At 48.9% G+C, this 44,744-nt stretch carries 31 protein-coding genes and 3 pseudogenes; 19 read left to right on the top strand and 15 right to left on the bottom strand.

The window, feature by feature from the left end:
* Positions 1 to 631, top strand: a 631-nt coding sequence (locus C6Y40_RS11595; RefSeq protein ID WP_105934729.1) for an IS1595-like element ISAma5 family transposase, incomplete at its 5' end; no start/stop codon positions are given.
* Between the two features lie 5 nt (positions 632 to 636).
* Here C6Y40_RS11595 and C6Y40_RS11590 read toward each other — a convergent pair.
* The 3 genes from C6Y40_RS11590 to C6Y40_RS11580 form a co-directional block, all read right to left on the bottom strand.
* Positions 637 to 1,482, bottom strand: coding sequence for an HDOD domain-containing protein (locus tag C6Y40_RS11590; protein WP_105934728.1), 846 nt, complete (start codon positions 1,480 to 1,482; stop codon positions 637 to 639).
* A 332-nt stretch (positions 1,483 to 1,814) separates the two neighbouring features.
* Entirely contained in the window at positions 1,815 to 3,713 is a 1,899-nt protein-coding gene (locus C6Y40_RS11585) for an aminotransferase class I/II-fold pyridoxal phosphate-dependent enzyme (RefSeq protein ID WP_476726849.1), read from the bottom strand.
* 144 nt (positions 3,714 to 3,857) lie between these two features.
* Positions 3,858 to 5,228, bottom strand: coding sequence for a phage tail sheath family protein (locus tag C6Y40_RS11580; protein ID WP_105934727.1), 1,371 nt, complete (start codon positions 5,226 to 5,228; stop codon positions 3,858 to 3,860).
* A 231-nt stretch (positions 5,229 to 5,459) separates the two neighbouring features.
* Here C6Y40_RS11580 and C6Y40_RS11575 point away from each other — a divergent pair, with 231 nt between their 5' ends.
* Complete coding sequence (locus tag C6Y40_RS11575) at positions 5,460 to 6,500, top strand: hypothetical protein (protein WP_105934726.1); 1,041 nt, start codon at positions 5,460 to 5,462, stop codon at positions 6,498 to 6,500.
* A 14-nt stretch (positions 6,501 to 6,514) separates the two neighbouring features.
* Here the strand turns inward: C6Y40_RS11575 and C6Y40_RS11570 are convergent.
* Positions 6,515 to 6,931: pseudogene (locus C6Y40_RS11570) on the bottom strand (oxidoreductase); the annotation flags it as partial.
* A gap of 418 nt (positions 6,932 to 7,349) precedes the next feature.
* Complete coding sequence (locus tag C6Y40_RS25185) at positions 7,350 to 7,538, bottom strand: MerR family transcriptional regulator (RefSeq protein WP_276309514.1); 189 nt, start codon at positions 7,536 to 7,538, stop codon at positions 7,350 to 7,352.
* Positions 7,539 to 7,697: 159 nt separating this feature from the next.
* On the opposite strand from C6Y40_RS25185, the gene C6Y40_RS11560 reads away from it, so the two are divergent.
* Positions 7,698 to 8,177, top strand: coding sequence for a glycosyltransferase family 2 protein (locus C6Y40_RS11560; protein ID WP_105934725.1), 480 nt, complete (start codon positions 7,698 to 7,700; stop codon positions 8,175 to 8,177).
* A gap of 7 nt (positions 8,178 to 8,184) precedes the next feature.
* Here C6Y40_RS11560 and C6Y40_RS11555 read toward each other — a convergent pair whose 3' ends face one another.
* Positions 8,185 to 11,319 (bottom strand): ligand-binding sensor domain-containing diguanylate cyclase, encoded by a 3,135-nt coding sequence (locus C6Y40_RS11555; RefSeq protein WP_170308467.1) that lies wholly within the window; start codon positions 11,317 to 11,319, stop codon positions 8,185 to 8,187.
* A 261-nt stretch (positions 11,320 to 11,580) separates the two neighbouring features.
* On the opposite strand from C6Y40_RS11555, the gene gdhA reads away from it, so the two are divergent.
* Complete coding sequence (gene gdhA / locus C6Y40_RS11550; RefSeq protein WP_105934723.1) at positions 11,581 to 12,921, top strand: NADP-specific glutamate dehydrogenase; 1,341 nt, start codon at positions 11,581 to 11,583, stop codon at positions 12,919 to 12,921.
* Positions 12,922 to 12,994: 73 nt separating this feature from the next.
* Here the strand turns inward: gdhA and C6Y40_RS11545 are convergent, their stop codons facing one another.
* Positions 12,995 to 14,044 carry an NAD(P)-dependent alcohol dehydrogenase gene (locus C6Y40_RS11545; protein WP_105934722.1) on the bottom strand — a complete coding sequence of 350 codons (1,050 nt, stop codon included), beginning with the start codon at positions 14,042 to 14,044 and terminating at the stop codon, positions 12,995 to 12,997.
* A 254-nt stretch (positions 14,045 to 14,298) separates the two neighbouring features.
* Here C6Y40_RS11545 and C6Y40_RS11540 point away from each other — a divergent pair, with 254 nt between their 5' ends.
* The 6 genes and pseudogenes from C6Y40_RS11540 to C6Y40_RS11515 all read left to right on the top strand — a co-directional run bounded on the left by C6Y40_RS11540 (position 14,299) and on the right by C6Y40_RS11515 (position 24,592).
* Positions 14,299 to 14,655, top strand: a complete 357-nt coding sequence (locus tag C6Y40_RS11540) for a HopJ type III effector protein (RefSeq protein WP_105934721.1) — start codon at positions 14,299 to 14,301, stop codon at positions 14,653 to 14,655.
* Between the two features lie 82 nt (positions 14,656 to 14,737).
* On the top strand, positions 14,738 to 15,463 hold the full coding sequence (locus C6Y40_RS11535) for a substrate-binding periplasmic protein (RefSeq protein WP_105934720.1): 726 nt from the start codon (positions 14,738 to 14,740) through the stop codon (positions 15,461 to 15,463).
* A gap of 147 nt (positions 15,464 to 15,610) precedes the next feature.
* Complete coding sequence (gene galB / locus C6Y40_RS11530) at positions 15,611 to 18,319, top strand: beta-galactosidase GalB (RefSeq protein ID WP_105934719.1); 2,709 nt, start codon at positions 15,611 to 15,613, stop codon at positions 18,317 to 18,319.
* Between the two features lie 345 nt (positions 18,320 to 18,664).
* Positions 18,665 to 20,155 carry a sucrose phosphorylase gene (gene gtfA, locus C6Y40_RS11525; RefSeq protein WP_105934718.1) on the top strand — a complete coding sequence of 497 codons (1,491 nt, stop codon included), beginning with the start codon at positions 18,665 to 18,667 and terminating at the stop codon, positions 20,153 to 20,155.
* 240 nt (positions 20,156 to 20,395) lie between these two features.
* Positions 20,396 to 21,472, top strand: a complete 1,077-nt coding sequence (locus C6Y40_RS11520; protein ID WP_105934717.1) for an efflux RND transporter periplasmic adaptor subunit — start codon at positions 20,396 to 20,398, stop codon at positions 21,470 to 21,472.
* Positions 21,465 to 24,592 (top strand): annotated as a pseudogene (locus tag C6Y40_RS11515) (efflux RND transporter permease subunit). Before C6Y40_RS11520 ends, C6Y40_RS11515 begins: the two are co-directional and overlap by 8 nt.
* On the opposite strand, the gene C6Y40_RS11510 reads toward C6Y40_RS11515, so the two are convergent.
* On the bottom strand, positions 24,589 to 26,178 hold the full coding sequence (locus C6Y40_RS11510) for an ABC-F family ATPase (protein ID WP_105934716.1): 1,590 nt from the start codon (positions 26,176 to 26,178) through the stop codon (positions 24,589 to 24,591). The pseudogene C6Y40_RS11515 and the gene C6Y40_RS11510 overlap by 4 nt on opposite strands.
* Positions 26,179 to 26,430: 252 nt before the next feature.
* Between C6Y40_RS11510 and C6Y40_RS11505 the strand changes: the two genes are divergently transcribed.
* Positions 26,431 to 27,930 (top strand): S41 family peptidase, encoded by a 1,500-nt coding sequence (locus C6Y40_RS11505; protein ID WP_105934715.1) that lies wholly within the window; start codon positions 26,431 to 26,433, stop codon positions 27,928 to 27,930.
* 60 nt (positions 27,931 to 27,990) lie between these two features.
* On the opposite strand, the gene C6Y40_RS11500 is transcribed toward C6Y40_RS11505, so the two are convergent.
* The 3 genes from C6Y40_RS11500 to C6Y40_RS11490 all read right to left on the bottom strand — a co-directional run bounded on the left by C6Y40_RS11500 (position 27,991) and on the right by C6Y40_RS11490 (position 30,854).
* Positions 27,991 to 29,205 (bottom strand): HD domain-containing phosphohydrolase, encoded by a 1,215-nt coding sequence (locus C6Y40_RS11500; protein WP_105934714.1) that lies wholly within the window; start codon positions 29,203 to 29,205, stop codon positions 27,991 to 27,993.
* 162 nt (positions 29,206 to 29,367) lie between these two features.
* Positions 29,368 to 29,940, bottom strand: a complete 573-nt coding sequence (locus tag C6Y40_RS11495; RefSeq protein ID WP_105934713.1) for a uracil-DNA glycosylase family protein — start codon at positions 29,938 to 29,940, stop codon at positions 29,368 to 29,370.
* Entirely contained in the window at positions 29,937 to 30,854 is a 918-nt protein-coding gene (locus C6Y40_RS11490) for a LysR family transcriptional regulator (RefSeq protein WP_105934712.1), read from the bottom strand. Before C6Y40_RS11490 ends, C6Y40_RS11495 begins: the two co-directional genes overlap by 4 nt.
* 122 nt (positions 30,855 to 30,976) lie before the next feature.
* Between C6Y40_RS11490 and C6Y40_RS11485 the strand changes: the two genes are divergently transcribed.
* Both C6Y40_RS11485 and C6Y40_RS24750 read left to right on the top strand, forming a co-directional pair.
* The gene (locus C6Y40_RS11485; RefSeq protein ID WP_105934711.1) at positions 30,977 to 31,573 is read left to right on the top strand and encodes a glutathione S-transferase family protein; all 597 of its coding nucleotides are present in this window, start codon (positions 30,977 to 30,979) and stop codon (positions 31,571 to 31,573) included.
* A 351-nt stretch (positions 31,574 to 31,924) separates the two neighbouring features.
* Positions 31,925 to 32,074: a hypothetical protein gene (locus tag C6Y40_RS24750; RefSeq protein WP_164464534.1), complete on the top strand. Its 150-nt coding sequence runs from the start codon at positions 31,925 to 31,927 to the stop codon at positions 32,072 to 32,074.
* Positions 32,075 to 32,959: 885 nt separating this feature from the next.
* On the opposite strand, the gene C6Y40_RS11480 is transcribed toward C6Y40_RS24750, so the two are convergent.
* Positions 32,960 to 33,562 (bottom strand): PEP-CTERM sorting domain-containing protein, encoded by a 603-nt coding sequence (locus C6Y40_RS11480; RefSeq protein ID WP_105934710.1) that lies wholly within the window; start codon positions 33,560 to 33,562, stop codon positions 32,960 to 32,962.
* Positions 33,563 to 34,325: 763 nt separating this feature from the next.
* On the opposite strand from C6Y40_RS11480, the gene C6Y40_RS11475 reads away from it, so the two are divergent.
* From C6Y40_RS11475 to C6Y40_RS11465, 3 genes are all read left to right on the top strand, one after another.
* Complete coding sequence (locus C6Y40_RS11475) at positions 34,326 to 35,372, top strand: helix-turn-helix domain-containing protein (protein ID WP_105934709.1); 1,047 nt, start codon at positions 34,326 to 34,328, stop codon at positions 35,370 to 35,372.
* 125 nt (positions 35,373 to 35,497) lie between these two features.
* A complete protein-coding gene (locus C6Y40_RS11470) occupies positions 35,498 to 36,943 on the top strand; it encodes an amidohydrolase family protein (protein ID WP_105934708.1) in 1,446 nt (481 codons plus the stop codon).
* Positions 36,944 to 37,020: 77 nt separating this feature from the next.
* Positions 37,021 to 37,893: a WYL domain-containing protein gene (locus C6Y40_RS11465; protein ID WP_105934707.1), complete on the top strand. Its 873-nt coding sequence runs from the start codon at positions 37,021 to 37,023 to the stop codon at positions 37,891 to 37,893.
* 33 nt (positions 37,894 to 37,926) lie between these two features.
* Here the strand turns inward: C6Y40_RS11465 and C6Y40_RS11460 are convergent, their stop codons facing one another.
* Complete coding sequence (locus tag C6Y40_RS11460; protein WP_240621926.1) at positions 37,927 to 39,570, bottom strand: fatty acid--CoA ligase; 1,644 nt, start codon at positions 39,568 to 39,570, stop codon at positions 37,927 to 37,929.
* 150 nt (positions 39,571 to 39,720) lie between these two features.
* Between C6Y40_RS11460 and C6Y40_RS11455 the strand changes: the two genes are divergently transcribed.
* Positions 39,721 to 40,749, top strand: coding sequence for an AraC family transcriptional regulator (locus tag C6Y40_RS11455; protein ID WP_146129553.1), 1,029 nt, complete (start codon positions 39,721 to 39,723; stop codon positions 40,747 to 40,749).
* Positions 40,750 to 40,885: 136 nt separating this feature from the next.
* Positions 40,886 to 41,668, top strand: coding sequence for a type 2 periplasmic-binding domain-containing protein (locus C6Y40_RS11450; protein ID WP_105934704.1), 783 nt, complete (start codon positions 40,886 to 40,888; stop codon positions 41,666 to 41,668).
* Between the two features lie 6 nt (positions 41,669 to 41,674).
* Here the strand turns inward: C6Y40_RS11450 and C6Y40_RS11445 are convergent, their stop codons facing one another.
* Positions 41,675 to 43,594, bottom strand: coding sequence for a monovalent cation:proton antiporter-2 (CPA2) family protein (locus tag C6Y40_RS11445; RefSeq protein ID WP_105934703.1), 1,920 nt, complete (start codon positions 43,592 to 43,594; stop codon positions 41,675 to 41,677).
* Complete coding sequence (locus C6Y40_RS11440; RefSeq protein ID WP_105934702.1) at positions 43,591 to 44,223, bottom strand: NAD(P)H-dependent oxidoreductase; 633 nt, start codon at positions 44,221 to 44,223, stop codon at positions 43,591 to 43,593. The genes C6Y40_RS11445 and C6Y40_RS11440 overlap by 4 nt, the downstream gene beginning before the upstream one ends.
* Before the next feature lie 315 nt (positions 44,224 to 44,538).
* Here C6Y40_RS11440 and C6Y40_RS11435 point away from each other — a divergent pair.
* Positions 44,539 to 44,744 (top strand): annotated as a pseudogene (locus C6Y40_RS11435) (IS1595 family transposase); the annotation flags it as partial.

The following is a 44,744-nucleotide window of genomic DNA, read 5'->3' as shown; positions in this document are numbered from 1 at the left end:
ATTGCGTAAATGTGCCGAAGAATGTGGTCTCCACCTTGAAACATCGTTCAGGTGGCGGCATCGATTCCTAGCGCTACCATCAGCACTGAAAGCGAGCAAACTAGAAGGTATTATCGAGGCTGACGAAACACTTTTTCCCTACTCAGAGAAAGGCTCAAAACGTATGACTCGTCAGCCCCGCAAAAGAGGGATGAAAGCGAAAAAACGAGGGCGTTCAAAAGATGACTGGGTGCCCGTTTTAACGGTCAGAGACAGAGCCAAGAATACGTATGAGGCCGTTGTGCCAAGTGTTACATCGGCAACTCTGCATCAGGAGCTAGCAGGAAAATTAGAGAAAGACAGTGTGTTATGTAGTGATGGATATAAGCCCTACATAGCTCTTTCTGAGAAAAATGATTTAATACACAAGCGCTTAGACGTGGCGGGAGGTGTTAAGGTGATAGATAAAGTCTTTCATATTCAGAATGTTAACGCCTATCACAGTCGTCTGAAAGCGTGGATAAAACGGTTTCACGGAGTAGCCACAAAATACCTAGAACATTACCTTGGTTGGTTCAGGTTTATGGATAACCCAGAAAACCTTAACGGAAACAGGCTCTTTTCGATTCAACAACAGTTAATCCGAACATAGCCTTATTAAAAGATATTAAATGCACTTGGATTAAACAGCTGAATCACACTAATAAGCTGCATGTTGGTTTCATCAAGGGCTTCTTCGGCGTCGTCTTCTGTGAGTTTCAGTGCCGCCAGTAAGGCCGGGCCAACAGGAGGGTAACCAACGTTAATGTCGGCGTTAACATTGTCCTGCGCCAGCAAATAGGCTTGTTTTACGATTAGTGCGTGGGTATCCAACTGGCTAAGGTCGGTTTCCAGTAACGTGGCAATAGGGCGGTAAATGCTTGGTGGTAATCCCCAGTCCTTAATCAACTCTGCAGAATAATCGCAGTAGGTAAACCCCATGACTTCTTTTTGCAGATAGATGGACGAGGTATCTTTATCGGTATTCAGGCAGCGCTTAGCCATGTCGGGCGCCACTTTAATCATGGCAAGTTCGCCAATGTTGTGCAGTAAACCAGTCACAAAGAAGCGCTCGGATTCCCTGATACGTTTTTTCTCCGCCAGGTGTTTGGCCAGTAAAGCGCAGCTTACGCTTTGCTCCCAGAAACGGTCGATATCGATGATGGTTGTTTCAACGGTTTTCAGGGTATGTGAAATACCGTAGGACAAGGCTAAATCGTAGGTGGCGCGGGTACCAATAACCTGTATCGCTTTGGTTATCGTTTCGATAGGTGAAGTAAAGTTATAAAGCGCGCTGTTGGCAATTTTTAGTAACTGCGAGGTGAGTGTGGGGTCAAAGCTGATAATTTCAGCCACGTCGTCGATGCTCGACGATTCATCATCGATACAGGCTTTTAACCGGGTTACCGATTCAGGTAATACAAAGACGGAGTCCGCTTGTTGCACTAATTGCGCTAGGTTCATACTTCGCTTCACTTTTTGTTTATACAGTAATCAGTGGCGCTTACTGCTTATCCGTCACTTCAAATAACTCAAACTGTAATCAAAATACGTGTTCTCTGAAGCAATTAGAATGGGTTAATGACAACTTAAGAGTAATAAATGAAATTTAATCAGCTGTTTGTGGCCGGTACCCTTCAAAGTCTGATAATAAATATAGTTCATATTTTGCTGGTCAATGGTGCAACCAGCATGAAAATAAATAATTTATCGCGCGGGGATACCCGCTCAATATGACGGGCCTGCTTTGATGTGAAAATGGGGTTGTCAAAGACCTTAACGACAACCCGGCTGGATTACTTTTCCAGTACGTAAATGTCACCGTCAATCAGGCCCTGAATAGTGAGCTTCTGACTCGACAGCGCATTAAGATAATTGATGTGTTCGGCTTCTATAGTTTGTCCCGGCACCAGCAACGGGATGCCCGGCGGATAGGGGGTGATAAGCGCAGCCGCGATTCGGCCTACACTGTTTTGCAGCGGCACCATTTCTCTCTTCCCAAAGAATGCATCGGAAGGCAGCATGGCCAGGCTTATTGGCGGGATCTTACTGGGCAATTCTTTCTGGCGACTACTTTTACGTAATGACACATGCCCCGCATCGAGCTTATTCAGCGCGTTATAAAGACGTACTATTTTAGAGCGCATTCCGCCAAAGGTAAGTAAAACCAGTAGTGTACTGTGGGTAAACTTCTCGATTTCCAGACCCACTTCGTCCATCAGGAAACGGTGGATTTCCTGGTTGGAATAGGAAAGCGCAGAGATATCTATCAAAATTTTAAGCGGATCGTGGCCAATATTATCCGCCTCAAAATGGCTGAACATCTGCCGGAAGTCTTCTTTATCCAAAATACGAATGCGACTAAATTTAGCCGCCTGTTCCTTAAACTCCCGCACATGATTGAGCAGGTTATTGATTACCTTAAAGCCTTCCATTTCCAGCTGTTTACGGCACACATCCAGCGACGCAATCAAATGGTACTGGGGAGAAGTACTGGTATGAATGGCATAAATTTCTTTAAAGAAGTCCTTGTCGAAATCCGGATCGTTAATGTGAATGTATGAAGCCTGCGAAAATGCCGAAACCACTTTGTGGGCTGAGTGAGTAACGTAGTCTGCACCGGCATTGATGGCTGAGTACTCGCGGTATTGCGGATGAAACAGCGAGTAAGCAAACCAGGCTTCATCAATAAACACCTTAATGTCGAACTGGTGAGCGTAATCTACAACCTGCTTTAAATCGGTCAGCAGGCCATCGTAGGTGCAGCCAGTCAGTACTATTAGTTTGGCGTCTTTATTGTCACTGATAAACGCCTTTAGCTGACTCAGCGAAGGCGGCGCAAAAATACCGTATTTAGGATCCAGAATGCTGTCGAGATACAGGGGCAGGGCACGGGCCTGCACAATACCGTAGTGCACGGATTTATGGCAGTTTCGGTCTATGATAACCTTATCCCCTTCCCGTAGCAGGGTTTGCAGGATAATTTTATTGGACGTGGAAGAGCCGTTAGTCACAAAGTATGAGTGTTTAACCTCAAAGGTATTAGCTACCAGGTTTTGTGCTTTACCGATGGCGTTGGTGCCGTCTGATAATGAGCCTAAAGAGTCCACACTGACCGACAGATCACTGATAAACATGTTGCGGCCAAAGAACTTATAAAAGTCGTTGATGTAGCTTGAGCTGCGGAAACTGGCACCACCACTGTGACCCGGCGTGTGCCAGGAATCGTTGGTTTCTACCGCATACTTCTTATAGGCCGTCCAGAACGGCGTTTCGCTGCGATCGTCAAAGTCATTAATAATATAAGCCAGGCATGACTCCGGATCTGAGGCAATATCATGTAGCGCAAAAAACGCTTCAATTTTGCTCGAACGACTAACGATATCAAAGCCCACTTCATTTTCACCGGTCACATACACTGGTACTTCCAGACGTCGGGATTTAATCGCATCGATTATAGATGAATCGCGCAGGCTGTCGCCAAGGGTTTCCCAGCTCAGTAACACCGCCTGGATATCGCCATCATTGTCGAGTTCGGTGACCGCCGCAGACTCCGAGTTAACGGCCAGAAACTCTAATGACAAATCGCTGCGGTCAAGTACCGAGACCACCGATTGCAGGTATTGTTGAGTGGTAATCAGCCGGGGTTTATTGTGATCAATAATCAACACTTTTAAACATGGCGTCGCTGTCACAGGGGATCCTTCTTCGATGATTGCTAAGGGTTTTTCATACCAGAGTGATAATAGTCTGGCGCAGTTGTTAGAGCGTAATATACGCTTTTTTTCACGCTTGAAAAGCGAACAATACCGGGCATTACTAAAAAGCTCAATCTGGCTTCAGGCCTGCTGAGAATGAAGCTGAAGCTTGAGGATTATAAACTCTGCTGGCCTGATAACTGCCATACCAATTTCGATGTTCATTATGCCCTGATGCACATCGTTGGCAGTCATTGTTGTGCCCAGGCCACAACGTACATAAAACGCGTCATCGGGGCTGGCAGCGGTTAGTGCTCCGAGCTTCCATAAGCTGATAAGGAATTGCTCAACCGAATGCGTAATCCGGGCCCAGGTATTGGCGTCGTTGGGCTCAAAAACGGCCCAGTTGAGCGATTTCTGCACCGACTCCTGTACCATACTGGCCAAACGCCGGGTGCTGATGTAGCGCCATTCATTATCATTGCCAGCCAGCGTGCGGGCTCCCCAAATACGAACTCCGCGGCCGCTGAACTCCCGAATTGCATTAATGGATTTACCGGTAGAAGAGTCGGTATTTAACGCCTCATTTGCAGTGTCAGAAATGCTTATCATCGGATGTTTGATGCCACGCAGTTGCACATTCGCCGGGGCTTTCCATACGCCTTCAGTTGCATCGACCAAAGCAATGGCTCCGGCTACTGCAACAGAAGCCGGTAAGGAAACATAAAGATCAGCCAGCAGAGATTCAATAACCTTGAATAGCGCGGGATCGTCGGTTTTTAGCTGGCTGAGTTGAGTAGTCTTGCCGTTATCGAGGCTTACCGTTATGTGTTGATGGTAGCGGGCAGATTGCCAGCGTTGAGTGGTGGTTAAAAAAGGGTAATAACACGCGCCAGAATCAAGATGTGTGTTACCCAGATATGCGCGGTTAGTGCTTAACAGCGATGCGCTCAAAGTTTTATCCCCGTCGGGCAAGTCGAACAGTGCCATACGGTCGGCTAACCTGTTGCATTCCGAGAGCATAAAATTGACTAACTGCTGGTAGTCGGCTGCAGCCAGCAGCACACTCTCAGGTGCAAGCAGCAGGGTTATTTCATCCACCTTTGCAGTAACCTGCACGCCATCTGACAGGGCTGAAAGGGTTAGCGATGATTGATAGTTACCTGTCGATACCACATAGCATTCACCACCACCGTTATCAAAAAACAGCCTGATGGCATACCACATCATCTGGCGGGGCAATACTGGCGTTGTGCTTTTTAACACTATTCCAGCTGGCGTGGATGTAAGTTCCAGATGCAGAGGCTCAGCTTCACTTTGCCCGAATAACCGGCAGTATTCCGCAAATGAGGTGATTCTTGTTGGAGTCAGATGTAAGTCGCCATCCTTCTGGCACGCGGCGCTTTGCGTGTAGCCAATAAACGCAGGTACCGCTGTAGGGACGGCAACGATGCTGGTATTAATCGTGGGGATTTCCTGAATATAAACGCCGGGATGCTTAAACTTGGGCATGGTTTTACCCCATGGGTTGTTGAAGTCGGGTATCTGTACTGTACAACGCAACCAGCAATACTGAGCATAGCATAGTGTGATTGGTCGATCGTCAGCAGAGTTTAATTCCAGCTCCCAGACACAATTGGGTGAGAGATCTTATTCCACAACAACACCACGTATTTAGACGAATAGCAGTACATGACGTAATGAAGTTCCGCGTGATGAGATATCAACTCAAGGAAATCGATTATGAAAATACTGGTACTGCTTTGTTTACTTCTCCCATGGCTTACATTGGCGGCAACGCAATCCATAGAGATCACAGATAAAATTAAACGTGAACGTACTGATAACACCGATACTAAATTTATCAGTAAGTTTGCTCAATGGGGTGATAACGAGGTCCTTGCTCGTTACACCGATACAGACGGAACCCGACGTCATGCGGATGTGAGCTTGGGCTTTCGTTATCTGATGACAAATACGCCGGTACCGCAAGGAGACGAAGCTGAGTTTGCCGTAGCAATAGCGTATCAGGGCGAATTCGATTTTTTTGCACTCACGCGCAACTCCAGTCCGGTGGTGACTACACGCCATAACCCCAGCCTCTTTTTTTCCAGAATGTGGGATCCGGTAAAAACGGGTTTGTCTTCGTGGTTTGTGTCGCTGGAACATGAATCAAACGGTCAGGTCACCGATACTCTGGAAAGATTGCAAAGTGAATTAAGTGCCTTTGCCCTGGATTACGAAGGGGACGAAGAGGTATCAGAATCAGATGTATTTGAAATGGCTCAACAGACCATTAGCCGTTCTAACAATTTCGTCGCTTTTGGTGCGAACTACCAGTTAGGTATCGGAAGTCATGAAGATTGTGCCAGTCGTTTCAATTGTATTTCAATCTTTGCCAAAGTAAGGCATCAACTCGATAAAGAGCCTGAAGACCAAATATGGTGGCGTGAAGGAGAAACCGCTGAATTAAAAGACTATGTAGGTACTGAAGTAGATATCAATGCACCATTTCTCATCGGTAATGTAGATACTGCATTGCGGATTACTTATAGAACCGGGCAACTCATGGGCGGAAATCCTTTTAAGCGCAACACATTCGATCTGCGCTACTATGTTGATGTTCCGGTAGGGCGTGGTATCGCCAGCTTATTGAATAAGCCTGACCTGGAATTTTTTGCGATACCCCTGGTGGTAAGATATCACAATGGGTACCTGGACGAGCTTTATAATTATTCGCAGAGAGTTAGCTATCTGGCGCTTGGCTTACACGCCAGATATTAATTATCGTGGTGTAATTAGCAGTCGCTGTCTAAAACAGTGATGCTAGGACTGCCGCCCTCGGTTTGGGCCTTTTCGTAGATCTCCACGCCATCGAAACCAGCCTGTTCGGCGAGTCTGGCAGTGGTGACAAATCGCCTGATGATGTCATTAATTTTATCCTGACTCATGGGCTTAGGTGGGTTAAAGAATTTCGACATTTTACCCAACGCCATTGGCACGGCGGATGGTGCCCAGGTAGGTTGGCCCAGACTGGCCGGCATTTGCCTGCCAGGATGGTTAAGCTGCAGGAAAAAAGCAGCGCCTTGTTGCTTGCCGAGTGCAGCCCATTGCTTAAAAACATCCAGGTGCTCATCGTTCTTTAGTACCACGCCGCCCGGGCCGGTCATCGCGCGGCCATCAATCATGACATTACCGGAAATCAACAAACCGCTTCCGCCTTGTGCTCAGGCCCCAAACAAAGCCATCATTTGAGCTGAGGGCAGATTATCTGCCGTGGCCAGATTTTTCTTCCATGGCAGCTTTGGCAATGCGATTTGGAATAGTGGTGCCGTTGGGCAAAGTTAATGGATTAAAAAGTGACATAGCGCCTGCTGACTTCGATCAGGGCTTACTCTAAGGTTAAAGTTAGCTTTAAGGTCAATAGCGCAATAAACATTATTTGCTACTTTTTGGCAGACTCAGTTCGGCAAGTACCCGTTTGGCGTTATCGGCGCAGTCCATATCGTCTGATTTGGCGGCAATGGTGTCGATAACCGACAGTAACTTTGCTTTATTGCGAGCCAGTTTTTGCTGCAGCAGCTCGATATCCGTTACTTTTTGCTGGAGCGCCGTTATCAGCGCATCATGCTGTCAGTCGTCATTCGTCTGCGGCAACAGCGCTCGCAATTCTTCTAAGCTGAATCCGGCTTGTTGATCGTTTACAATCAGATTAAGTATCGATTCGGCCTGCGGCGGATAGGAGCGGTAACCATTGGCTTTGCGCTCAACCTGGTTCAACAGGCCTTTCTCTTCATAAAAGCGAATTTTAGATTTTGTCAGGCCAGTTCACCTATCTTCATGATGATATGTCTGCGTTGTTTTCCCCTAGTTTAGTGGTTTTATCACGGTTTGTCCGGGTGGGTAATGTGATGGCAGCATATTTGTAACTGCGCGGCTAACCCGGTAGATTGGTGTAAGATAATTAAAAAAAGGACAAGTATGTCAGGGACTCCCTCCTACAATGTCGTGGTATTCGCCCATAATGAAGCGCGGCGGATCTCGCGCTGTCTTGAAAGCATTCTGGCGCAAGCCAGTGAGGGGTTGCAATATATCTTTGTGTTGGTTAACGGCTGTACCGATGATACCGCTGATGTGTTAACCCGGCTGAGTGCTAACCGGCCAGAGGTAATTGGCGTGTGGCTGGACAGGGCCGATAAAGCCGCCAGTTGGAATCATTATGTGCAAACGTTATCCGCTGATGCTGACTCTCATGCGTTTAATTGTCTGGTGCGCTATCAGGTCCGCGAACATCTGCTTAAGTTACTGTTCTATTACATGCAGGATAAACAGCCCTCACAGATGCCGGGCGAAATTACCGCGCTTTACTCAGAGCTGGCCCACCTTATTCGTTACCAGTACCGGGGCCGAAATACACCGATAGACATGCTGGCCATTCGGTATATTAAAAATCATAGCTGATACTGCTTTACTGGCGAACCAGGACGTTAGCATGGTCGAATATGCGCGCGGGCTGCTGTTTGATTAGCTCCAGGGTGCTGTCGGATACCGTAGACCGGATGCCGGTAATGCCCATCCAGGTATCGCGATTACGGCGTTTGGCACCATACAACGCCGCATCGGCTATGCCAACGGTGCTCTGCCAGTCGAAAAAGCTATAACGTTGCTGGTGCAGCGGATAAGCAGCAAAGCCTACCGAGCAGGTTACCTTTAACTGCGTGTGCCCGTTAATATTCATATCACTGGCATTCACTGCCTTAACTATACGCTCTGCCAGCAGGTAAGCTTCATCCCGGGGCGTATCCTGTACCACCGCCAGAAACTCCTCGCCACCCCATCGCACCAGATAATCACTGTCACGGAAAATGGCCGACAGCCTTCTTTGGGTTTCTACCAGCACCGCATCACCGGCCTGATGGCCATGGTTATCGTTAATCCGTTTGAAATGATCCAGGTCGATGATAAAAAATAACATATCAGACTGCTCACTCGGGCGCGTATTGGTGGCTTCGCAGTCTTTATAATAACGATGAATGCGACACACATCGCGCTGCATGTTCTGGTTTAAAAAGCGTCGGTTATGTAAACCGGTTAACGAGTCAGTTAAGCTGGCTTTTTCCAGGGCAAGCGCTTGTTCACTGAGTTTCTCATTAGCAGTTAGCAGCTCAGCCGTGCGCTCGGCAATTTTTCGCTCCAGCACATTCTGGCGATGCCGGTAATGGCGCAGACCTAACTGATGCAAAACAAAAATAGCAATAGCCAACAATAACAAGCTGGCCATGCTGGCATAGATAGTCTGATACCACGCGGGGAGCACGGTAAATCGCTGGCTAAGCGTTGTGTTTTGCCAGGTGGTGACGTTGTCGGAATATTGCAGTTCCAGTTTGTACTCGCCCGGCGCTGGATCGGTGAGCGTTACAATCCGGTGATCGGCATCGAGTTGGATCCAGTTATTTTCACTGCCGGCCAGGCGGTAACGGTATTGCAAATGTTCCGGATCAAGGTAATCCAGCGCGACAAACTCAAAAGAAATACGTTTGGGTAGTGCACTGATTTCAATATGGGCCTGGGTGGTCGCCGGATGAACCTTGTGGTTATCTGCGGTAATTATTTCAAGTTGCGTAAAGTTAAGGGATAAAGGGGTCATCTGGCGGGGTAATGCTCCCGGAGAGACGATAGTCAGGCCGTTTTTACCACCGAATACCAGATCACCCGCTGCTGTCATGGTTGCTGCGGCGCGGGAGTAAGGGCTGTTTACGGCACTGGGTCCGGCAGTTATTACGTGCAGCAGTTTTTGTTCAATATCAATGGCCGCAATGCCATGAGACGTGCCTACCCATACCTGGTTATCACTCTCACCAGCGATGGCCGTAACGTTGTCGCCGGGCAGGCCAACGTCAGTTGTAAATTCAAGCCAGCGGTACTCGGAGGTGTATACAAACAATCCTGCACCGCTGGTTGCCACCCAAAGCTGGCCGAGACTATCGGCATATAAGTCGGCAATAAATTGTTGTGCCAGGCGTGGATGGTTGACCGCTTTAATATTGCTACTGTTAAGTAACCCGTTAGTAAACTTGCCGTGAAGCAGCCCTTGCCAGCTACCTACCCAGAGCGAGTCGGGTGTTGCCAGCAGCGACGCCACGCGACGTTCGCTAAAATGCTCGGGCAGTAACTGAATGGTAGGCTCAGTCGCTATTGCTGGCTGTTGCCATAAACCATCGGTGCCGCCTATCCAAAGTGCTTCAGACGAGCTGGCCAGAGCGGTGGTAAAAGTGGCTGCGCTTCTGCCATCTACGTTTAGCGGTAATGGTTGTGCACTGTTTGGCGGAATAATTACCGACGCGAAATTAGCCGAGGCGTAGAGATTTCCAGCCGGATCTGCAAATAACGTTTCCACCGGATCAGTACCATTTTGCCACAGTTGCCGGGTGGTGCCTTGTTCGGCAGTGAACTCTTCCAGCCCATGTTCACCGGAACCCACAATCAGTTTATTTCCTATCGCCTGAACCGCATGAACCTTTCGATTCATCAGGCCCTCGGGTTGCCCGCTGTCACCAAAAATGTGTGAAACGGCAACATTGCCGGCATCATACACATTGAGCGTGGCGCCACTGCCAATCCACACCAATCCTCTGGAATCGCGAAATAACGACCAGATGTCATTATCGCTAAGGCTGGCCGGTAACAAACGATTGTGTTGGAAGCGGCGTGTTGTCTGGTTGGCTAAGTTAAGCTCAATCAATCCATCACCAAAGGTACCGATCAGTAATACATCGGGGCGAATTTCTGTCACTGTAAACAGCCAGGGGCTGTCATCCTGTGCGAGTGTGTAGTTGCGAAAACCGGACGCTTCAGATTGTACAAATAAGCCCTCGGCAGCGGTGCCAACCACGAGATTTTCCTTTGCCGTGGTAGTAATAGTACTGACCCTGATACCCTCAGGAAAGCCAGGTGCAATTTGTAATGGTGCAAACCGGTTTTTGTTCAGGTCACTACGGTACAGGCCTTTGTCGGTGCCTACCCAAAGCGTATTGGCCTGACTTACATGGAGTGCATGAATCCGCGCATTGGGCGCAATGGGGAGCTGTTCAAGTTGCGCAGATGCCGTATCAAACTGATAGAGCGCACGATCGCTGGCGAGTATAACGATGTCAGTGTGTGGCAAGCTAATCACAGTACCAGCCTGCACGGTTATGTTCTGCAACTGGCCGGGCGCAACAGCGGTAAACGAACTGGTGCCAGGAGTTTGCCGGTATAAGCCGTTGCTGGTGCCAATCCAGATACGACCTTTGGCATCGCTAAATCCATGGTTTACCTGTGGGGCGGGAGCGTCGTTATCCACGCCTGTAAATCGCGCGCGGACCAGCGATTTTGAATCCCAGCGCCATAAACCGTTGGCGGCAACCAACCAGATAAATCCCTGCTGATCTTCCAGTATGGTATCAACCTGACCTTCAATAGGGGGGGAGTTGCCTAATGGCGAAAGAAAAACCGGCTGCGCGTGGCTTTGCCATTGAGTCTCACTGGCGTGGACGGCAACGCACGCAAATACCCCAAGCCAGACCAGGCCAAGCGGTTTTAAAAAGCGTTTAGAACTAGACAAAGCACGCACCACAATCATCACTACTTTGCTTGCAAAAGACCCGGCGAGAAACGGTGCATTCACAACTGTCGAAAAATTAGTCCTTTAGTATAAGGGGTAAATGTATGCCTGCCAATCCATAGAGGCTACCAGGAAGAAATAAATAACGCTGTCTATTGGCTAAGAAAGTAAATGAAATCAACCGTTAGAGCATTTAAAAATGATCATACGCGGGTAAAAAACAGTACAAATCGGGTGTTTTGTATTATTTAAAGGATTGGTATGACAGCGAAATCGAATTTAGACGAGTTTAACGAGTGGATTGAAAACCGGTACCCGCACCACCCGGAATTCTTGCAGGCCACCAAAGAGCTCGCCGCCGATGTAATACCGATTTATAACGCGCACGCTGACTACAAACGCTACAACGTGCTTAAACGCCTGAGTGAGCCAGAGCGGGTAGTGCACTTTGCCGTGCACTGGATGAATGACAATGGCGAGGTAGAAGTTAATCGTGGCTGGCGGGTGCAGCATAGCGGCCTTATTGGCCCTTATAAAGGCGGCTTGCGTTTTCATCCTACGGTTAACGAGTCGGTACTCAAATTTCTGGCTTTTGAGCAATCATTTAAGAATGCGCTTACCGGCCTGCCGATGGGCGGCGCGAAAGGCGGCTCAGAATTTAACCCGAAAGGCCGTAGCGACAATGAAATCATGCGCTTTTGTCAGGCTTTTATGCAAGAGTTGCAGCGCCATATTGGTCCGCGAACCGACGTACCCGCTGGTGATATTAATGTAGGCGCTCGCGAGATTGGCTTTTTATATGGCCAGTACCGCCGTATGCACAACGAGTTCGGCGGTAGTCTTACCGGTAAAGACATTGATTTTGGTGGTAGCCACGTGCGCACCGAAGCCACCGGCTTTGGCTTAATTTACATGCTGCAGTGCGTGCTTAAACATCACGATGACGCAATTGAAGGTAAGCGGATTGCTATTTCCGGTGCGGGTAATGTGGCTTTGCATGCCGCGCTCAAGGCCGCAGAACTGGGCGGCACTGTGATTAGTTTATCTAACAGTCGCGGCAGTTTAATTAAGGAAGAGGGCCTGAGCAGCGCCGACATACGCTGGGCCATCGAAAATCGCATGAACGAAGATAATATTCTTACCGCGATGGCTGATGAGCGTGGCGGTAGCTGGTTTAGCGGTGAAAAGCCTTGGGGCTGCGCCTGCGATATAGCATTGCCGTGCGCTACGCAGAATGAACTGGATGAGCCGTCAGCAAAACGTCTGGCAGACAACCACTGTAAATATTTACTGGAAGGGGCCAATATGCCTACCACCCATGAGGCAAAAACGCTTATCGCCGATGCCGGCATCGTGTTCGTGCCGGGTAAAGCCGCTAATGCCGGGGGCGTTGCAATGTCGGGTATGGAGATGTCGCAAAATGCCGCTTTTGAGCGTAAAACCTTCGCCCGGCTGGATGACGAACTTAAGGCCATCATGACCTATATCCACGACCGCTGTGCCGAAGAAGGCAAAGAAGACGATAGGGTAAATTATGCCAAAGGCGCTAATATCACCGCCTTCAGGCAGCTTGCCAATGCTATGGTGGGGCAGGGCGTTTAATTCCTTTAACTCCAGGCATAAAAAAGCAGCGCAATAAGCGCTGCTTTTTTGATTGAGCTGCTGTAAAAAACGCTTACTCGGCGCTCAGAGAGGCCATGTCGATAACGAAACGATGCGCTAGATCGCCCTTAGCCAGAGTCTCAAATGCACCGTTGATTTCGTCCATTTTAATCATTTCGCAGTCAGGATAGATATCGTGCTCTGCACAGAAATCAATTACTTCCTGAGTTTCCTTGATACCACCAATTAATGAGCCCGCAACACGGCGACGGCCCATTACCAGAGGCGGTGTCATCAGTTCTTCCATCGGGCCAACCTGTCCAACAATAACAATAGTGCCGTCGATATCCAGCAGTGGTGCATATTGCCCTACGTCGTGTTTCACCGGAGCAGTATCGATGATCAAATCGAACGAGTTCGCAGCGTCTTTCATTGCATCTTTATCGGTAGAGACCAGAATGCCCTTAGCGCCCATGGCTTTAGCTTCGGCTTCTTTTTTGTTAGAACGGCTGATGGCGGTTACTTCTGCGCCCATGGCGGCAGCGAGTTTAACGGCCATATGCCCAAGACCGCCCAGGCCAATTACGCCAACGCGAGTGCCTTGTTTTACCCCCCAGGTGCGTAGCGGAGAAAAGGTAGTGATGCCAGCACACAGAATGGGCGCGGTTTTCGCGAGATCCATGCCTTCTGGTACGTTAAGCACAAATTCTTCACGTACGACAATGTGCTTGGAATAGCCGCCCTGTGTGGTTTCACCCGAGATACGATCCGGCGCGCCGTAGGTGGGTGTCATGCCGTTACGGCAAAATTGCTCTTCGTGGTTTTGACACTGGTCACATTCCTGGCAGCTGTCTACCATACAGCCTACCGCCACGTTCTGACCCACTTTGTAATTTTTCACATCGTCACCAATAGCGGTAACCACACCAACAATTTCATGACCCGGAATTAAAGGGTAGGGTTGCGGACCCCAGTCACCGTTTACCGTGTGTAAATCTGAGTGACATACACCGCAATATAAAATTTCAATTGCAACATCATTGGCGCGCAGATCACGACGCTCGAAATGATATGGTTTCATGTGAGCATCGTCTGAGAATGCAGCGTAGCCAACTGTTTTCATAGTGTTACCTCTGTCTTTAGTTTTTAAAAAAGTGCTTTTTTAGCCTGTGGGATAGTATGCAATAAGCAATGCTATTTGCGCCTGCCTAATCCTGTTTTGCTATTGCCTGATCGTGTGGGATTAGCTTTGCATACCTGTATCTGTACTGCCAGATGGGCACTTTTGATCAGTAATTCAAGGTAGGTATAGCAGACAGATTCTGGTTTAATGACGCGCAAATTATCAGGGTTTGTGACTATAAAGAGGAGACAGCAGTGACTTACAACAATCAGCAGGCACTTATCGAACAACTAAACACCGCGCCGGAACACATCAGTTTTAATGATGTAATTGCTTTCATCGACGAAAACTTCGTTTTTACGCCCACGGCGTTTACTAACGGAAAAGTGGAGAATGAAGCAAATCAGAACAATGGTTCCTGCAAACTGCTGGCTCTGGGGCAATACCTTAAGCTCACCAACCAACAAACCCTGGCCCTTTTTGGCAGTTATTATCGCGACGATGTACTCGGCAATCCGGATGGCACAGATCACGCCAATATTCGCAATTTTATGCAAACCGGTGCCGAAGGCGTGACGTTTGAGGTGTTTCCGTTAGAAGCTAAAAAATAGAAATTAACAACCAGCCGGTGTTCTTAATAAGATCGGCCCGATGTCATTTTGTTTTTACTTGTTGTATTTAAAGGTTTAGCCCTTGTATTCATCTATTAAAAAGTATTGGATTCTGGCTATCACTTGTTTGGTAATATCCCGCTGGGTGATGGCCGGTGAAACATTTACGTTTGCTGCGGAAGACAGCTGGCCGCCATTCGCCATGGCGGACGGTAGTGGCCTGTCGCGCAATATTATCGAGCAGGCACTTTCTTACAGCGGTTCAACCGCCACCTTTATTACGGTTCCCTATGCCAGGGCATTAAAGATGGCCGAAAATGGCCAGGTAGACGGCGCATACAACGTCACCTTTCAACAAAATACCCTGCAACGATTCGTGTTTGGTAATGAGCCGTTGTTCCAGGCTAAAGCGTCGTTTTATTACCCCAAAGACTCTACCTTTAACTATGCCAGTGTGGATAAGTTTCCCGGTGGCATAAGTATCGCGCTGATTACCGGTTATGAATATGGTGACAGCTATGAAGCTCACCGCAAGCGCTTTAAAGAGGTGAGGGTGGCCAATCAGCGCCAAATTATCAATATGCTGCTGGAGAACAAAGTGCATATGGCAATTATGTTCGACGATGTAGCTTCTTACACGCTGGCGGCTATGCAACTACCGCAGGACGCTATTCGCAAAGGTGAGCTGAATCATATCAGTGATATCTATGTGGCGTTCTCCCCGGAAGCGGAAAATCTCGAGGCCAAAATTGCCCTGTTTGACCTGGGATTACGGCAGTTGAAACAAGAAAGTAACATCAGTCAATAAAGCTGAAGGAGTGTACAGACAGTAATTCTGCTCCTGCATGCTTCCGATTACTGGTTTCCTGTTTACGTTTATTTAATATCAGCTTAACAATGTCGCTTTTCTTCTTATCCTGTTGATCGCTTTTATTGAGGGAATTAAGAGGTTTTGATGGCATCCTGCGTTGCACGGTTTTTATTGTTTGTTTTTTTGTTTGTGTCATTGCCTGGTTATGCACAAGTGCGTGAGCGCATCAGTTTTAATGACAACTGGCGATTTTATAAATATTCCCCTACAGAAAAAGCAGATGGGCTTATCTACGATGCACGGCCGGCTATTAACGGCTACGATGATTCGATTAATGCTGATGCGAAACCTACCGACGCGGTGAAAATTAACGCCACGCAGCAAGTACTTAAGCCCTGGATAATGCCCACGGGCAATGCATTTATTGGCGATACAACCAGACATCATCCACGCCCGGCGGGCGAGCCGGGGGCTGAATTTGCCTTTGTACAAACCAATTTTGATGACAGTAGCTGGGAAGCGTTGAGTTTACCTCACGACTGGGCGATAAAAGGGCCATTTTACACCGGTAACAATCCGGAAGTGGGCGGCGGTATGGGGCGGTTGCCCAGTCACGGTGTGGCCTGGTATCGCAAGCAATTTAAGCTGACTGACGACGATGCAGGCAAACAAATTTATCTGGATATAGATGGTGCTATGTCTTACTCCATGGTTTGGCTTAACGGGCATTTAGTCGGGGGCTGGCCTTATGGTTACAGTTCATACCGGCTGGATCTTACGCCTTACCTGAATTTTGATAGCGTAAACCAACTGGCCATCCGCCTCGATAATCCAAACAATTCCTCGCGCTGGTATCCGGGCGGTGGCATCTATCGAAATGTCTGGCTGGTAAAAACGTCCCCCGTACATGTTGATCAATGGGGCACTCAGGTAGTTACGGAGAATGTGAGTACTGAGTCGGCGGAAGTGAAATTAACCCTTAAGGTTAAAAACGCCCAAACAAGAGGTCAGGCAGTGCGCCTGGTAAATAAGATTTATCAGGCGAACCATGCTGGAAAACCTACGGGAGCGCTAGTCAGCAAGTTTGCCACCAGGCACGCCATGATTGCGGGTAACTATAGCGAAGCGGTTACCAGCACAGTGACCGTCTCTAATCCCAGATTATGGGGGCCCGTACCTTCGCAAACGCCACATCGTTATGTCATTGTCTCGCAGGTATACCAGGGCGAGAAGCTGGTGGATGAATATCACACGCTCTTTGGTATACGTAAAGTAGAGTTTGATCCCAATCAGGGAGTGCTGGTCAATGGTGAACATATTGCTCTGCAAGGAGTTAATCAACATCATGATCTGGGGGCACTTGGTGCAGCATTTAACGTACGTGCGGCGCAGCGCCAGTTAGAAATTCTGCAGGAAATGGGCGTTAATGCTATTCGTATGGCGCATAATCCACCGGCGCCGGAATTGCTCGCACTTACCGATAAGATGGGCATTCTGGTTCTCAATGAATCCTTCGACAGCTGGTATAAAAAGAAAACACCTCATGATTTTCATCTGATATTTGCAGACTGGCACGAACAGGATTTACGTGCTCTGGTGCGTCGTGATCGTAATCACCCGTCGGTGATCATGTGGTATATCGGCAACGAAGTGGGCGAGCAGTACACCGGTGAAGAAGGTGCTGAGGTAGCTCTGAAACTGAAAAGTATTGTTAAGCAGGAAGATCCCACCCGGCCTGTTACCGCGTCTAAAAACTGGGCGAAAGCCGATTTTCCGTTTTCAGCTGCGCTTGACCTGATTAGCTTAAATTATCAGGGCGAGGGGATCCGTCAGGCGCCGGAGTTTGAAGGCACTAACCGTATTCGTACTCCGCCGTCTTATCCAGCGTTTCACAAGGCCCATCCTGATAAAGTGATATTGTCGAGTGAAACCGCCTCTGCATTTAGTTCACGAGGTATATATTTGTTTCCGGTAACACCTGACATGAGCTCACCCACACGAGACGGACGGGGCGGGGACTCATCTATTCATCAGGTGAGCTCCTATGAACTGCATGCTGTGGATTTTGGCTCTTCCGCAGATAAAGTATTCAAATACATCGACACTCACCCCTATGTGGCCGGACAGTTTGTGTGGAATGGGTTTGATTACCTCGGTGAGCCAACCCCGTATTATTCTTCGCGCAGTTCATATTCAGGTATTGTTGACCTGGCTGGCTTTAAAAAAGACCGCTTTTATCTGTACCAGAGCCAATGGCGGCCAGACCTGCCCATGGTGCATATTCTGCCACACTGGAACTGGCCCGAGCGTGTTGGCAAAGTGACGCCGGTACATATTTTTACTTCCGGCGACGAAGTTGAGCTATTCATCAACGGACAGTCAATGGGACGTAAGAAAATGGCAGAGTTAACATACCGGATCCGTTTTGATGATATTCGTTACGAGCCCGGTGAAGTCAAAGCTGTTGCTTATAAAAATGGCCGTAAATGGGCTGAGCAAACCATTAAAACCACCGGCGAAGCGGCAGCTCTGCGCCTCACTGCCGACCGTAGTAACATTACTGCTGATGGCAAAGACCTGTCGTTTGTCACCCTGGAGGTCGTCGACGCAGCCGGGCGGGTTGTTCCTACAGCCACTCAGCAGATTGACTTTTCAGTCAACGGTGCTGGCAAGCTGGTGGCTACTGACAATGGTGACTCGACTAACTTCACGCCATTTCCCTCTGCAACGCGTAAAGCGTTTAGCGGCAAAGCGCTGGCCATTGTTAAATCTGCAGATTCGGCCGGTGAGATAATAATCACAGCAAAAGCAAAAGGTTTAGCTCCGGCAACAATAGTGATTTCCGCCGAGTAACATTGAATCACGGCGTTCGGAAACATCTTCTTAAGCTGACTTAACTAATTAAGTCAGCTAAGAGGCTGTTAAGATCATGGCGGCGGCCGGGTATGTTCGGCTGCCACATTCTAACGGTAAGCTAAACGGTCGATTATAGGGATCCGGGTGACTGGTGAAATGGTTTTGTATTTATTATGAAATTCTCTTTACCACCGATAGGTTACTCTATTTATAAGCGTTTTTAGCGTCCTTTGAAGCACTGTAGAACAGTTATTCATAAATTAACATAAAAATAACACTTGCCAAATGGAGTGAATTATCCGATTATTTATCTTAATCGATTAAGTTCTTGTGAGTGTTGTTATGAATCGTTCAAATGATGTCCAGTTGATTACCTATGTAGACCGTCTAGGCGGTGGTGACATCAAGGCGTTAAATGCGCTGTTTAGTAACCAGTTAAAGGGCGTGTTTGGCGGCGTGCATTTATTACCCTTTTTCTATCCTATCGATGGCGAAGATGCTGGATTTGATCCCATCGACCATACCGAAGTGGATAGTCGGCTAGGCAGTTGGCAGGATGTCGGTGAGCTGGGTGAAAATATGGACATCATGGCCGATATGATTGTTAACCATATGTCAGCACAAAGTCCTCAGTTTCAGGACGTATTAGCAAATGGCCAGTCATCATCATTCTGGCCGCTGTTTCTGACCCGCGACAAAGTATTTGCGGCAGATGAACACCAGGATATCGCAAAAATTTATCGTCCACGCCCCACACCGTGTTTTACCGATATTACCCTGCAAAATGGCCAAACCGTGCCGTTCTGGACCACTTTTACCTCTAACCAGATCGACATTGATGTCACCTCTGAAGCAGGACAGGCGTATCTTGAGAAAATCTTAACTGCGTTCGAGCGCAATAATGTGGATCTTATTCGTCTGGATGCCGCTGGCTACGCCATTAAAAAGCCGGGCACCAACTGCTTTATGCTGGAAGAAACCTTTGATTTTATCGAAGACCTGAGCCAGCAGGCCCATAGCCGCAATATGAAGTGCCTGGTTGAGATACACAGCTACTATAAAACTCAAATCGAAATCGCTAAGCGCTGCGATATGGTGTACGACTTTGCTATGCCGCCACTGGTATTGCACAGCCTGTTTAGTGGCGATCCGTCGGCACTGGCTAACTGGTTGCAAATTTCGCCACGCAATTGCGTTACGGTTCTGGACACTCACGATGGTATCGGCATTGTGGATGTGGGCCCGGAAGGTGATAAACCCGGGCTACTTAATGCTGCTCAGATCGATTCGCTGGTTGAGCAAATTCACCAGAACAGCAATGGCCAGAGCCGTGAGGCCACTGGAGCGGCGGCCAGTAATCTCGATTTGTATCAGGTCAACTGTACCTATTACAACGCGCTGGGCGCCAATGACCAGGCTTACCTGATTGCCCGTGCAGTGCAGATATTCTCGCCGGGGATCCCACAGGTGTATTACGCCGGACTCTTTGCTGCCGAAAATGATATGGCACTGCTGGCCAAAACCAATGTGGGCCGTGACATCAACCGCCCTTATCTGGATGAACAGGCTGTCAGCGAGTCGCTGGAAAAGCCCGTGGTCAAAGCGTTGATTGCGCTGATTCGATTACGCAATTCGCTGGCCGCGCTGGTAGGTGAATTTAGCGTTACACAACAGGAAAATATCCTGCGCCTTAACTGGCAGGCAGATCAGTCTGCCGCGCAGTTAACGGTTGATTTTGCTTCTCTGGTGGCATCTGTCACTTATAGTGAAAATGGTATCGAACACCACGTAGATATATCGGTTGATAGCCTGGCTCAAAGCGTGTCGGCCTGATCTTAATTTTGCTCCTTGTGGGCCGCACTCGCGGCCCATTATTTATTGGTTTCCGTACCGCCTTTCTGGCTTAGCTCTGAAACTCTCACCTCAGCAGTTACCTGCTTGTTACTTTACTGATCTATTTTTAACCTGTTCAGGTACAAAATGAAAATTTAGGGAGTGGCTGTTGTGTAACCGGTTGCACTCTGCAATGAATACCCGGTCCGGGTAAACAGTGATGGAAACACCGGAGGCGCAATGTACGGCTGTGTAAAATACCTGTTCATTTTATTATCTTGTATGGGCATATCTTTCCCTTCAAGCGCGCAAGACTCACCTATTGAAGTGACTGCAGCCTATCCGGTGGCCAGTCAGAAATATCAAAGTATCACCTTAAGTGGCGCAGTAAGCACCGCCAATGATGCCTTCCTTGCACCGCTACAGGCAGGACTTGTCGATAAGCTTTTTGTGGAAGTGGGCGATCATGTTCAGCAGGGTCAGCCATTACTGACTCTCGACAGCAAGCTCGCTGAGCTGGCGCGTCAACAAGCTGAGGCGGAGCTCGAAGTGGGCACTGTTGCTCATAACGAAGCAGAGCGTCTGCTTAATGAAGTTGATGCGTTATCACAACAACAACTCGCTGCCAAAACCTTATTCCAGCAGCGTAAAGCCGAAGTGGCCAACGCTAAGGCAGAACTGGCCAGACTAAAAGCAATTCTTGCGCTGCGCAAAGAAATTGTAGCCCGTCATACGCTCAAAGCGCCGTTTGATGGCGTTATTTACCAGCGGGATGTCGATGTAGGGGAGTGGGTGGAACCAACCACCGCCGTACTCGGTTTGGTATCACAGCAAGCGAAACGCCTCACCATCGAAGTGCCGCAAGAATACTACAGTTACTTTACCAACCTTAATGGCGACATTAGCATTCATCCGGATACCGGCCTGCACGATACCATTACCGGCAAGCTGGAGCGCCTGGTTGCCGCTTCAGGCGGTCAGGGCCGCAGCTTTACCGCGCACATCGCGCTGCCGGAGAATACCGACTTGCTGGTGGGAATGTCTGCTGAAGCGGAAATCATGCTGCCGCAACTGGAAAACAAACAGGTGTGGTTACCGACAAGCGCGATCAGGCAGCATCCCGACAGTGGCGCCAGTGTGTTTGCCATTAACAGCAATAAGGCCAGCCGGGTACTGGTGAATATTGTTCGTCAGCAGGGCGATGCAGTGTTAGTTGCCAATGCAACTGAGGGACAATTATATGCTATCTCTGGCGTTTCGCGGTTGTATAACGAGGCGGCAGTCACTGTGACCAATAGGTCTGAAATCAATGATTGAGGCAACGGTAAAGCGCGGCATTCTGGTTGCCGTAGTCGTTGGGATTAGCTGCATTATGGGGATTGTGGCGGCGCTGTCGATTCCGGTGCAGATGATCCCAGACCTTGAGGTTAGAACCATCACCGTGCAAACCGGTTGGCCAGGTGCCACACCACAAGACATCGAAAAAGAGATCCTCATAGAGCAGGAACGCTACCTGCGCAATATCACCGGGTTAAAACGGATGATCTCCTTTGCCGAAATGGGCGAGGGGCGGGTGGAGCTTGAATTTCCCTTTGGCGTGGATGTTAACGAAGCCTTAATCCGGGTCAGTAACGCGCTGAGTCAGGTGCCTGATTACCCGGAGAATGTTGACCAGCCGCAGTTATTCTCCGATTCCTTTTCCAGTAACGCCTTCATGTACTTTCAGTTGTTCCCTGCCGAGGGCAATCCCATGGCGCTGGATATTGATATGCTATACGACTTTGTCGACGAGGTGGTTCGCCCGCAAATGGAAAGCGTAGAGGGCGTATCGCAAATTGAAATCAGTGGCGGCTCCCGTCGGCAGGTACAAATCATGGTCGACCCGGCAAAGCTGGCTCAACGCGGTATCAGCCTGATTGAGGTGCGCAATGCCATTGTCCAGCGCAACCAGGACTCCTCCGCCGGTGACATCGAAGCCGATAAAAGCCGCTATTTACTGCGGGTGGTGGGGCGTTTTGAACAGTTAAACGAGCTGGAAAACCTCATCATCCGGCGCATCAACAATACCAATGTGTATTTAAAGGATGTGGCCAAAGTAAAACTCGATCACTTTGAGCGCCGCCAGCTTTCCTACGCCAATGGCGATCGTAACCTTGGGCTCGCGGTGCGTCGCGAAACCGGCTCAAACGTGATAGCCATTAAACAGCAGATCCTGCCGATTGTTGATGAACTTAACGAGCAGGTATTACGCCCGAACGGCCTTAAAATGGAGCTGTTTACCGACGACGTGCTGTATGTTTCCAGTTCGCTGCGCAACGTGATGGTTAACCTGGCATTAGGAGCAGGGCTGGCTACTCTGGTAATGTTCTATTTTCTGCGTTCGGTGCGCTCCACGCTCATTGGCGTAATGGGCATCCCGCTGTGTACCATTGCGGCATTTATTGCCTTACTGGCCTTTGGCCGCACCATTAATGTTATTTCCATGGCCGGGGTGGCTTTCGCCATTGGCATGACGGTAGATAATACCATTGTGGTGCTTGAATCTATTGTGCAATTCCGGCGACAGGGGCTGAGCAGGTTTAAGGCCTCAGTGGAAGGAGTGAAGGATGTGTGGCCGGCAGTGCTCGCCTCTACGGTAACTACCATACTGGTGTTTGCGCCTATCTTGTTTATTGAACAGGAAGCCGGGCAACTTTATTCAGATGTTGCCATTGCCATTGCCGGGGCGATTTTTGCCTCTATGCTGGCCGCCATTTTTGTTATTCCGGTAGCCATGGCCCGTCAGCCCAAACCAGAAGATAGCGACACCAGTGGCCAGAAATGGTTTACCGCAAAATGTCTGGGGCTGGTTTCGGCGGTTATTAGTTCGCGCCTTCGCGCGCTGGTAATCGTAGTGGCGGGAGTGGTGTTGATATTAGGTAGCGCCTGGTGGCTGATGCCTGCGGCGGAATACCTGCCGGAAGGCGAGGAGCCCAAAGCGTTTTCGACCATGACCGCGCCACCGGATTATAACTTATCGTCTATGCAGGAAATTGGTGATGAGCTCAGGGCATTCTTTACACCCTACGTGAACGCCGATCCGGAAGCATACGGACGTGGTGAGGCAGAATTTCCGGCCCTGCAGTTTTACAATATGCGCGTGAGCATAGGTAGCGTATGGATGGTCACCATGCCGGTTAATCCCGACGAGGTGGGCGATATGATGGCACTTATAAACGAGAAGTTTGAGAGCTACCCCGGCATGCGTGCGTTTTCCACCAAAGGGTCGATTATCTCCAGTAACGATGGCGGCACCCGGGCAGTGGCGGTAGACTTTTCCGGCAGCGATATTAATGCGTTATATCAGGCGGCCAATGCGTTATACACCAAAGCGGATGACTACTTTAATAACCCACAGATTAATTCCGATCCCGGCTCGCTGACCTTGAACAACCCTTTATTGAAATTCGCCCGGACTGGCAGCGACTTGCCGAACTCGGCATGAATGGCGATGATTTTGGTTACTCGGTGGCTGCAGTGAGTGACGGGGCCTTTGTGGATGAGTTTTTACTCAATGACGATCAGGTGGACATGTTTTTGTTCAGCAATGCTGGCAATCAGCAGAGCATTGAGCAACTTGCTACAACGCCCATTCTTACCCCACAAGGCACTATTTTACCGCTCAACGCCATTGCCACTTTACTGGAAGGTAAACGCAGCGACACGGTGCGCCGTATCGATGGCGAGCGCACGGTTTCGGTATATGTGATTGCCCCCAAAGAAGTGGCCCTTGAAACCGCCGTTAACACGGTTAAAAACACCTTATTGCCGGAGCTGCGCGAAAGCGGTGCTATCCCGCAAAGCGTGAGTACCCGGATCACCGGCGCGGCCGATCAGCTCGCCGCCACTCAGGATGCCTTATCGGTAAACTTTTTGATTGCCATTGCGCTGTGTTACCTGCTGCTGGTGGCCATCTTTAATCACTGGGGCTACCCGGCGTTTATTCTCACCATTATTCCTCTGGGTATGGCGGGTGGCCTGTTGGGGTTAATTGCCAACAACGCTGTATCGGGCATGCTCGGCGGTGCTTACCAACCCTTTGATATGATCACCATGCTGGGCTTTTTAATTTTGCTGGGCACGGTGGTGAATAACCCGATTCTGATAGTTGATCAGACCCGGCGATTACTGGCTCAGGGCGAAGCTTTACATAGTGCGGTAAAACAGGCTGTGGAAGTGCGTTTACGGCCAATAATGATGTCTACCTGTACCACGATCTTCGGGCTGGCGCCGCTGGTGGTGATCCCCGGTGAAGGGACAGAGCTGTATCGTGGGGTAGGGATTATCGTACTCAGCGGTATTTTTGTCTCCACTGTATTGAGCGTGACATTTTTACCCGCCTTGTTGGTAACGGTACTGGCCCGCTTTGCACCCAAAGCCAGTACCAGTGCCAATTAGTTGCCCAGGTGCGCCTGGAATTCTTCGTAGGTGCCGTCGAAGTGAGTGATTTGCTTATCTTTAATTTCGATCACCTGGGTGGCCAGTGATTCAACAAATTCACGGTCGTGGCTAACAAAGATTACTGTGCCTTCAAAGGCCATTAGCGCAATATTAAGCGCCTCGATAGACTCCATGTCCAGGTGGTTGGTGGGCTCATCCATTACCAGCACGTTAATGTCCTGAAGCATGATTTTACCAAACAACAGGCGGTTCTTTTCACCCCCTGAGCACACGCTGACTTTCTTGTTAAAGTCGTCAGAGCCAAACAACAGGCGGCCCAGCATGGCTTTTACCTGCAGGTCATCATGTTTGGGCTGGCGCCATTGTGACATCCATTCAAACATGGTCATGTCGTTGGCAAAGTCTTTCGAGCTATCCTGAGGCACATAACCTACAGCCGCATTTTCGGCCCACTTTACGGTACCTTCTTTGGCGGTTTCATCACCAATCAGGCATTTGAGGAAGGTGGTTTTACCGGCACCGTTTTCACCAATAATGGCCAGTTTGGCACCGGCTTCCAGCAGCAGGTTTCCGCCACTGAACAGATGCTCACCGGTGTAACCGTGACCGAGCTCTTCCAGAGTAATGGCTAAACGGTGAAGTTTTTTGTGCTGCTTAAATTGAATATAAGGCTTACGACGGCTCGAGGCCTTAATGTCGGCCAGCTCGATTTTCTCCAGGCGTCTGGCCCGCGAGGTGGCTTGCTTTGCCTTTGAGGCGTTGGCAGAGAAGCGCGCTACGAAACTTTGCAATTCTTCAATTTCAGCGCTTTTCTTAGCATTTTCGTTTTGCAGCTGTTCCTGCACCAGTGCCGCCGCTTCTACGAAAGCGTCGTAATTACCCGGGTAAATGCGCAGTTCGCCGTAATCAATATCGGCCATGTGGGTACAAACCGAGTTTAAAAAGTGGCGATCGTGGGAAATGATGATCATGGTGGACTTACGCTTGTTCAGCTCTTCGGCCAGCCAGTGAATGGTGTAAATATCCAGGTTGTTGGTAGGTTCGTCGAGTAGCAGCACGTCGGGTTCGGCAAATAATGCCTGGGCCAGGAGTACACGCACCTTACGGCCTGGTGCAACTTCGCGCATTAAACCAAAGTGATAGCTTTCTTCAATACCGGCCGAAATCAAAATATCACCGGCGCGGGACTCGGCGGTATAACCATCCATTTCCGCAAACTGCACTTCAAGCTCAGCAACTTCCATCCCTTCTGCTTCGCTCATTTCGGCTTTGGAGTAGATTTCGTCGCGGCGCTGTTTTACTTCCCAGAGTTCACGGTCGCCCATGATCACAGCATCGACTACGCTCATGTCTTCAAAGGCAAACTGGTCCTGATTCAAAATACCCAGCTTGGTGCCCGGAGCCAGTGACACGTTGCCCGCAGTTGGCGTTAATTTGCCGCTCAGGATTTTCATCAGAGTGGATTTACCACAGCCGTTAGCGCCAATCAGGCCATAGCGATTGCCGTTGCCGAATTTGGCAGAAATATTTTCAAACAGTGGCTCAGAGCCAAATTGCATAGTGATGTTGGCGGTAGTAATCAAAACGGATCCCGGGATAGATAAAAATTGGCGAACGCCGGTGAAAAGACATTAAAGGCGCGCAATATAAAGAAACATTGCTGGCCTGTCCAGCTGCTGTGACGTTTTATTAACCGCATTGGTCGTAAGCCCGTAACCTGAGAGTAAATTCAGTTTCTTTACCCTGTTTTCACCCTGCTTTAGGCAAGCTGCCGTCATGACGCTTAATGAGAGCGTTAAACCGACACTCTGGAAAACAACTAAGGGAACAATGTGATGATCAGCAAATTAAAACTTATTGCAGTAATGATAGCCGCCGGCTGCCTTTCCGCCTGTGGTGGCAGCAGTAAAGATCAAATCAATCAGCTGCCTGGCAGCGGACAATCGGCTCCCGCTATTGACGAAGCCTATCAGGGGATCTGGGCGTCATCCGCTTATGGCGATGTGCTGGTAGTGGATGACAACAGCGCACTCTATTATCGGTACACTTCGGATTATTGCATTTTGCAGGATAGCTTTGACGAGCTTTCCACAGCTGAGCTCACCCGCAGTGTGGCGCTTAATAACAGTGAAGATGCACTGGAATGGTTTGCCGGAAGCGGCACCCGGGAGTTTCATGCACCAACCCGGCAGCTGGACAAAGTGAGTCAGCTACCGGCATCTTGTGCCAGCGATCCACTAACCGTTGAGTCAGACATGAGTCATCAGGAACTGTTTGCTTTGTACAGCCAGATAATGGCCGAGTACTACGTCGACTTTGCACGTATGAACGTTGATTGGCCGGCCTTATCCTATGCTCAGGAAACCCAGATAACCGAACAGGATACCACCTTGTACGAGGCGGTTTATCAAACGTTGTTGCCATTGGCAGATTCGCATAATTCCTGGGTAGCGGCAGATGGCACTATAATTCGGGCCTATACCAAACCCGTACATACCACCAATCTGATTGAAGAATATGCCCTGGCCAATGGTCTGAGCTATCCGCTGCAGGACAGTGAACTGAATAACGCCATTGTGGCCGATATTGAAAGCTATATTGATAATGCCCTGGGGCAGGAAATTAATATTATCATGGGCTACGCGACGTCAGACATAGGGCAGGATGCGTCTGAGCAAATTGCCTGGTTTGCCATTAACAATATTGGCTATCTGCGCATTGATGCCATGCATAATTACTCTACAGCAGATGAAGACAGCGACGATCTGGCCCAAACCACGTCTAATCTTAATAACCTTAATCAAGCACTGGATGAGGCGCTCACCGATTTAGCGGCTACGGACGGTCTGATTATCGATGTGCGCTATAACGGCGGCGGCAACGACTATATCAGCCTGGCCATTGCCAGTCGCTTTACCGAAAGTGAATTTCTGGCCTATAAAAAATATGCCCGGGATGGTGCGGGAGTAACGGCTACACAAACTGCTTATATTGCGCCTAGCCAGTATGTAAATTACACCAGTAAACCCGTGGCCCTGCTGGTGAGCAACGATACGGCTTCAGCGGCCGAGACGTTCAGCTTGTCGATGCAGCAGTTACCTCACGTTACGCTGGTGGGGGAGGCGACCCACGGTATTTTCTCTGACATTATGCACTGGGCTTTACCCGGTGAACACGAACTCGGAATATCCAACGAAGTGTACTTATCGCCGGATGATGAGTGGTATGAAGGGGTAGGCGTGCCAGTAGATGTTAATGTGCCATTTTTCTCCCTGTCTGATCGCACTCAGGGCGTGGATTCGGCAATCGATGCCGCACTTGAAGTGCTCCAGTAAGCTTGCAGGGAAGACAGGGCCGGATTCGCTGGCCCTGTTTTTATCGCTGTAAAATATCGTTTAACCGGCGAGTTGATAGCCTTGTTGTTTAAACAGTTTAAGGGCGGCTTCGCACACGTGGGTATCGTATAAAATGCCCTGGTTGCGGCGAATTTCGTCCAGTGCTTTGTCTATACCCTGGGCATGGCGGTAGGGCCGATTGGTAGCCATAGACTCAATCACATCGGCTACGGCAATGATTTTTGCCTCGAGCAATATCTCATCTCCGCTTAATCCTCTTGGGTAACCACTGCCGTTTATACGTTCATGATGCTGATACGCCACTTCGGCAATAGGCCAGGGAAAATCAATATTTTTAAGAATGCTGTAACCGTTACTGGCATGGGTTTTAATAATTTCAAACTCTGAGACGGTTAGCCGGGTCGGCTTGGTCAGGTACTCCGAGGGCACGCTGATTTTGCCAATATCATGCACCAGCCCGGCGATACGAAGGCCATACTGGGTATCTATATCAAGGCCCATTTTACGGGCTATTTCAGCCGCTAAGTCGCCCACTCTGGCTTCATGGCCTGCGGTGTACGGATCGCGCAATTCCACCATGTGAGAGATGGCGGTTACCGTACCAAGCACCATTTTTTCGAGTTTGCTGGAATACTCCTGCACCTGCTCCAGGGCCTTTTCTTCGGTACTCACGTCGCGCCAGATGCCAATAAAGCGTGGCGGGTTGGTATTGGGTATTAACCGCAGCTCGTCATGAAAGTAAACGTAATGCCCGCGGGCATGCTTAACCCGATAATAATGATCGCCACCGCCCCGGGTAATAATGGCTTTGCTTTCTTCAATGGCGCGCAGGCGATCGTCCGGATGAATGCTGTTTTGCCACCAGTGCGGTGAATTGGCCTCTTCCTGGGAGTAACCGAGTACGTCGCTGAGGTTTTCGCTTATCCACAGTGGCAGGGCTTTGTGCTCCCTTACCTCCATGGCATAAGTGATAATAGGTATGGCAGAAAAGTAACTGGGGATTCGGCTTAAAAACAGCTGCTCAGGTGATTCGTTTATCCGGGCTTTGAGCTCGGCACTGTTTAAACGCATCAGTAGCACGTAGAGCAGGGCGGACATAAGCCCCACAAACCCAAGGCCCTTGAGCATAGAAATCATGTAGGTGTTTTCAAAATCACCGAAGAACTGGGCCAGCACCCAGTCGCTGCCGATAATCCATAAAACGCCTGTCAGCAGGTAAATTAAGACAATTTTGCGATAGCGGTTTTTATTCATGAATACTACTAAATTTAACGCTATCTGCGGTTTAATGCGATGCGTTGGGCTGCCTGAAAAACAACACTCCTTTGTCGGATTTATCCGTTACCTGTGCATTTTAGCTAAACTTTAGTATAACAACCAACTTTGCCTTACTTTTTTGTAAGGCAGGTTGTTAGCTTATCCTAACACCGCAGCAACGCTGTGGCGCAAAACCTCAAGCGAATGAGTCTCAAACCAGGGATTGCGCGCCTGCCAGCGGTTATTGCGCCCCGATGGATGCGGTAGCGCGTATGCATTACCTGGTGACTTTGTGGTGAAACGTACTGCCTTGGTAAGGGTTTTATGTTCGGGCAAATAATATTGCTGAGCATAGCGGCCAATGTATAGCGTAAGCGCGGGGGTTAATTGCGCCTGCACTTTGGCATGCCAGGTTAAAGCGCAAATTTTAGGCGGCGGCGCATCCGCGCCATTTTTACAGCCTGGAAAGCAAAACGCCATGGGCAAGTGGGTAAAGGCCGGCGAATAAAACTGCTCACGGTTAACACCCAGCCAACCGCGCAACTTATCGCCACTGGCATCATTCCAGGGTTGGCTGCTGTCGTGTGCTTTTATTCCCGGTGCCTGTCCAATGATCAGGATGCGAGCCTGTTCCTCAATTTGCACAATTGGCCGCGGTGGATAGGGCAGGTTACCGGCACAAAGTGCACAGCTTCGAATCTCTGTTAGCAGTGAGTCGGCCGGGGGGGTCATGGTTTGCCTCCCTGAGCGATAGCGGTCAGATCCTGCTGTAGCGACTGGGTAAGCCAGTCAGTCATAGAGCGAAGACGTTTGGTTTGCAGTTTAACCGGTGCATACAGTAAGTGTACTGGCAGCGGGTGAGGTTCGTAATCGGGCAGTAAAATCTGCAAGTCACCACGCTTAACGGCGTCACTAACCTGATAATGTAAAAAGCGGCAATAACCCACGCCGGCAATGCAGGCATCGAGCGCAGCATCTACCTGATTGGTTATTAAGCGGGTTTGCATGGCCACTGACATCAGTTTAATGCCATGCTGAAAATGCCAGTCTTCGGGGTTATCCAGCACACTCAGGTGAACACAGGGCTGGCCAGCGATATCCTGCGGGTGTTCAGGCGCTGTTTGTCCGGCCATAAAGTCAGGGCTGGCGCACAGCACATGACGCATTGAGCCTAATTGCCGCGCCACTAAATCATGGTTGCCGATGCGACCAATGCGCAAGGCGATATCAATCCCTTCACTAAGCATGTCCACCGGGCGGTCGAGTAACACCAGGTTGACCTGCATTTTTTGGTACTGGTTGAGGTAGGCGTTAATTTTAGGTGCGACGTGGCGTTTACCAAAAGTCACCGGCGCAGTTACCGTAACTTTGCCCAGGGGTTCGGCCTGGCGATCAATGAGCATACTTTCGGCGTCATTCACCTCGGCCAGTATTGTACGGCAGCGCAGATAGTATTCTCGCCCCTCATCGGTAATGGCAATTTGCCGGGTGTTGCGATTAAACAGTCGCACTTTCAGGTGCTCTTCCAACGCGGCAAGCGTGCGCACTACCGAAGTAAGTGAGGTTTCCAGACTGTTGGCAGCCGCCGTTAAGCTGCCCATATCAGCAATCTCAACAAAGACTTTCATGGCTTTTAATTTGTCCATACTGGCCTTATTAGTGCGAAAAACGGTTTACAGAAATTAAATATCGCATATTTTTTGCGAAAAACAGACAAGTTAAGGTGGTTTTTGAGTGATTTAACCTTCTTTTAACATGGAGAGAAAGCATGAAATTGTACGATCTTGAGCTGTCCGGAAATTGTTATAAAGTTCGGCTGTTTGCCGCCCTGGCTAATATTGAGCTGGAAATTGTGCCGGTGGATTTTATGGCCGGTGAACACAAAAGTTCAGTTATGCTGGCTTTAAACCCATTTGGCCAGCTACCAGTGTTAGAACATGGAGAAGTTGTGTTGCGCGACTCCCAGGCAATGCTGGTGTATCTCGCTCGCCTGTATGATCTTGAGAGCTGGTTACCGTCCGACCCACAGCAAATGGCCGAAGTACAGCAATGGCTGTCTACCGCGGCCAACGAAATTCAACACGGCCCGAATGTGGCCCGACTGGTGGACAAGTTTGGCTTTGAATTTGATAAGCCAACCGCACTGGACATTTCAGCCGGTATCCTGACGTTACTGAACGACCATCTGGCCGAGCATGACTGGCTGGCGCTCGGGCACCCAACCATTGCCGACTGCGCCGTGATGCCATACGTAGCCATTGCACCAGAGGGCGGTATTTCTCTGGATGATTACCCGCATATCCTGGCCTGGATCGATCGCATCAAGCAGCTCCCCGGCTTTATTGGTATGCCAGGGCAGGTTTAGCAGGGATAGACGCTGGAAGGGTAGGGAATTGTTACAGTTGTGGTTACAGGGTTGGTTGAACAAAATAACTGAAACGCTTATTTTCAAAAAAGCCTCCCGAAACAGCGGGAGGTTTTTTGTATGTTAAGAAAGCTATTTAATAACAGTTGTTTGCGTGGTTTATTTGATGTAATGAAGTGCCGTCAGGCACAAAATTAATTTGTTAGGTTTAGGCTGCACATATAACTATTTATAAAATCAATGTCAGGTATTCGCTCATTTTTTGGAAATTCTGTAATAAATATTGTATGTTTCCAATCGTAGTTACAATTAATAGTACCCTTCATCTATTACAAAGCGTGGTAAATACGTATGTCACAACAAGATAGCAATGCTCTGAACACTTCACGTGATGATAACGCAATCCAGGATCGTTCTATTGTTGAAGAACTAGCCGATGCAAAAAAAGAAATCAATGATCTCAAAATGCAGATTATGTGGATGGAACGCCATTACGAGTAAAGTTTAATTGCTGGTTATCGCCGGTATAGTATCACACCACATTTCAGCGCAGCGACAGCATTCATAATGCCTTGGTTTATTAAGTCTGCGCTTTATATAAACGATTAGCGTTAGCGACTGTCGTTACAGACTTTCGTTGCGAAGTGCTAGCGATTTAAATCCCAGCTCTGTATTTGACTAATATAAACACCATCCCAAAAAAATTATAACGCCAAGAACTGTCTAGTCTGCGGTGTTTGTATTCATGTGCTAACTAAGACTGCTTTGAGCGAATTGCGGAAGTAAGCTGCATGTTCTCTTTATGAACAGGAACACTCTGTAACAGGTATTCAAAAAACGATGTGAGCTGCCAATTTGCCACTCTCATGTTGCGTTAATTTTTAGTTCTTCTCAGCTTCATTGCGAAATCTACATGCCAGTTAAGCCCTTTAAAAAACTGCAAACCTGCTTGGGCAGAGCAAGATTATCTTCTATCAGCAAAATCGACAGTGGTGTACTCATGATTTTTCCCTTTGAAATCGTTAAAACTTAGCCATCATGATGACCCCAAGCTACCGACCATACTGCCAAACTTAACCTGATCACCTGCTAATGCATAAACGCAGGCGCACCTTCTCATCAATGGAGGACTCTACGCTGCTTCAAACAGATCTTAAGCGTAAAGTAACCAGGGTGAAATTAAGGTATATAAACAGTCTAATCTTTACATCTGGTTGAGATAGTCACTAAACAGGTAGATAGATTTGATAGAACAGATTACTGCAGATAAAGCTATGAAAGATTAACACTCGCAAAGCAGGCAAAAAAAAACCGCCATTTGATGGCGGTTTCTTCTGGATTTAAGCACAACTAATTGTGATTAGTTTACCCTGAAATTAACTCCGATCAGTTAACTTTTCGACGGAGACCCATACCAATCAAAGCTAGAGACAATAAAGCGATAGAAGATGGCGCTGGTGCGCCTACCACTGGCTCTTCATCAGCTTCAACTGTATTAAAGGTCACGTTATCTATTACTTCAGCCAAACCAGTTGTGCCAGTTTCATAAATAAAAGTCGCTCTGTTAAAGCTGCCAAAACCACTAGCGATAATAGTTTCATCAGCAATGTCGTTTTTATTGTAAACAAGTTCAACTAATCCAACTTGCAAGGCATCGTTGAATAACGTTAAAACAGCTGTTGTTTCCGGGAAGCCAGGATCATCGTTACCAAACACCAACGACAGATAATCAACATAAACACTAAAGTCCAGTGAAACGCCAGTATCAGCCCCAAAAACACCCAAGGCATTGCCGATTGACTGATGACCATAATCACGAATGGACAATTCTTCACCACTGAATGTTAACAGGTCTGAGTCAACACTTGAATAACTCGCTCCTTTAGTGCCAGTCAAATCCGCTTCAAAATCAAGAGTAACAAGCGCAGCATTTGCTGAACTTACTACCAACAACAGACTTACTACAGAAACAAACTTTTTAATAAACATAACTTTCTCCTGACTATTATGGTAGGTTTAAAGCAAACTTTAGGCCAAAATTTAAATCGTTTAATTTCAATAGCTTAACTAAGAATTGGCTTTCAGAAGCAGCGTATTGTAAAATTAACTGACATAAAATATTTGTTTTTTTCGAGACCAATTAATCCGGCTTTTCGAATATTCAGAGATAAAAATAGGATCTGTTAATCCTTATTAGCAGATCACTAATACATGTTCGAAAATTGCCAAAGGCATCGGGTTTACTAACCACAACAGCCACATTAGTAGTAAAGCAAAGAGTCGTTTTCTCATCACTGCGTCTCCTCATATGAAAACCCCAGTGTAAATATGCAAAGGTGAAATCAGGGTGATATAGACGATACTTTAAGAAACTTTGGCCTTCTCTTTGAAATAGTCCTTCAAATGACACTCCACATATTGAGGAGCGTCCATATTAGTCACCATGGTGGTCATAAAAAACTCCAGAGGGCCATAAAATGTAGAAGGTGTGAAGGCCCGAAGCCCCCATAACACAGCGCTACGGATCCAATCCGGAATATGAACAATTTTTTCAGGCTGATTGATGGCGAAGGACTACTACCGCGGAGCGGTTTAGTCCTTTGACCAAACAATAGAAGACTTCTTCAGCATAAAGCCATAAAGACCTTTCAATTAGATATGCCTCTAACTGGCGCTTTTGTTAAACTTGAGCTCTGTTCTAAAGGATAGACATAACCGAGCAAGAGCTGAGTAAGCCTAAGAGGAACCATCTGTGCTATTAGCCGAATTTCACCTGCAAGCGGTGAATATCATTCAGATATTAAGCCTGTTCACCGGCTTGCTTGGTGTTGGTTTACTGGCGGGCGAACGGCGCTATAACGGTCTTGTTCTGGCGCTGTTAATGCAGAGCCTGATGATGGGCTTTAATTTATATGAAGAACTCAATGCTGGCGCCGTTGGCTGGTATATTACGCCTGCTTTCAGCCTGTCGTTGGGGCCCCTTTTTTATCTTTTAGTGCGGGTGTTACTGGTTCCCGAGCAACCCTTAACTTATCGTGACAGCGCTCACTTTTTACCAACGCTGATGGCACTACCTTTAACACCCTATCTGCAGTGGATGTTGCTGGCCGGTGCAGTTAGCCAACTGATTTATTTTGCGCTGGCATTCAGGTGGTTGAAACGCTATCACGCTGCCATGGCCGAACGTGAAGCCGATACTGAGAGCAAAGGCTTGCACTGGCTGTTCAATACGCTGGTGGTACTGCTGGTATTGCTGATCCTGGACATGGTGCGGGTGAATTTGCAGAGCGTTACTACCGAGCCCTTTCGCAGTACCTGGTATTTGCTCGATCAGAGCGCGTTTTTACTGGTGTTGTGTGTTGCGATTGTCGGGCTTATTAGGCAACCGGCGTTGTTTAACGGGCTCAGTGAGGTTGAGCAAACTAACGCTGAACCAGCGCCTCATGAAGACAGTCAGGCCGCGGCTATTTTTCAGGCGCTGGATAGTCAGATCCGCGAACAACAATGGTATTGTCAGCCGCGTATTTGTTTGCAGGATATTGCCGGTTATACTGGTCTTTCGGTAAAAGACATTTCCTGGTCAATTAATACCGGTGGCGGCATGAGCTTTGCCGACTACATCAATCAACTGCGTATCAACCGGGTGGCCGAGTTGGCCAAATCCACGCCAGATAAAACCTTGCTTGAGCTCGCCATGGACGCTGGCTTTAGTTCTAAATCGTCATTTAATGCGGTATTTAAAAAACACACCGGCAAAACGCCAGGCCAGTATCTTACGCCTTTACGGGCGAGGGATTAAGGGCTGATGTACAGAGTTTTTGAGGGGCCAAAATAGCGTTTAACAGGTGCAGAATCCTGATTCTGGTCGCCTCGTGGCCAGCGCTGACACAAAGTAGCTCCATACAAATTCAATCGGAGCATTCAATGCGAACCTCAAGCGTTAATTTTATTCCTATCAAAGCGATTGGCCTGTCGGTTTTGTTTATCTGCAGCATTCTTTTGCTGTCGGTTACCTTACTGGCAGTTTATGTTCATTACGAACACGGCAGTACCTCCTTAACATTGATCCGTCCGCAAAGTCATATTCTGACTAATGTGAATGTGCTAACGCTGGAAGAGGAACCGGTGCTGAGCGATCAGGCGGTGATCATCCGTGATGGCCGGATAGAAACAGTGCAATCATCAGCATTACCACTGCCTGAGGATTTGCCGGTAGTGAACGGTAATGGCCGTTTTGTATTGGCCGGCCTGATCGATTTACATGTGCACGTGCTTGACCGTAGCTATGCCAAAATGGCCCTTGCCACCGGGGTTACCACGATGCGTAATATGGGCGGCTATCGCTATCATCTAAAGTGGCGTAACGAACTGGAGCAGGGCGACTGGTTTGGTAGTCAACTGGTGCTTTCGTCACCCATTTTTAATAGTGTGGAACAGGGTGATCCTTTATCACACTTTACTGTGAATAGCCCGCAAAGGGCTCGTCAGGCTGTGCGTGACTATATCAATCAGGGCTATGATTTTATCAAAGTGTACGAAGGGCTCCATGCCGAGGTGTATGAGGCGGTGCTGGATGAAGCGATGCAGCTTGGTGTATCGGTGGCTGGTCATCCTTCTTACGATTTGATGCAACAAAATCTGGCCGCACATGCCAGTCTGGCAAGCTTTGAACATGTGGAAGAAGTGTTCGACGGATTTTTACAACAGCAACGTAATCCCCAAAAAGTAATGCTTGCTGCTGATTTTCTGCGAGAGAATCAGGTACCACTTATTCCAACGCTGGCCGTAAATCAGGAGCTCACCTTACTTAGCATCCAAAAACAGGCTTATCTGGCGCAGCAGGATATCAATGCGATCAATCCTTTTGCGCGCCTGGTTTATGAGCAGACTTCCTTTCAGCGCTGGTTAGGGTCATCTGCGGAGCTGGGCGAGTATAACCGAGAAGTGGATGACTACCTCAATGAGTTAACTTTCAGCCTTTATGAACAGGGCGTCACCCTGGCGCTTGGCTCCGATGCAGGAGCTCTGGTGGACGTTCCGGGGCCGGCAACTATTCGGGAGGCGTTGCTGATGATTGAGGCGGGTATTCCTGTAAAAGAGGTATTGCGAAGCGCCACCATCAATGCAGCAGAGGTATTAAACCGCAGTAATGAACTGGGCAGAGTGGCAAGGGGGTATCGCGCCGATTTGGTGGTGTACAACGAAGATCCATTGTCTACTCCTGACACGTTACAACAACCACAACTGGTTTTTCAGAATGGCCGGTTATTTACCCGGACAGAACTAATGACGCTGCAGAACGAAGGTCGTCAGCACAGTTCGTTACTGGTAAGTGTGAGCAGACATCTGATTCATCTTTTGCTGGACTGAAATGGCTATGCCCGCTTTACAACCGAATCAAAATAAACCATATTGGTGCATTGAGCAGTCTTATTCGAGTCGAAAGGATGTTAGCAAGTATAAGTTTCGCCCAGCGTCAGCGTTTGGCTTACATTGATTTTTGTTTGTTGTTTAAAGGGGCGATCTACCGTCAGGACTTGATCAACCGTTTTGAAGTGGGCTTGTCGGCAGGCTCCCGCGATTTTAATTTATACAAGGAAATGGCGCCGGACAACCTGGAATATGACTCCCGGGAAAAGCGCTATTTTCAAACCAGCCAGTTTAAGCCGTTATTTGAACATGACGCCCAGCGTACGCTAACTAAACTGGCCAATGATATTTCTGATGGCTTTGATGCCATTGGCGATATTCACTTTCCGGTGGAAGCACCGTCGAGCCTCAATGTGCCGGATATTTTTATTGTCGCCAAACTGGTCCAGGCCATTTTAAATAATCGCGCAGTGAGTGTGATTTATACGTCCTTGTCGAGTGGCTCTGCTGCCCGGGAACTGGTGCCTCATGCGATTGTGGATAATGGCCTGCGTTGGCATGTGCGCGCTTTTGATCGTAAAAGTCAGAGTTTCCGTGATTTCGTGCTGACCCGTGTCAGTAAGGTCACCCTAAAATCAGAACCCGCCGCCAATGAACTGGCTGAGTACGACAGCGAGTGGCATCGAATGATCCCATTACAACTGGTGCCGCATCCAAAGAACGTGAGTTTTCCCACTGCCATTGAAATGGATTACGGAATGGAAAACAGCCAGTTGCTGATAAACGTGCGAGCCGCCATGGCGGGCTATTTACTGCGCCGCTGGAATGTAGACTGCACCGAGCGCGGCACGCTGGAAGGAGCCGAGTATCAACTGTGGTTACAGAACCGGTTTACATTACGTGACGTGGATAATCTGGCCATTGCGCCTGGCTACGCAGAGCTGAAATAAGTGGCTGGCGGGAGACTGGCTCCCGCCGGTTGATTAGCCCGCCAGGGTGGCACGAATTACCTTTTTGTTGATTTTACCCACAGACGTTTTGGGAATTTCATCAACCAGGGTGATGTGCTCTGGCACTGCCCATTTTGAAATGTGTCCGGATTCAACGAACTGCTGCAGGTGTTGCTGAATATCACCGGCGCTAAGCTCGTTGTTACTGGCAACCACCATAGCATGAGGGCGTTCTCCCCATTTTTCATCCGGCATGCCCACCACGGCAACTGCCGCAACATCCGGGTGCTGACTGATAAGATCTTCCAGCTCGATAGATGAAAGCCATTCACCACCGGTTTTGATAACGTCTTTAATCCGGTCCTTAATTTCTACAAAGCCGTCGGGATGGACGCTCGCCACGTCGCCGGTATGCAGCCTTCCGCCTTCCCAGAGCTCTTCCTGTTTGGCCGGCTCTTTATGATATCCCTGAGTGAGCCAGGGCGTTTGTACAGTAATTTCACCCACATCACTGCCATTGTGTTGCGCGGGTTTGCCGGAGGGCTCTTCTATGCGCAAATCAACCAGGTTGGACGCCACGCCGGTAAGAGTTCTGTATTTAAGCTGTTCCTCGGCCGGCAGCGCCCGTTGCGTTTTATTTAAGTGGGTAACAGTAAGCAGCGGGCAGGTTTCCGACATGCCGTAGGCAGAATAAATATCAGCTCCTTTGTCCATGGCTGCTTTGGCCAGCCCTTTCGGTAGCGCACTGCCGCCAATCAGGATCTTCCAGCCATCCAGCCGCGTTTCATGGCCTTTTTCGCAGCCCAGCAGCATTTGCAAAATAGTCGGCACACAGTGCGAAAAATCCACCTTGTATTGCTGTATCAGGTCAACCAACAGATTGGGCTCATACCGTCCCGGATAAATTTGCGTGCAGTTGAGCATCACTGCCGCATAGGGTACGCCCCAGGCATGCACATGAAACATTGGTGTGATGGGCATATAAACCGAATTAGAACGCAGTAATGGTAAGCCTTCATAACTGCCCAGCATGCCCACCATATTGATGGTATGCAGCACTAACTGACGATGGCTGAAATACACACCTTTGGGATTACCGGTAGTGCCTGTGGTGTAAAAAGTGGTGGCGACACTGTTTTCATCAAAATCGGGAAAATCGCATTCGCTGCTCTGTTCTGCCAATAATGATTCGTATTCGCCAAGCACACTCATATTGGGCGTGGCGGGCGGCGTGCCGCCGTCACTCAAACGAATGTAGCCTTGTACGGTGGGCAGCTGCGCCGCCAGCTGATCGGCAAGGGGGAGAAAATCATCGTGTACCAGCACCAGTTTATCTTCGGCGTGATTCATGGTGTAGGCCACCTGTTCGGGTGACAATCGAATATTTACATGATGCAAAATGGCGCCCAGCATGGGCACAGCAAAATAGCATTCAAGGTAGCGGTGGCTGTCCCAGTCCATCACCGCAACCGTATCACCGGCTTCCACTCCGGCGGCTTTCAGCGCATTGGCCAGTTGCTGCACCCGCCGGGTAAACTCACTATAGCTAAAAGATTGCTCGCCGCGGTAAATGATCTGGTTGTCAGGTTCAAAGCGGCCGGCTGAGGCAAAGATTTGTTTAATCAGAAGAGGGTAGGCGTGGGCATTTTCTGCCCCTTGAAGAATTTTTACAGGCATCACACGGCTCCGGTGTTTAACGGGTTGTTTTGTAATAGTGTTGTTTTAAAAATGTTAACAAGCAAGAGGTTGGCGTGTTAGGATTTATGATTGGCGTATAAAGATAATTTTGGCTGTATAAGCTGCGCCCACAAACCTCAGGATAACCGTGTGAAAGACTACAACATCGCGCAATCTCATAGTGTTATCGGCAGCTGGCCGCTGGTTATCAGCAGAGCAATGAATGCTTATCAGATTGACGGTCAGAGTCTGCTTAGCCGTGTAGGGATAGATCCTGTCCAGGCTGCTCAACCCGAAACCCGCTATTCTCTTGCCGAGCTAAATCGTTTGTGGCGTCTGGTAGAGAGTCTGACTCAGGATGAAGCGGTAGGGCTAACCGTAGCCCGATTTGTCCGGCCCACCTCCTGGCAGGCGCTGGGTTTTGCTATTTGGGCCAGTAACACGCTGATGGCTGGTTTTGAGCGGCTGGCAGTTAATTTCCGGATGTTTGCCGATTACGGTAAGCTCCAGGTAAGTGAGTCGGATAATCAGGTCGATATTAGCCTGCACAGAAGTCTTACTGTTGAACACTGGTGCGCGGCTGAGACCGACGCCTTTGTGGGCACCTGTATGCTTACCGCCAGGCATATTTTTGAGCCCGGCTTAGTGCCGTTGCAGGTGTCGCTTAGTCGTCCGCAACCCACTGACCCAACGCCATGGCAGCGTGTGTTTAAGTGCCCGGTGTTTTTTAATGCGGCCCACGACACGATATCGTTTAGTGAAGCGGTGATGCATCAGCCGTTATTAACTGCCAGTCCTGAGCTTGCTGCTCAAAATGACGCGCTGGTAGTCGATTATCTGGCGCGCTTTGATCGCAGCGATCTGCGCGGCCAACTGGAGTCATTGCTGTTAAATAACCTGCCACTGGGCACACTAACCCTTGTGCAGGCGGCACAACGCCTTGGGCTGAGTTCGCGTACCTTGCAGCGACGATTGGCCGACAAAGGCAGTAGCTTCCAGATTGTGGTGGATGCCCTGCGCAGTCGGCAGGCGTTATTATGGGTAGAAACCGGTCATTTACCATTAAGTGAAGTAGGCTACCGATTAGGTTTTAGCAATGCCGGCAATTTTACCCGTGCATTCAAACGTTGGTATCAGCAAAGCCCGAAACAACGGCGCCGGCAAGCTTTAACTGGCTGACCTGCCTGCGGTTTCTTATCCTAAAGGATGATGCGTAATTAACTAGTTTAGCTTGCACCATATCACTCCTGTGCATAGAGTTTAGGAGGGTAAGTTTTATACAGCAGCCTGGGAAAGAGATTTGTTACGATACTTTATGATAATGCTTGCGGCATTCGCCGCATTGGTAGCCTGGCCGGTGGCAAGTGAAATCGGTGCCAAAAAAGTCATTGTTGGTGCACAGTTAACCGGGCTTTTTCACATTCCCGGCGAACACCAAGGCCCCGGGGTTTACCACGAAATTCTCCAGCGTGCACTGGTAGAAAGCGGGCTGGCCGACCAGGTTGAGATCATTGTTATGCCCATGTCCAGGGCCAAACGCGGATTTGTGAATAAGCAATTTGCCTGTTATGCGCCGGGGATTGCAACCTTTGACCTAGAGGACGCCAGCCTCGATTTGCAGGATGTATTGATCAGTGTGCCGTTAAATAAGGCCATGGTGCGAGTGATTTCTCGCGATGAACAACATTTAGTAAGACAGGCCAGTGATATTCCCAATCATGCAGTGCTAAGCATCGTGCGTGGTACGCCTTTGAGCAGTGAAATGCAGGGGGTTGCCGATCGCGTGATGCACCTGTTTGAGGTTAGCAGCGAAACGGAAAATGTGCAGATGCTGAATGATAATAAAGTCGATTACATCTTTTCGTTTTATCCGGATGTGTTGTTTGCCTACGAGGAATTGGGGATGTCTGAGCTTCCCTATGCCGAAGAGTATTCGCCACTGACTATGCGCGATACGTTAATTTGCCACCCGGGCCATCAACCCCTGTTTAATGCCATCAATAAAAAGCTTGGGGAGTTTGCCCAAAGCGGGTTGTTAAAACAGATGCTGGGTGACTTAAACATGTTTGCCGAGTCTCAGGGGCCCGGCAATCGGTAACGGCGGTTAATCTTTTTGATTTTTTAACTGCTCTTCTGCGTAGCCCTTCGGCGGCGGTGTCCAGCCTCGTCGCTTGGAATGGTTGTCGTGGAGATCGGATTTCAGCGCGTCATCGATAAGTTGTTGTAACTCCATAAACAGCTCACGGTAGTTATTATCAAAACGCACGCCACTGGCATCGTCTTTCCAGGCTTCATACAGCACGTCACTTTGCTGGGCTTCTATATCGCGGTAAGCGTGCTTTTGCCGCTCGGCCTGAAACGGATGTACACCCATTGAACGGAGTGCCTGAGCGCCCATTTCCAGCGCCGAATGATAAGTTTCAGAAATCAGGTAGTCAGCACCCGCCTGGCGTAACCGGTAGCTATGTCCACGGTCAAAGGCGCGCACCAGAAGCTTAAGCTCCGGATGGGCTAATTTTACGTACTTCACCATTTCAACGGCGGTTTCCCGATCGTCTATGGCAATTACCATTAAGCTGGCCTGTTTAATGCCGGCGGTGTCGAGCATACCCGGTTTCGAGGCGTCACCAAAATAGGCCTGAGTGCCAATCTGGCGCATCAGATCGACCTGCTCTGAGCGAATATCCAGGATGACGGTTTTAAAATCGTTAGCGACCAGTAAGCGGTTAACGATTTGCCCGAAGCGGCCGATGCCGGCAATAATCACACTGCCTTTATCGTCTATCGTGTCATGCTGGCGGCTGCCGCTGCCATGCATGTAGCGGGGCATAATGACCCGTTCAAATAAGATAAACAGCCCCGGCGTTAAAAACATCGACAAGGCTACCACTAACTGCAATAACGCAATCAAATCGGTGGCCAGTACATTGTTCTGGGCCGCGAAGCTAATTAATACAAAACCAAATTCACCGGCCTGGGCCAGGCTCAGCGTTAGCAGCCAGCGATTGCTGCCTTTCAAATCAAACAGCAGAGCAATCACAAACAGTACCAGCGCTTTTAACACCATCACCCCAAGGGTGATACTGATGATCAGAACCCAATTTTCAAAGAGCGTAGCAAAGTGAATACCAGCACCTACAGTGATAAAGAAAAGTCCCAGCAGCAACCCTTTAAACGGCTCAATATTGGCTTTAAGTTCGTGACGAAATTCACTGTTGGCCAGCACTACGCCGGCCAGAAAAGCGCCCAGGGCAGGGGACAGACCAACCAGCCCCATTAAAGCGGCAATGCCGATAACCAGCATCAACGCAGTGGCCGTAAAAATTTCACGCAGTCCCGAGGACGCCACAAAGCGAAACAGCGGCCGGCTCAGGTAATGGCCCCCAACGGTGACAAACACAATAGAGGCAATAATAACCAAGCCGTACAACCAGCCCGGCAGGCCCTCCACCAGACTGTCGCCATGACCGGCGTTCTGACCAGCAGTCTCATTAATCGCACTCGCCAGTTCGGGTAGTGCCAATAACGGGATAAGCGCCAGCATCGGAATGACGGCGATGTCCTGGAACAACAGAATAGAAAAGGCTCCCTTGGCTCCCTCGGTTTGTTGCAGGCCTTTTTCCTGAAAGGTTTGCAGTACAATAGCGGTGGAGGATAACGCGAAAATAAGACCAATAGTCAGCGCCACCTGCCAACTCAGGCCAGCTATCATGGCGATGCCGGTGATAACCGCCGAGGTTAGCAGTAACTGTAACCCGCCCAGGCCCAGCAAGCGCAGCTTCATGTGCCATAATGCTTTGGGCTCAAGCTCCATCCCCACTAAAAACAGCATCATGACCACGCCAAATTCAGCAAAGTGCTGGATGGCGTTGGTTTCCTCGCCAACCAGGCCGAGCACCGGGCCAATTATCAGTCCGGCAATTAAGTAGCCCAGAACCGAGCCCAGGCCGAATCGTTTGGCAACCGGCACCGCAACAACCGCCGCCAGTAAATAAATAAACGCCTGAAGAAAGTAACCGGTCATTTGTGCAGATCCTGCTCGTCAAAATAGCGGGTGAGGTTTTCTAGCTGACGCGCTTTAGTGATATCCAGAGTGTCTTGTGCCAGGCTATCCAGCAGTTTTGTCCACACGGCTGAGTGCAGTGTGATGCGGTGCTCTTCCTTTGCGGTGCGGGATCCAAATAAGGCAAAAGGGGCCAGGAAGGTGAGCTGAGTAATACTGGCCATTTGTTCCAGTGGTTGCAGTAACTGGCGCAGGGTAAAGTGATTAAACCCATCGGTTTGGTACGCTTCTTCGCGCCCGCCAGCCGACACCGCACATAAAAATTGCTTACCCTTAAGTGCATCGCCCCCTTTGCCATAGGCGAATCCGTATTCAAGCACCAGATCCTGCCACTCTTTTAACAGTGCCGGGGTGGAGTACCAGTACATGGGGAACTGAAAAATAATCACATCGTGCTCAAGCAAACGCTGTTGTTCTCGCTCGATACTGATATTAAAGTCCGGATACTCGGCATATAAATCTACCGCCGTTACCGCCGTATGCTTTTTTGCGGCGTTAAACAGAACACTGTTGACCTCCGATCTCGCCTGCGAGGGATGCGCAAACAATAACAGAATATGGCGGGAGGGTGAGCTTGCTTCAGTAGACATTCAGGGTCCGGTACATAAATGAGTCAGCTTAAAAAATGAGGCTTTTGTCAGGATTATTCAAGTCTTACCACAAGCTACCATTTCCCTTCCGGTTGTTAAACTTATCAAAGAATTGGAAATGAAAAGAAACGGCGTTGTAAAAGCTGCCTGCAGGGCGTTGAATCAAGTAAAAAATGGCATATCTTACTCGTATTAAGCATAGAATTACTTTGCATACATAACGTATAATGCAAGCCATCAAACATAAAAAGCAATGGCTATGTTCTGCTAAATTGTTGCTATACTGTATATGAATACAGTTATTGAGGGTTGATCATGATCCCAGCACAATTTACAAAGCTTATAGCCGAGTTAGAACACTTAACAGATAGTCAAACCCGTTATGTTGAGAAGCTGCTGAAAGGCACTGATAGCGTCTCACAGTTGATAACAGAGCTTGAGGAGCGGATGGTTGAAAACCCTGAATGTCCGCACTGCCATAGCTCACTGATCAATCGGCACGGCAAGGTAAACAAGATGCA

The sequence above is a fragment of the Marisediminitalea alba genome, from assembly GCF_002993365.1.
GTDB classification, from domain to species: domain Bacteria; phylum Pseudomonadota; class Gammaproteobacteria; order Enterobacterales; family Alteromonadaceae; genus Alteromonas; species Alteromonas alba.
This window is presented reverse-complemented; position numbering and strand designations above follow the sequence as displayed.

Bases quoted from the DNA above. Each gene is read 5' to 3' on its own strand.
- C6Y40_RS11460 (WP_240621926.1), bottom strand. From the start codon at position 39,570: ATGCCTGTAAAAATTCTTCAAGGGGCAGAAAATGCCCACGCCTACCCT.
- gtfA (WP_105934718.1), top strand. From the start codon at position 18,665: ATGAATCGTTCAAATGATGTCCAGTTGATTACCTATGTAGACCGTCTA.
- C6Y40_RS11480 (WP_105934710.1), bottom strand. From the start codon at position 33,562: ATGTTTATTAAAAAGTTTGTTTCTGTAGTAAGTCTGTTGTTGGTAGTA.
- C6Y40_RS11575 (WP_105934726.1), top strand. From the start codon at position 5,460: ATGAAAATACTGGTACTGCTTTGTTTACTTCTCCCATGGCTTACATTG.
- C6Y40_RS11440 (WP_105934702.1), bottom strand. From the start codon at position 44,223: ATGTCTACTGAAGCAAGCTCACCCTCCCGCCATATTCTGTTATTGTTT.
- C6Y40_RS11445 (WP_105934703.1), bottom strand. From the start codon at position 43,594: ATGACCGGTTACTTTCTTCAGGCGTTTATTTATTTACTGGCGGCGGTT.
- C6Y40_RS11490 (WP_105934712.1), bottom strand. From the start codon at position 30,854: ATGGACAAATTAAAAGCCATGAAAGTCTTTGTTGAGATTGCTGATATG.
- C6Y40_RS11545 (WP_105934722.1), bottom strand. From the start codon at position 14,044: ATGAAAACAGTTGGCTACGCTGCATTCTCAGACGATGCTCACATGAAA.
- gdhA (WP_105934723.1), top strand. From the start codon at position 11,581: ATGACAGCGAAATCGAATTTAGACGAGTTTAACGAGTGGATTGAAAAC.
- C6Y40_RS11580 (WP_105934727.1), bottom strand. From the start codon at position 5,228: ATGCCCAAGTTTAAGCATCCCGGCGTTTATATTCAGGAAATCCCCACG.
- C6Y40_RS11505 (WP_105934715.1), top strand. From the start codon at position 26,431: ATGATCAGCAAATTAAAACTTATTGCAGTAATGATAGCCGCCGGCTGC.
- galB (WP_105934719.1), top strand. From the start codon at position 15,611: ATGGCATCCTGCGTTGCACGGTTTTTATTGTTTGTTTTTTTGTTTGTG.
- C6Y40_RS24750 (WP_164464534.1), top strand. From the start codon at position 31,925: ATGTCACAACAAGATAGCAATGCTCTGAACACTTCACGTGATGATAAC.
- C6Y40_RS11520 (WP_105934717.1), top strand. From the start codon at position 20,396: ATGTACGGCTGTGTAAAATACCTGTTCATTTTATTATCTTGTATGGGC.
- C6Y40_RS11485 (WP_105934711.1), top strand. From the start codon at position 30,977: ATGAAATTGTACGATCTTGAGCTGTCCGGAAATTGTTATAAAGTTCGG.
- C6Y40_RS11450 (WP_105934704.1), top strand. From the start codon at position 40,886: ATGATAATGCTTGCGGCATTCGCCGCATTGGTAGCCTGGCCGGTGGCA.
- C6Y40_RS11590 (WP_105934728.1), bottom strand. From the start codon at position 1,482: ATGAACCTAGCGCAATTAGTGCAACAAGCGGACTCCGTCTTTGTATTA.
- C6Y40_RS11495 (WP_105934713.1), bottom strand. From the start codon at position 29,940: ATGACCCCCCCGGCCGACTCACTGCTAACAGAGATTCGAAGCTGTGCA.
- C6Y40_RS11470 (WP_105934708.1), top strand. From the start codon at position 35,498: ATGCGAACCTCAAGCGTTAATTTTATTCCTATCAAAGCGATTGGCCTG.
- C6Y40_RS11560 (WP_105934725.1), top strand. From the start codon at position 7,698: ATGTCAGGGACTCCCTCCTACAATGTCGTGGTATTCGCCCATAATGAA.
- C6Y40_RS11500 (WP_105934714.1), bottom strand. From the start codon at position 29,205: ATGAATAAAAACCGCTATCGCAAAATTGTCTTAATTTACCTGCTGACA.
- C6Y40_RS11465 (WP_105934707.1), top strand. From the start codon at position 37,021: ATGTTAGCAAGTATAAGTTTCGCCCAGCGTCAGCGTTTGGCTTACATT.